Origin of the sequence: Mucilaginibacter sp. RCC_168 (assembly GCF_041355315.1) — a bacterium.
Classification (GTDB): Bacteria; Bacteroidota; Bacteroidia; order Sphingobacteriales; family Sphingobacteriaceae; genus Mucilaginibacter.
Window position 1 is genome coordinate 1 of record NZ_JBFUPN010000038.1, and the last position, 42,560, is coordinate 42,560.

32 protein-coding genes, 2 tRNA genes and 1 riboswitch are annotated in these 42,560 nt (G+C 42.2%); of the genes, 19 read left to right on the forward strand and 15 right to left on the reverse strand.

Going from position 1 to position 42,560, the window contains the following annotated elements:
- On the forward strand, window positions 1-258 hold a 258-nt coding region (locus AB6735_RS26440; protein ID WP_370999196.1), incomplete at its 5' end, for a fibronectin type III-like domain-contianing protein.
- 22 nt (window positions 259-280) lie between these two features.
- The gene (locus AB6735_RS26445; RefSeq protein ID WP_370999197.1) at window positions 281-2,689 is read left to right on the forward strand and encodes a sugar-binding domain-containing protein; all 2,409 of its coding nucleotides are present in this window, start codon (window positions 281-283) and stop codon (window positions 2,687-2,689) included.
- Window positions 2,690-2,969: 280 nt separating this feature from the next.
- On the opposite strand, the gene AB6735_RS26450 is transcribed toward AB6735_RS26445, so the two are convergent.
- The 5 genes from AB6735_RS26450 to AB6735_RS26470 all read right to left on the reverse strand — a co-directional run bounded on the left by AB6735_RS26450 (window position 2,970) and on the right by AB6735_RS26470 (window position 12,484).
- Complete coding sequence (locus tag AB6735_RS26450) at window positions 2,970-4,430, reverse strand: cellulase family glycosylhydrolase (RefSeq protein WP_370999198.1); 1,461 nt, start codon at window positions 4,428-4,430, stop codon at window positions 2,970-2,972.
- A gap of 156 nt (window positions 4,431-4,586) precedes the next feature.
- Window positions 4,587-5,810, reverse strand: coding sequence for a glycan-binding surface protein (locus AB6735_RS26455; RefSeq protein ID WP_370999199.1), 1,224 nt, complete (start codon window positions 5,808-5,810; stop codon window positions 4,587-4,589).
- Between the two features lie 29 nt (window positions 5,811-5,839).
- A complete protein-coding gene (locus AB6735_RS26460; RefSeq protein WP_370999200.1) occupies window positions 5,840-7,450 on the reverse strand; it encodes a RagB/SusD family nutrient uptake outer membrane protein in 1,611 nt (536 codons plus the stop codon).
- Window positions 7,451-7,460: 10 nt separating this feature from the next.
- A complete protein-coding gene (locus AB6735_RS26465) occupies window positions 7,461-10,622 on the reverse strand; it encodes a SusC/RagA family TonB-linked outer membrane protein (protein ID WP_370999201.1) in 3,162 nt (1,053 codons plus the stop codon).
- A 1,109-nt stretch (window positions 10,623-11,731) separates the two neighbouring features.
- A complete protein-coding gene (locus AB6735_RS26470) occupies window positions 11,732-12,484 on the reverse strand; it encodes an NADPH-dependent F420 reductase (protein ID WP_370999202.1) in 753 nt (250 codons plus the stop codon).
- Window positions 12,485-12,596: 112 nt separating this feature from the next.
- On the opposite strand from AB6735_RS26470, the gene AB6735_RS26475 reads away from it, so the two are divergent.
- The 5 genes from AB6735_RS26475 to AB6735_RS26495 all read left to right on the forward strand — a co-directional run bounded on the left by AB6735_RS26475 (window position 12,597) and on the right by AB6735_RS26495 (window position 16,478).
- Window positions 12,597-12,947: a winged helix-turn-helix transcriptional regulator gene (locus tag AB6735_RS26475; RefSeq protein ID WP_370999203.1), complete on the forward strand. Its 351-nt coding sequence runs from the start codon at window positions 12,597-12,599 to the stop codon at window positions 12,945-12,947.
- A 120-nt stretch (window positions 12,948-13,067) separates the two neighbouring features.
- On the forward strand, window positions 13,068-13,886 hold the full coding sequence (locus AB6735_RS26480) for an SDR family NAD(P)-dependent oxidoreductase (RefSeq protein ID WP_370999204.1): 819 nt from the start codon (window positions 13,068-13,070) through the stop codon (window positions 13,884-13,886).
- A 60-nt stretch (window positions 13,887-13,946) separates the two neighbouring features.
- Window positions 13,947-14,843, forward strand: a complete 897-nt coding sequence (locus AB6735_RS26485) for a helix-turn-helix domain-containing protein (protein ID WP_370999205.1) — start codon at window positions 13,947-13,949, stop codon at window positions 14,841-14,843.
- Between the two features lie 178 nt (window positions 14,844-15,021).
- Window positions 15,022-15,180, forward strand: a complete 159-nt coding sequence (locus AB6735_RS26490; protein ID WP_370999206.1) for a hypothetical protein — start codon at window positions 15,022-15,024, stop codon at window positions 15,178-15,180.
- Between the two features lie 251 nt (window positions 15,181-15,431).
- Entirely contained in the window at window positions 15,432-16,478 is a 1,047-nt protein-coding gene (locus AB6735_RS26495) for a cellulase family glycosylhydrolase (RefSeq protein ID WP_370999207.1), read from the forward strand.
- Window positions 16,479-16,802: 324 nt separating this feature from the next.
- Here the strand turns inward: AB6735_RS26495 and AB6735_RS26500 are convergent.
- A tRNA-Leu gene (locus AB6735_RS26500) sits at window positions 16,803-16,882 on the reverse strand.
- A gap of 25 nt (window positions 16,883-16,907) precedes the next feature.
- On the reverse strand, window positions 16,908-17,432 hold the full coding sequence (hscB, locus tag AB6735_RS26505; protein ID WP_370999208.1) for a Fe-S protein assembly co-chaperone HscB: 525 nt from the start codon (window positions 17,430-17,432) through the stop codon (window positions 16,908-16,910).
- 234 nt (window positions 17,433-17,666) lie between these two features.
- Between hscB and kdsA the strand changes: the two genes are divergently transcribed.
- The 9 genes from kdsA to AB6735_RS26550 all read left to right on the forward strand — a co-directional run bounded on the left by kdsA (window position 17,667) and on the right by AB6735_RS26550 (window position 27,947).
- Complete coding sequence (gene kdsA, locus AB6735_RS26510; protein WP_370999209.1) at window positions 17,667-18,443, forward strand: 3-deoxy-8-phosphooctulonate synthase; 777 nt, start codon at window positions 17,667-17,669, stop codon at window positions 18,441-18,443.
- A gap of 192 nt (window positions 18,444-18,635) precedes the next feature.
- Complete coding sequence (locus tag AB6735_RS26515) at window positions 18,636-19,571, forward strand: SIS domain-containing protein (RefSeq protein ID WP_370999210.1); 936 nt, start codon at window positions 18,636-18,638, stop codon at window positions 19,569-19,571.
- Between the two features lie 56 nt (window positions 19,572-19,627).
- Window positions 19,628-20,965, forward strand: a complete 1,338-nt coding sequence (locus AB6735_RS26520) for a nucleotide sugar dehydrogenase (RefSeq protein ID WP_370999211.1) — start codon at window positions 19,628-19,630, stop codon at window positions 20,963-20,965.
- Window positions 20,966-21,186: 221 nt separating this feature from the next.
- Window positions 21,187-22,590 (forward strand): undecaprenyl-phosphate glucose phosphotransferase, encoded by a 1,404-nt coding sequence (locus AB6735_RS26525; protein ID WP_370999212.1) that lies wholly within the window; start codon window positions 21,187-21,189, stop codon window positions 22,588-22,590.
- Window position 22,591: 1 nt separating this feature from the next.
- On the forward strand, window positions 22,592-23,380 hold the full coding sequence (locus AB6735_RS26530; protein WP_370999213.1) for an ABC transporter substrate-binding protein: 789 nt from the start codon (window positions 22,592-22,594) through the stop codon (window positions 23,378-23,380).
- Between the two features lie 93 nt (window positions 23,381-23,473).
- Window positions 23,474-23,555, forward strand: a tRNA-Leu gene (locus tag AB6735_RS26535).
- 209 nt (window positions 23,556-23,764) lie between these two features.
- Window positions 23,765-24,757, forward strand: coding sequence for an alpha-L-fucosidase (locus tag AB6735_RS26540; protein ID WP_370999214.1), 993 nt, complete (start codon window positions 23,765-23,767; stop codon window positions 24,755-24,757).
- A 95-nt stretch (window positions 24,758-24,852) separates the two neighbouring features.
- Complete coding sequence (gene efp / locus AB6735_RS26545) at window positions 24,853-25,413, forward strand: elongation factor P (RefSeq protein WP_370999215.1); 561 nt, start codon at window positions 24,853-24,855, stop codon at window positions 25,411-25,413.
- A 515-nt stretch (window positions 25,414-25,928) separates the two neighbouring features.
- A complete protein-coding gene (locus AB6735_RS26550) occupies window positions 25,929-27,947 on the forward strand; it encodes a M13 family metallopeptidase (protein ID WP_370999216.1) in 2,019 nt (672 codons plus the stop codon).
- Between the two features lie 22 nt (window positions 27,948-27,969).
- Here the strand turns inward: AB6735_RS26550 and AB6735_RS26555 are convergent, their stop codons facing one another.
- The 8 genes from AB6735_RS26555 to thiS all read right to left on the reverse strand — a co-directional run bounded on the left by AB6735_RS26555 (window position 27,970) and on the right by thiS (window position 38,159).
- Window positions 27,970-31,368, reverse strand: coding sequence for a DEAD/DEAH box helicase (locus AB6735_RS26555; RefSeq protein ID WP_370999217.1), 3,399 nt, complete (start codon window positions 31,366-31,368; stop codon window positions 27,970-27,972).
- Between the two features lie 156 nt (window positions 31,369-31,524).
- Window positions 31,525-32,562 carry a molybdopterin-synthase adenylyltransferase MoeB gene (gene moeB / locus AB6735_RS26560; RefSeq protein WP_370999218.1) on the reverse strand — a complete coding sequence of 346 codons (1,038 nt, stop codon included), beginning with the start codon at window positions 32,560-32,562 and terminating at the stop codon, window positions 31,525-31,527.
- Window positions 32,563-32,573: 11 nt separating this feature from the next.
- Entirely contained in the window at window positions 32,574-33,686 is a 1,113-nt protein-coding gene (thiH, locus tag AB6735_RS26565) for a 2-iminoacetate synthase ThiH (protein ID WP_370999219.1), read from the reverse strand.
- The gene (locus AB6735_RS26570) at window positions 33,679-34,446 is read right to left on the reverse strand and encodes a thiazole synthase (RefSeq protein ID WP_370999220.1); all 768 of its coding nucleotides are present in this window, start codon (window positions 34,444-34,446) and stop codon (window positions 33,679-33,681) included. Before AB6735_RS26570 ends, thiH begins: the two co-directional genes overlap by 8 nt.
- Before the next feature lie 114 nt (window positions 34,447-34,560).
- Window positions 34,561-35,205, reverse strand: a complete 645-nt coding sequence (locus tag AB6735_RS26575; RefSeq protein ID WP_370999221.1) for a thiamine phosphate synthase — start codon at window positions 35,203-35,205, stop codon at window positions 34,561-34,563.
- Between the two features lie 32 nt (window positions 35,206-35,237).
- On the reverse strand, window positions 35,238-35,858 hold the full coding sequence (locus AB6735_RS26580) for a thiamine phosphate synthase (protein WP_370999222.1): 621 nt from the start codon (window positions 35,856-35,858) through the stop codon (window positions 35,238-35,240).
- A 98-nt stretch (window positions 35,859-35,956) separates the two neighbouring features.
- The gene (gene thiC / locus AB6735_RS26585) at window positions 35,957-37,840 is read right to left on the reverse strand and encodes a phosphomethylpyrimidine synthase ThiC (RefSeq protein ID WP_370999223.1); all 1,884 of its coding nucleotides are present in this window, start codon (window positions 37,838-37,840) and stop codon (window positions 35,957-35,959) included.
- 115 nt (window positions 37,841-37,955) lie between these two features.
- Window positions 37,956-38,159 (reverse strand): sulfur carrier protein ThiS, encoded by a 204-nt coding sequence (gene thiS, locus AB6735_RS26590; protein WP_370999224.1) that lies wholly within the window; start codon window positions 38,157-38,159, stop codon window positions 37,956-37,958.
- Between the two features lie 66 nt (window positions 38,160-38,225).
- Window positions 38,226-38,319, reverse strand: a riboswitch (TPP riboswitch).
- A gap of 125 nt (window positions 38,320-38,444) precedes the next feature.
- Here thiS and AB6735_RS26595 point away from each other — a divergent pair.
- The 3 genes from AB6735_RS26595 to AB6735_RS26605 all read left to right on the forward strand — a co-directional run bounded on the left by AB6735_RS26595 (window position 38,445) and on the right by AB6735_RS26605 (window position 42,370).
- Window positions 38,445-38,966, forward strand: coding sequence for a DinB family protein (locus tag AB6735_RS26595; protein WP_370999225.1), 522 nt, complete (start codon window positions 38,445-38,447; stop codon window positions 38,964-38,966).
- Between the two features lie 239 nt (window positions 38,967-39,205).
- Complete coding sequence (locus AB6735_RS26600) at window positions 39,206-39,667, forward strand: DUF4268 domain-containing protein (protein WP_370999226.1); 462 nt, start codon at window positions 39,206-39,208, stop codon at window positions 39,665-39,667.
- Between the two features lie 240 nt (window positions 39,668-39,907).
- On the forward strand, window positions 39,908-42,370 hold the full coding sequence (locus tag AB6735_RS26605; protein ID WP_370999227.1) for a glutaminase domain-containing protein: 2,463 nt from the start codon (window positions 39,908-39,910) through the stop codon (window positions 42,368-42,370).
- Window positions 42,371-42,560: the final 190 nt, after the last annotated feature.

Below are 42,560 nucleotides of genomic sequence, written 5' to 3' on the forward strand. Positions count from 1 at the left end.
GGAGCCGAAGTGGTGCAGTTATATGTAAGCGACCCGGTTTGTTCGGTATTGCGTCCAGAAAAAGAGCTTAAAGGGTTCAAAAAAGTATTTCTGCAACCAGGCGAAACAAAAATGGTAGAACTGGATGTAAAGGTTACTGACCTGGCATTTTATGATGCATCAAAAAAAGCGTGGAATGCGGAAGCCGGCGAGTATGTTCTTCAATTAGGTAATTCATCACGCAGTATTTCAAAAACAGTAAAAATCCTGGTTAAATAACTGTGTTAAGCATATCATTTTTATGAAAGCAATAATTATAGCCATTTTGCTTTTGGCCAACAGTATTGTAAGTTTTGCCCAAACCCAGAGAGGTATGGAACGAAAACAACTGTTTGATTACAATTGGAAATTTAGGCTGGGCGACGATACGCTGGCCAAATTAAAAAATTTCAGCGATACTGGTTGGCGTAGTCTCGACTTGCCGCATGACTGGAGTATTGAAGGAAAGATAAGCCCTAAAAATCCAACGGGAGGAGCAGGCGGTTATTTTCCAGCGGGTGTTGGCTGGTACAGGAAAACGTTCAAGATTGCCTCTGAGTGGAAGGGAAAAAGTGTTTCCATTTATTTTGAAGGCGTATACATGAATTCCGAGGTATTCATCAATGGGAAATCACTTGGTGTGCGCCCTTATGGTTATTCTTCATTTAGTTATGATCTTTCACCGTATCTTGATTTTAACAAAGAAAATGTGATAGCTGTGCGTGTAGATAATTCACGGCAAATAAACAGCAGGTGGTACAGTGGCTCAGGGATTTACCGCCATGTTTGGATGAAGGTTTTTAACCCCGTACACGTAGCAGATTGGGGAGTAGCGGTTTCAACTCCGGAGGTATCTTCAAAACAGGCATCTGTTCAGGTTAACACTACAATAAAGAATGAAACCGCCTTTTCACAAAAAGTCGTTATTAATACCCGGATCCTGACAGGATCTGCTAAAGATGCCGGAAATAACACCAGAACGATAGAGTTACCCGCTCATCAGGAAAAGGAAATCATCCAAACTATAAAAGTATCAAAGCCCTTACTATGGGCACCGGAAAGCCCTCATTTATATCAGGCTCAGATCCAGGTATCAAAGGATAATGATATTATGGACCAAACAGAGATCACTTTTGGTATCCGCTCCTTAAAGTTTACCGCCGAGGATGGTTTTCAGCTTAATGGCAAAATGGTTAAGCTAAGCGGTGGATGCGTGCATCACGACAATGGTTGCCTGGGTGCCGCGGCTTTTGATCGGGCGGAGGAGCGTAAGGTAGAGTTGCTGAAGGCTGCCGGGTTTAATGCGGTAAGAACTTCCCATAATCCCCCTTCCGAAGCTTTTTTAGACGCTTGTGACAGGTTAGGCTTATTGGTTATTGATGAAGCCTTTGATGGTTGGAGGGGTGGTAAGAACAAACACGATTATTCTGTATATTTTGATCATTGGTGGAAGCGTGATCTGGAAACAATGGTATTGCGCGACAGGAATCACCCGTCAATTTTTATGTGGAGTATTGGTAATGAAGTATCGGAAAGAAAAACACCCGAAGCCGTGATAACTGCTAAAATGCTTGCGGGCGCTGTTAAAAATATAGATATAACAAGACCGGTTACATCAGCCATCGTTACCTGGGGTAATGAATGGGAATCTTTTGATCCCCTTATGGCTGTTCATGACGTTTGCGGTTATAATTACCAATTACAAAGCGCTCCTGCAGATCATAAAAGAATCCCTTCCCGAATTATTGTTCAAACAGAATCCTATCCACGGGACGCGTTTGCTAACTGGAAGCTGGTGCAGAATAATAATTACATTATTGGTGATTTTGTATGGTCGGCAATTGACTATCTGGGAGAGTCGGGAATTGGGCGCTCGTATTATTCGGGCGATGTACCAGGAGAAAATTGGGAAAATGATTTTTTCCCCTGGCATGCCGCTTATTGTGGTGATATAGATTTAACCGGATGGAGAAAACCTATATCACATTACCGGGACTTGCTGTACAATGATAAGGAGAAGTTATATATGGCTGTCCGTGAACCCAACCCCGAGCCATTGGAAATCAAAGAGACCAGGTGGTCGGTATGGCCTACCTGGGAAAGCTGGACATGGCCCGGTTTTGAGGGAAAGAATATCGATGTAGAGGTATATTCAAAATATCCGAAAGTAAGACTTTATCTTAACGACAAACTTCTCGGCGAAAAACCGACAACAGAAGAACAGGAATTTAAAGCTACTTTCTCAGTGCCTTATGCCTCCGGAAACCTCAAGGCAGTAGCTGTTGAAAATAATAAGGAAACAGAATCCGCTATTCTGCAAACTTCCGGCCATGCCGCAAAGATCAAACTCATTGCTGACCGTAAAGAGATATTGGCTAATGGGCAGGACCTGTCGTATGTGAGAATTGAAGTAACGGATAAAGGCGGTATAATTCAGCCGAATGCGGCCAACCGTTTGTATTTTAAGATTGAAGGGCCGGGTATAATAGCCGGAGTTGACAATGCCGATATCAAAGACTTTGACGCATATACAGGCAACTCACGCAAGGCGTGGCACGGACAGGCGATGATTGTTATCAGGAGCACCCATAATGCCGGTGATATTAAACTTACGGTGAGTTCGGCCGATCTGTCTGAAGCAACTTTAGCCATCAAAACACTTGGGAATTAACCAACGTAAATGTTTGCAGGTTATCATAACCTGGCTTCCATAAATGGGTAACTTTTAGTTTTTTTGATGTAAAATGCCGGAATCCTCTGTTAAGGTCCCGGTATTTATTTAGAGGACACTGAAAAGTATTTTAAAGTTAAAGTGGTGATTGCACAAGTAAAATAGAGGCTCTGAGAATCGCCTATTTGAAAACGCTCTCCATCACCTTGTCCAAATCCGCCAAAGAAAAAGAAGCTATTTTCTATATAGAAAATAGCTTCTTTTTTAGTGCCTTCTTTATTTAATTTGCGCCCTGTTTGATGGCGGTTATTGTACGCTGATCTTTTACAGTATAATTTCTTCTGTCCAGCGCGCCGCCTGTATCCCAGAAAAATGGCAGCATGCCGGTTGTTTTAGCTTGCTTTGTAACGTAAGTAATCCAGTAGTCTACCGAACTTTCGTGCGTTGGCAAATCCAAAGGAACGTGCGCTGTGTTGTCGCGCCTGTAGGCACCATATTCACCTAAAAGAACAGGAATTCCCTTATCAACGAATTTTGTTTTCATTAGGCTGAATGAAGCGTCAACATCACTTTCTTCGCCCCAGGTGGCATTTCGTTCAGGTTCGATAGCCGAATGGTGCCCTGTGCCCCAATAATAAAACATTTTACCCCAGCTGGCATCATTGTCCAGCAGGCAGCAGAATTGAAATGGTGAGTAATAGTGCACTTCAACCATCAGCTTGGCTGCAGCCTGGTCTTGCGGAAGAGTGGTCATAAAATCACTTGTTTTCTCCATATTAGTAGAGGGGCCCTGAATTACCAACACACGGTAAGCGTTTTTACCACCGGTTGATCTAACCGCGTTAATAAAGGTTTGATGATAGGTAGAAAGTATTGCGGTTGCTGCGGCATCATCTGCTGCAGGCTCATTGGCGCTGGCAAACATCAAATGCTCGTCAAAATCGCGCATGGCTGTTGCTATTTGTTCCCATAATGCCTTTTGTTTAGCATTAACAGAATCCTGTTTTGCCTGGGTAATATTATTTTCAAGCCAGCCGCCATCCCAGTGTATGTTCAGCAATACATACATGTCATTTTTTACGCAATATCCCACCACTTCTTTTACTCTGTTAAGCCAATTGGCATCTATTTGTGCTGTTGCCTGGTTACTTAAATGTCCCCAGTTCCATGCGCATGGAAGACGTATGGCATTAAATCCCTGTTGTTTCACAGCTTTAATATAATCCTCCGTAATCGCAGGATTTCCCCAGCCTGTTTCTCCGCCAGGTGCTTCCAGGGTATTACCAATATTCCATCCTAACTTGATCTTTGCGGCAAGCTGAACAGCATTGCTATTCATTCCGCTTGCGTCGGCGGCTTTTGGCGAAGTATTATAGCTGGGATAGATATTAGATGTTTGAGATACTTTTAAGCTTCTTGCCTGACCATTGGAAGAGCCTATGGTTAAGGTACTTGAACGCGTTGATCCTGTACCGTTTTCCGATAACGTTTTGATATGAATAACGATACTGCCGCTATTGCCTGAGGTGGTGCTTAGTTGCAGCCAGGAAGAGCCTGGATTAACGATATTCCATGCTGCATTACATGTAATGGAAAAATCCTGAGTTCCGCCTTCGGGTGCAAAAGTTAGCGCGGTCTGATTTACGGTTAGTTCCGGTGCCGCATTACTTGTCTTTTTACAGGAGAAAAAAGATATTATTGTAATCGATATTAATATTTTAAAAAAAAATAGATTTTTCATTTTTATAATTCATGGTGATAAATTTACCTGGCCAATTCTTGTAAAGTCCTTAAAGCCAGGCCACAATGCATAATCGAGCCCGGTGATACATGAAAAAATGCCAGGGCCTTCTATAAAGGCCCCAGGCATTCACTTATAATCAACTAAAACTCTCTCTTATTTAATTTTTACTACCCTGATATTATCAATAGCCATCTTAAATGCCGTAACCGGTGTGGATCCATCATTGATGTACCAAATATTCATTCCCGCCTTCCCGCTTGCACCAAGTAAGTCCTTTATAGATGCTACCTGTGTACCAGTACCATTATTGGTTCTGAAACTTGACAGCGGGATAGTTACAGTTTGCCAGCCGGTAGTAGTAAACGGAGTAGTACCGCCGGCACTTTTCCAGGGAGCATACAGAGCTATATAATTAAAGCTTGCATTTACCGATACGTAAATCGAACCGTTAACCCACGGTGTAGTTTTCGGAATAGATATTTCAAATTTAACTGCATAGCTATCAAGACTGGCACCTACATTAGCCGTAGGCACCCATTGCCCTGCACCCATATTTACACCACGGCCACCATTATACCAGGCAAAATCATTCCCTGCAAGATTTGTGGCCGTAAGTACGTTATAACTACCGTTATTGCCAGGAAAATCAGCAGAACTGCTATGGGTGTCCGATCCCCAGGGATAGGTATTAATATTATCCCAGTTACAAAACACGCCCGTAACAAAATCATGTACGTTGAATGCTGTAGTATCGGCACCTGACTTTGTAGTTACCATAACCGGACCGCCATTGGTCAAACCGGCTGGTACTGCCATGCTGATGGATGTACCATCATTTGATGCCTTATAGCTGGTTATATCAACGCCGCCATAAACGACACTTTTGATAAAGAAAAAGCTAAGCCCGTTAATTTTAATCGAATCGCCAGGATTGGCATCTTCGTTAGAAATACCCGAAATGGTGGGTGCCGGGGCAACAATAGGGAATGAAAACGTGGTTTGACCGTGATTGGTAATGTATTGTATGGTATTCAGTTTATCTGAAGGTACCGATGGGAAAGCGATAATTGCCGGTATCAGGGCAATCGCACTGGTATCGGAGAACCAGGCATCGTTGAAAGAGCCTTTTACACCGTCAAAATTAATAGCCAACGCTCCTTTCAAATTTTTACCAGAGATCACGATCCACTGACCCGTACCAGCGCTGCTTAAAAGCGAATCTCCGGGATGAGCTATATAATTGCGTATGGCTGTAATTACCGGGTTACCCTTTGATGATGAGGACGAATCCTTTTTACAGCCGGATTGAATAAAAGCTGAAGTAGCAAGCAAGGCAAGCAACAAGTAGCTTTTGATATGATGATTTAATTTTTTCATGACTTTTGAGAATTTCTATATGATTCTGATTACTTATAATAAGAAACAGGCGGTTCTAATAATTTTGGATCTGCAGTTTGATCATTTGCCGGTATAGGCAAGATAAACGTCGCGGCGGTAGGCTCCGTCATGATCAGGCCATTGGGTAAGGGTGTTTTAATTCTTGTAACCGGATCGTAACTGAACTGTGTTCGAGGCATCGAATTATTTTGATTTGTGGTTGGCGTAATCTGTTTATGAAGTATCGAAACCGCTCCTGGCAGATCATAGTAAGAAAGGCGTACCAAGTCAAACCAGTACTGTCCTTCAAATGCCAGCTCAATGCGTCTTTCGTTCCGGATAATATCAGGAGTAAGGCTGGTAACCTTATCAACTCCGGCCCTTGTACGTACCTCGTTAAAGTATTGCAATGCCTGACCATTGGAAGTAGTGGCGTTGTTACCCAATAAAGCTTCGGCATATATTAAATATACATCGGCCAGGCGCAACACCGCATTATGCTCAACAGACGACCAGAGGTCCATAGTCGGCGAATTATTATCCGCAGCAGTACCAACTATATGTTTTTTAACATTTACACCAGTAGCAGTATATCCCCCGCCTGCAACGTTAAGTTCGGGATATTTATCGCCGGTAAGCATAAATGTGGCTTTGCGGCGTACAGAATCCTGTGGGGTATACAGATTAGCAAGATCTATGGTAGGGCCGATGGCTCCGCCCCAGCCACCTCCTCCGGTAACAAGGCTGCCGCTTGGTGCGAATTGAGCTTGTATGGAATTTCCTTGTGCGTACCCTACGCCAGGAGCCCATTGAAATGCGAACAGTGATTCTGGGTTATCATTAAACTGCGTTCTGAAAAGATTGTAGTAACTTGGTAAAAGCGTTAAACCACTGGTATTGCAAACATTGCCTGCATAATAAGCAGCACTGTCCAGATCAGATTGATTACGGGTGCCCTTTTGATTTAAACCAGCCCTTGTTAAATATACCTTTGCCAGTAAACCCTGGGCAGACCACGTAGTTACGCGTCCCGGTTGATCTGTCTTCGGCAGATTAGTAACTGCATATCTTAAATCATTGATAATAAATTTATAAACATCTTCGAGCTTATGACGTGGCACCAGTGGATTGGCTATCAGCTTGTCGTTATCTTCAATAATGGGCACCGCTCCCCATAATTGAGCCAGGTAAAAATAGGACGTCGCGCGTATAAACCTTATTTCGCCAATAGCTCCTGTTTTACTTTTTACAGCAACACTATCGGGCATCTTTGTGTTAATAGCTTTAAGATTGATATTACAATGCGCTACAATGTCATAAAAGCTTTGCCACGACTGTGCTAAATTGCCGTTTTGAGGTGTAATTGAAAAAGAGGTAAATTGAACCAGGTCCGCGTTATATGGTTGTATCATATTGCCGCTCATGATATCACCAATACCCAACAGCGGAAAATTGTTCCAGCCGGCCCAAGGCTGGGCATATAATGTAGCTGTAGCCAACCTTAAATCTGAGCCGCTTTTATAAAAATTATCGGTAGTAATACCGGTTAAAGGGGGGCGGTTAAGGTAATCTTTTTTACAGCTGCTTATCATAACAATACTGATAACCAACAGGGCTATATTTATTTTAATACGTTTCATAATCTTAGTTTTAATTATTTAGAGATACGTTAAGACCAACTGTATAAACCCGTGGCTGCGCGTAATATCCATTATCAATACCTGCTGCTAAAGGGTTCCAGGAGCCTATTTCCGGGTCATAGCCGGTATATTTGGTAATAGTGAAAACGTTGGTAACGTTAACATATACCTTTAATGACCGTAATTTGATCTTGTTTAAAAAGCTGTTTGAAAAACTATAACCTAAGGCAATACTCTTACATTTTAAAAATGATCCGCTTTCGATATACTTATCAGAAAAACGCTGATTATCGTTGCCGCTGCTCTGGCTTATCCGGGTAATATTGGTGGACGGATTGGTAATATATACATTGTTAATATCAGATGTAGAGCCTGTTGGATCTATTAACCCGATTTTGGCATAGTTGAATACAGATGGGAAATAGCCAAAGTTTTGATTAGGGTTATCGCCGTTTACCTTTAACTGGTTATAAATTTTATTACCATAGTTACCGGTCATAAAGATATTCAGGTCGAAATTTTTATAGCTGAAGCTATTGTTGATCCCATACTGGAATTTAGGTAAAGGTGAACCCAAAAAGGTTTGATCGTTGGCGTCGATTTTACCATCACCGTTAATGTCTTTAAAAATAACATCACCTACCCAAACACCACCAGACCCTGGTGTTATAGGTATCGGCCCGCTTCCGTTTTGAGGCAGCGCAGGATATTTTTTAAAGTCGGCAGCATTTTTATAGATCCCAAGTACCTGGTACCCGTAAAATTCGCCGATGGAACGGCCTACAACAGTTTTGGTTACAGAGCCGTAAATTGCCGGGGTGCCGTCAACTAAGTTGAGTACCTTATTGATGTTTCTGGTAAATGTAATGTTGCTGTTCCAGTTAAAATCTTTCGATTTGATGTTTTGGGTAGACAATGTAAATTCGAAACCCTTGTTGCTAACTGCACCTACGTTTACATATGGAGCCTGCACAGCACCTGGCGAATATCCGCCGGAAGCAAATGTGCCTGAGTAATAGGGCAGTGTAAGGCTTAATAACAGATTATTTGTTTTGCGGTAATAGACATCGGCAGAAAAATTGATCCGTCCGTTGACAACAGCTGCATCAAGGCCAACATTGTATGATTTTGTAGTTTCCCACTTGATATCAGGGTTACCCGTAGTAGTAGTTATTTGCGAGTTACCAGACAAGCCGGTTGGTATAGTACTCAAAGTGGAACCATAAGCATACTCTGCAATGTTTTGGTTGTTTACAAGCCCATAACCAAGCCTGAGCTTAAGATCATTGATGGCTTTTACACTTTTAAGGAAGCTTTCATGGTTTATCTTCCATGCCAATGCGCCCGAGTAAGTGGTATTCCACCGTTGCGCTTCTGCAAATTTTGACGAGCCGTCATGCCGTACTGTAGCAGTTAACAAATAACGATCATCATAGGTAAAGTTTGCCCTGCCAAAGTAAGCTTCTAAAGAGCCCTGCCCTTTAACACCGGTATTGGTTGCGGTTGTCGCGTCGCCGCTACTGATTGTTTGTACATTGTTACTGGCAAAATTGGTGCGGGTAGCAGAAACGCCGCTGCTCTTCAACAACTGTGCTTCGTGACCTGCTACTACGTTTACCCAGTATTTTCGGGCAAACGTATGCTGATAGGTTAAATAATTAGTGATTGAATTATAGAAATTTTGCGCATTTGTAGCCGTGCCACTATTATTGTTCTTGGTATAAGCGCCCATAACATAGCTCGGATTAAAATAATCCTCATTGGCAAAGTCAAAATTTCCGGCCACTTCATTACGCAGGGTTAAATCCCGTGTAAATTGAATTTCGGCATAAGCATTACTAAATAGCTGATAACGGCTTTTAAAATCTTTCACAATAGTAGCTATTGCGAATGGGTTAGTACCGGTAGCACCATAAATGTTCGGGTCATTGCCGCCCCAGGTACCATCAGGGTTTACTACAGCTACATCAGGCGTTTGGTTAAGTGCCTGCAATATTACGCCTGTATTGGAAGTGGTAACGTTTTCTGCTACATGCGCCATATTCAAGTTGATGCCAACCTTTAACCAATCAGTTGTTTTATTATCAATATTTGCTTTAACTGAAGTTCTTTTAAAGTCCGAACCCAGTGCTATACCTGTTTGCGAGAAATATGTACCTGATATATAATATTTGGTTCTGGCGTCACCGCCGCTAATGGCTAAATTATGGTTTTGCATTGGTGCTGTACGGAACAACGCTTTTTGCCAGTTGGTACCCGGCCCCAGGTATTGTGGATTGACAAACTGCGGGCGCAAATCATAACCAATAATAACACCTTTTTCGTTCATGAAGGTGGCATATTGCCGTAAGTCCATTACATCATAATACTTAGGCAATTTTTGCCAGCCCCTGTAACCATCATAGCTGATGAGCGGGGGACCTACAGACCCTTTCTTGGTGGTAATAATAATTACACCATTAGATGCCTGAGAACCATAAATAGCCGTCGCTGAAGCGTCTTTTAATACATCTATCGAGGCTATATCTGATGGATTGATGCTGGATAATGGATTGGTGCCGTTGCCTGGAATAGCCGATTGTCCATTAGGCGGTATCTGCACGCCATCAATAACATATAGAGGGGGGGCACCGGTAAAGCCGCCCAAACCCCGTATCTGAACATTCACATCACCACCAGGCTGACCAGACACTTGCTGCACAACTACACCCGCCACTCTGCCCTGCAGGGCCTGGTCAAATGTGGAAGGCTGGGTCTTTAACAGATCGGCACTTGTAACCGATGATATTGCACCGGTAAGATCGGGGCGCTTCCTTGTACCGTAACCAATTACCACAACCTCACTCAAATCGTTGGTTGAAGGTTTGAGTGCTACGTTAATAACGGTGGATGAGCCTATGTATATTTGCTGAGGGTTATAGCTTATAAAACTAAAAACCAGCACATCTCCGGGTTTTGCATTAATAGAATAGTTACCATCTGCACCGGACAGTGTACCTGTTGGCGAGTCCTTTACTTTAACGGTTACACCGGGCATTGGCCGGGAGTCGTCTGCACTTGTAACTTTACCTGTAATTTTTATCGTTTGTGCATAACTTGTGAGGCTTAGCAATAGCAAAGCCAATAAGATCAATGCACCAGGTCTTAATCTTTTTCGTAAATTTTTTTCCATGTTAATTGGGGTTCATAATTGATTGATAATTGGATTTTTAATTAGATTATTGGTTAAATTCTGGTGTGGCTTTCCATTCGTCATATTATCTTCTGAAGGTGATTGATCTGAAGGATCGTACTCAATACTTACTTTTACAGATAGTTAATCAGATAATTTGATGTGGTATTACCAGTTGTTGCTTTGGACGGTCAGGCGGCCTGCAATTGTCTGTGTGGTATTATAAATTGACTCCTGATCTTTGTATAACCGCTTGGCGGACAAGTTATACAAGCGCTAATAGGTACGCGTTTTGGCATAATGCTTAGTTTTGAAATTAGGTTTTCTATTAAAATTGGTTTTCGTGCCTGGTCATTTTGAGACGGCAAGCATGCGGTAGTTATTGAACTCTTACCGCTTTTACATAGGATGAAATTACATGGAGTACCGCAATCGATTGTTTATAAATAGGGGTACAAATGTTAATCTTATTTAACTTATTGATTTTTAAGTATTTATGTTTTAAAAAATCAAATTTTACTAATAAAGAAGCGCGAGAATACGGAAAGAAAGGTTTAATAAGGAGCGGAAGTAAGTGAAATTAAAGATTAGCTCGGGTTGTTGTGTATTGTTAATAGGTATACATGTCGGGGAAGATGGTTAAAGTCAGATATGATTTTACTCCGGCTTCTAACCGACACATGAAATGATTTAGAGGCCTGAGCGGATTTGAATTGAACCGTGAATTTGGAGTCGTCAAGCATTACTCACCATCTATTTAGGTATACAAAGTGATAATATCTCTAACAGAGAATTTGGAATAATTACTTTTTAAATAAGCTCTCCTGGAAATTTATATCTTAGAGTTTTAATTATAATTGGACTTTATGATTCAGCGGGAATACTTTCAACATTTAGAAAGCTTTTTACGGCTTATAAAACCAATAAAGCTTAGTAATAGCTTCTGTTTTTGTCTTTAGCAGGGTTGAATTGAACCAAAAATTTGAATTATCCAGATATTTTTTATTGAGGATTGTAAGAAAATTGTGGCGTTAAAAACTGACAATAACCACCATTAACACCTTCTAATGGCTGATTGACGTTGGGGACTTTTGAGCGGCCTCGGTTGGTCAGTGTCTGTTAGGATTTTCAGGAAACAACGAACGATTCATTGCCACTACTTCTTCATGCGCAGGCGGCATGGAAAAGTTCATAAATTTTCCGATAGCCTGGTCCCGCAAGTAGGCGGCGTTTTCTTTGTCACCGTCAGCAAGCGCTTGGTGGAGTTCCTCACCGGTCAGTTCTGTACAATAGGCCGGAGTACCTGGCTGATGCTTCCAGGAATCTGCAAGCGTACCAGCATCCACAGCGTCGAACCCCGCATCATTGATCAAGGTGGATACTATCTCTTTGGCCTGTTGGTCGTCGCCTGACACCGCCATCGCGATCCTGTCTTTGACACCTTCAGGCTTGCCACCAGATTCAAGGGTATGCGCCAGTAAATTGTTAAAAGCTTTGATCACCGGTCTACCCAGGGTTTCTGAAACCCATACACTTTCGACTTTCCCATTCTTCAAGTCTTCGATCTCGCCATCCCGGAACGGATAATAGTTCGACGTGTCGATCACGATCACGTTATTAGAAACTTTTGCAATAAGATCTGATAATTCCGGGATAGCTATTGTGGGAATGGACACAATAAGCACCTCGACATCCACTATGATCTGGTCTTTGGTGGATGGAATAACGCCCAGTTCCCGAGCCCTTTCTTCCAATTTTTGCTGACCTCCTGAGCTGTAAATCTTTACCTCGTGACCGGTTGCAGCTAATTTCTTTGCGATGATGCCGCCGATTGCGCCGGTACCTATAATTCCTATTTTCATTACGCTTGGTTTTTAAATTCTCAATAAATTCTTTTGCAAAATTGGTGAATTTATACTTTCTTTTGTATAGTACTTTCCCAAAGGAAAGTGGAATGGTTTTAAATGATGTTTTATGGCAGCAAAAAAAGCACATTGTGATTGCATCGAAACGATAAAGCCCGTGAGGGATGCACTCGACGTAATCAATGGTAAATGGAAACTACCCATTATCATTTCGGTAGGTGTTGGAAACGATCGGTTCACCGATATACTGGAAAGTATCCCCGGTATTACGCCCAAAGTTTTGGCAAAAGAATTGAAAGATCTGGAACAGCACCGTTTGGTCATCAGGTCCGTGATTGATGGTTATCCGGTGAAGATCACCTATCAATTGGCGCAATATGCTGATACGCTGACGCCCATCATTTATTCCCTGAAAGACTGGGGTTTGAATCACCGTAAAAAGGTTATGGACCGGGAATAATGATTGGCTTGGTCCATATCTACCTTTCGTATAAACGTTTCATTATTGCCTACTTTTGTATCAGAATAGCTGTATTAAATTAGCAGAACTTTGTCCTTATAAATTTTTAAAAAAAATATAATGGCAAAAATAATTTTTATAACGGGCGCATCCCGCGGATTCGGCCGGATCTGGGCAGAAGCTTTTTTACAACGCGGCGATAACGTAGTTGCGGCTGTTCGTAACCCTGAAACATTAACCGAACTTACAAAAGAATTTTCTTCAAATCTATTGGTACTAAAACTTGATGTTACTGATAAAAAAGCAAGTTTTGAAGCAATTGAAACTGCAAAAACTCACTTTGGCCGCATCGATGTATTAATTAATAATGCCGGCTACGGACACATCGGAGCTGTAGAGGAGTTAAACGAGCAAGACGTCAGGGCGCAGTTTGAAACTAATGTACTGGGTTCATTATGGACTATACAGGCGGTTCTTCCAATCATGCGTCAGCAAAAATCTGGGCAGATTATTCAACTTTCAAGCGCTTTAGGTTTGAATACAGTACCATTAATGGGATTGTATAGTGCCTCTAAGTTCGCAGTTGAAGGTCTTGCTGAAACGCTGGCTGGCGAAGTGGGTGGTTTTGGCATTAAAGTAACCATACTTGAACCAGGCGGTTTCTCCACAGATTTCTTTGGTACCAATTCCCTTGCATCGAGTGAATCGATGTCGGCATACGATGACATAAGAAAAGATTTTTATGCTCTTGCTAATGAGCAAGATTCCGGTAACCCCGAAGCAACGGCCAAAGCGCTTCTAAGCCTGGTGGATTCGGAAAATCCGCCACTAAGATTACTATTAGGTAAAACTGTTTACCCATGGGTGAAATATACCTACGAGGAACGCCTGAAAATATGGGAATCATGGCAGGATGTTTCTGTGGCAGCACATGGTTAAAGGAAATAACATTAGCAGGATCCGGGTTTGCCGGGTCCTGTTTTATAAATTGCGAATAATATGAAGCATTTCAAAAAAATCAGCGACCTGCATGAAGTTCTTGGTATAACGCCGCCTGAGCACCCCCTTTTTAGTGTGGCATACGGTGAACGGGATAATTGCACCGGCATCAGCGAACTTGAATTTACTTCAGCTTTTTACATCATTGGATTCAAAAAGCTGAAATCAGGGCAAATGCTCTACGGAAAAACCAGGTACGACCATGACCTTGGCTCCATGTCATTTATCAAGCCACAGCAAAAGGTGATTTTCCAAAACATGGAATTACAGGAAAAGGGGTTTTTGATTATCATTCATGAGGACTTTTTACCTGGAACGCCCCTCTACAATGAACTTAAAAAATACAGCTATTTTGATTATGAGGTGAATGAGGCACTGCACCTTTCGCCTGGAGAAGAAAATATTATCTGGAACCTGTATTTCAGTATAGAAAAGGAATATAATAATAATACAGATGAACATAGCAAAGCCATCATTATCAGTCATATTGATTCCATGCTAAAATATGCGCAGCGTTTTTATAAAAGGCAGTTTATTCATCGGACAGAATTAACCGGATCGACAGTTACCAAATTCAATATATTACTCGCCGCTAATTTTGAAGAGCGGAAAACGAAAAATATGGGGCTGCCCACCGTGTCTTCCATGGCGGAAAAACTGCATATATCTCCTCGCTATTTAACCGATCTATTAAAGGAAGAAACAGGAAAGACTGCGTTAGAACTTATTCACCTTTTTTTGATTGGTGAAGCAAAAAATTTATTGACAGAAGGTGAACTGAATATATCGGAAATTTCGCATTTGCTTGGCTTTGAAAATACAACTTACTTTTCCCGCCTTTTTAAAAAAGAAGTAGGCACCGCTCCAAATAAATTCAAAGATCGCTTCTTAAATTAAGGAGGAAAAAATATTGCTACATAAATTACAGGTTAGTAAATTCGATAGACAATGATAACCTTCCAAAAGTACCCTAATTATAAAATCAACTGGGTACTAAATCTAAACTTGATTGCAGAAAATATATCAGTACTATAATATAAATAGCTGTCAGATGTCGTAAGCGAAGCTATATCGAATGCTGAAAGGTATTAATATTGCTAATGACCTCAAATCCAGGGAAGATAAATTCAATGCAGAAATGCATGGACCGGATAATATCCGTGCCGTCGCTACTCACCTGGCTTCAGATTTCGCTTGCCTTAAGTTGAAGCATTACCTGCAAATATTGCACTAACCGCAAAAAAGGCTGGTTGCTCTTGCTTTACCCCCTCAAAAATGCGAGTTGTCCCCTCACGACCTGCATAACAACCCATTAGCTTAGTATCAAATTATAAACACCTATCGGAAGCCTCGGGCTTTCTTTTACAATTACTTTGCTATAAAATGCCGTTACGAACAGTTCCTGTCTGATTATCAGAAGGATCGTTAAGCGGGCGCTCACAATGCATACCAACTAACTCAATTATAAACCAAAAACCAAATTTTATGAAAAAGAGCTTAATTCTACTTTGTTTGATTTATTCTTTCTGCGGCTGCAAAAAGCAGGGGACGGAGTTTTCTCCGCAATCGGAAACGCAAACTGCCGAAGCTAAGGCGGCGGCGCTGGGGACTTTAGCGGTAGGTGCTGCCTCTATTGCCGGGGTGAACTGGGCAGACGGGCGGGATAACTTTCAGGATAGCTGGGTAATTCCCTCTGGACTGACGGCTTCGGACACTTACAGCACGGTTCAGGCCAAGGCTAACGGCATACTTACCGGGTTCAAGAACAACATTTCAGGCGTAAATACCGTTAGGCTGCCCATCAACCCGTCAAGCGTTTCATCAACGTGGTGGAGCGCCTACACCGGAGCCATCGACAAGGCCCTGAGCAACGGCTTCAAGGTGATTTTGGGCTGCTGGGACAGCTCATCGAATAACGATGGCAAAATTGACGACCTTACTGCTTTCTGGACAATGTGGCAAACCGTTGTAACCAAGTACGGCAATAACAGCAATGTTTATTTCGAAGTATTTAATGAGCCATACGGGTACAGCTTGACAGACCTGACCTCAATTTATGCGCAATGGCTCTCCAAGTATTCCAGTGTACCTAAAGGCCGCATCCTGCTGAGCGGCACCGGGTATTCTGAAAATGTGACCGGGGTAGGTGCCGACAGCCGGTTTACCTCTTGCCTGCTATCCCTGCACAATTATGCATATTGGGCAACCCGTTCCGAGTCGGCATGGGAAACTGACTGGAAAAGCAGGTACGGAAGCTACGGCTCGCGGACTGTGGTCACGGAATTCGGCGCTACCATGAGCAGTGGCAAAGACTACCAAAACGGGTCGCAATCCGATAATGAAATTGCCTACATCGTAGCCAGCAGCAACGTATTCAGGAACAATTCGATTGCAAGCGTTTACTGGCCTGGCCTTAGGGACGGTGACAGTTACAGCCTCCAAACGAGGGGTGGAAGCGGTAATAATATTACCCTTTCAACGGTTAACGCCTCGGGAGTTTTTCGGCTTCGGTATGGCTGGGGGCTTAATTAGTAGTTGAAAAAAATCTAATTGCCACTCTGCGAGCATCTTACGAAATTAGCTTGCATGTCAATTAATTAGCCAGGGAGTCGTCATACAAGTAACTCTCTGGCTTCTTTGCGGAGTACCTAAAGCGAGTTTACTTTCAATCGTTAAAATAGGAGAATCATATTATTTCTTGTTGCAAATGTATAAAATAAATTTTATTAAGATATTGAAAATTAGACACTTACAATTTTGGATATAGTAAAGTATTGATTTTTTTGGTGGTTTAAAGAAGATTTATAATAAATAAAGCACTAACAATCAATGTGTTAGCGCTTTATTAAATTTCCGTACCCAGCGCCGGAGTCGAACCGGCACGGTTTCCCACAGGTGTTTGAGACCAGCGCGTCTACCAATTCCGCCAGCTGGGCATACTCAGATTGTAAGTGGTATTTCTTACAAGCGGGCTGCAAATGTATCTAAACTCTCTTTAATTCGCAACAGATATTTTTGTCTATAGTAAATTTCTGCTATTTCATTCCGTCTGCTTTCCTGGGCTGTATGGTCTAAATGTTCATAATCAACGGTAAGCTTAGTTAGTTTGTCTTTAATATCTCCCTCAATAGCAAGTACTTCTGTAGTAACAGCAGCCAGTTGTTCAGCATTATCAACTTCCATCAAGTGTTCATTAATGTCCATCATTTCCATTAAAAAATCTGCTGGAAGTTGTGGTTTTGCGCCCTCAGAAACCAGATCATGCAGCTTTAAAATGTATTCCATACGGCGTGCCGGGTCAGAAAGTACCTGATAAGCCTTGTTATTTAGGGTTGATAACTCCAGTATTTCCTGCTGTTTGGCCTCATCTTCGCCTGCATAAAAATCCGGATGATATTGCTTACTCAACGCGTAGAATTTCTTTTTCAGCAGGGCGGTGTCAATATCAAAGGATTCAGCGATACCGTAAAATTCAAAATAATTCATAGCACGAATTTCAAGAATAAAAACAAGTTAGCACGAATTTTACGAATAAAAATTAATTGACACGAATTGATATAATAGTAATATTATTCAGTTGGTGTAGTATCATCCTGTTTGAGAAATTCGTGTTTATTCGTGAAATTCGTGTCCATCTGTGAAATTCGCACCTGATATTTCCTATTCGTTGTAATTGGTGCTTATCATTATCTTTGCCTCTTATACCATAAATACCACATCATGTTGTTTGAACAAATGCGGCAAAAGCCGTTCTTTATATTAGGACCCTGTGTAATGGAAAACCAGGAGCTCCTGTACCAGGTAGCCGAAAAAGTGGCCAAAGCAGGCGAGCGTTATCAGGTTCCTGTGATATTTAAATCATCATTTGATAAAGCTAACCGTACCTCTATTCATTCCTATCGCGGCCCGGGCATTGAAAAAGGCATGGAAATGCTGCAAAATGTGAAAGATCGTTTTGGCCTACCGGTAACTACAGATATTCATGAACCAAGCCAGGCTGCTATTGCCGCCCAGGTGGTTGACATATTACAGATCCCGGCTTTTTTATGCCGCCAAACTGATCTGCTGGTTGCCGCAGCCCAAACAGGTAAAATAGTAAACGTAAAAAAAGCGCAGTTTTTGTCGGGGCAGGATATGTTTTACCCGGCACAAAAGGTAATAGAAGCAGGAAATGACCAGGTGATATTAACCGAACGCGGTAATATGTACGGGTATAATAACCTGGCTGTCGATTTTAGGAATATTTATGATATGAAGGCTTTTGGACACCCGGTTTGTATGGATTGCACCCATTCGGTACAACGACCGGGCGGGGCAGGAGGTAAAACCGGCGGCGATCGTACTTTTGTACCAATGATGGCACTGGCAGCCAGGGCTTTTGGTGCCGATGGCTATTTTATGGAGATCCATCCCGATCCGGATAATGCATTAAGCGATGGCCCTAACATGGTTAAGCTCCATGACCTGGATAAGGTATTAGCGCCGTTATTGTCCTGATGAGCCAATTTTTGTCTGAACCTGAATTTATTGAATTAAAGAATTAACAGAATTCAATTCAATAATTAATAAGTAAATTTTGATTCAGGCAAACCTAATAAAATATCTATGAGCATGTTTTCACACACAGAAGAATGCGTAAATCACTAAATCACTAATTCACTAACTCAATAATTCGATAATTAACTGCGGATGAAAGATATTGCCAAAAGGGTTTTTGATGTTGAAATTGAGTCGTTACAACATGTAGCTGGCTTAATTGATGATGAATTTACCAAAGTAGTTAATGTGATACTAAACACTACAGGTAAACTGATTGTGATCGGGATAGGAAAATCTGGACTCATTGGTAAAAAAATAGCCGCTACGCTGGCCAGCACAGGTACACCCAGCTTTTTTCTGCACCCGGGCGAAGCTTTTCATGGCGACCTGGGCATGGTAAGTTCTAATGATATTGTGATGCTGATATCCTATTCGGGAGAAACGGATGAGGTGCTCAGGATCATTCCGTTTTTAACCTGGAACAAAAACCTTGTTATTGGGGTTACCGGTAACCCCAATTCAACCGTGGCTAAAAATAGTCATCACCATTTGAATATCAAGATTTCAAGAGAGGCATGTCCGTTGGAGCTGGCGCCTACTTCATCAACAACGGCAGCATTGGTTATGGGCGACGCCCTGGCCATAGCCCTCATGGAGTCGCGAGGTTTTCAGCAACATGATTTTGCTCGTTTCCATCCCGGCGGAAGCCTGGGGCGTAAATTGCTGGTTAAGGTGAAAGACCTGATGCGTACGGATAGGCTGCCTTTTATAAATGAAAATGCTCCCTTCATGGAGTTGTTACTCAGCATGTCTGCAGGAAGATTAGGAATGGTTATGGTAGGTGATGCCACCTATATTAAAGGAATAGTTACCGATGGTGACCTGCGAAGAGCATTATTACAACACCCCGATACTTCAACATTAACCGTAGCCGAAATTATGACTCCTAATCCCATTATTATTGATGAAGATGAATTTGTGAGCCAGGCCGAGCAATTAATGATCGAAAAAAAGATCACTACACTGCTGGTTGGTTCTGCCTCAGACAGAACTATTCAGGGTGTTTACCAGATCTATAATCAATAAAGAGGGTTAAGCATCATAAAAAATAAGTCTATATTTACTATCTACAGCTATAAAAAATGATTGATCAATCATCAAATCAATTCTCCAAAATATTTGTACCATCTGCCAGTACTCATATCGCTATTATCGGGTTAGGGTATGTTGGTTTACCTTTAGCCGTAGAATTTGCCAAAAAATATCCTGTAAAAGGGTTTGATATTAAACAAAGCCGCGTCGATGAATTGAATAACGCCTTTGATCGTACCCTGGAGACAGATTCGGTTGCGTTATCATCGGTATTAGCAACAAACGTAACGGCCGATAAAGGGCTCCTGTTTACATCTTCTGTTCATGACATTGCTCTATGCAACGTTTATATTGTCGCCGTACCTACTCCAACTGATCAGTATAACCGTCCGGATTTGAGCTTACTGATTAAAGCCAGCAAAAGTGTAGGAAGTGTACTTAAAGCGGGTGATATAGTGATATATGAATCGACTGTATTTCCAGGTGCCACGGAAGATGTTTGTGTCCCGGTATTGGAACAAACCTCCGGATTGGAGTTTAATAACGATTTTTTTGCAGGATATTCACCGGAACGTATAAACCCTGGCGACAAAGTACATACGCTTACCAATATCTTAAAAGTAACCTCGGGCTCAACAACCGAGGCTGCGGATTTTATTGACGGGCTTTACCGTTCCATTATAACAGCAGGAACGCACAAAGCCCCCAATATAAAAGTGGCCGAAGCATGTAAGGTCATCGAGAATTCGCAGCGGGATATCAATATTGCCTTTGTAAATGAACTGGCCAAGATATTCAACATGATGAATATTGATACTCATGCTGTTTTAGAGGCCGCAGGTACCAAATGGAATTTTCTGAATTTTAAGCCAGGATTGGTTGGCGGGCATTGTACTGGTGTAGATCCTTATTACCTGGCGCAAAAGGCTCAGGAGGTAGGTTATCACCCGGAGATTATATTAGCCGGACGCCGACTTAATGACGGTATGGGCACTTATGTGGCTCTGGAGGTAATAAAACTGATGATAAAAAACGATATATCAGTTAAACATTCAAATATATTAGTGTTAGGATTTACTTTTAAAGAAAATTGCCCTGACGTTCGCAATACCCGGGTTATTGATATTGTGAAAGTTTTGAACGGCTTTGAAGCCAGTTGCGAAATATATGATCCCTGGGCCGACTCGATTGAAGTTAAGCAAGAGTACGGTGTAGATACTGTAAAGGATATTTATAAATTACGGGGGAATTATGATGCCATCGTTATTGCCGTTGGCCATCGGGAGTTTCTTAAATTAAATTACACTGAGTTAAAGAAAAACGATTTATCAGTTATATATGACATAAAAGGGATTTTAGAAAAAGATCTTGTAAACGGGCGGCTATAATTCTTGTTAACAATATAAAAAAATGCTGTTTATGTATTGCAGTGTCTCTTATTTTTTAGTTAATTGCTTTATATTTGGTTTTGTATGGGTTTTCTTAATTTATAATTTTGCGGGCAGCATTTTACAGCTTTACAACCCGTTTAACATTCAACATTCAGGTTGCTTTATAAATAAATTATGCTAATTTTAGCGTGTGTTTTCTACTATATAAGCTCTAATAAATGATTCACAGATACGCTACTTTTATTAAAGCAGTGAACCTTACCATTGATTATATTATACTTAATATAAGCATGGTACTTTCTTACTTCATCGAAGATAGATCATATATTTTTTGGATAAGTAACAGAAAATATTTGCCTATTGTACTGGTGTTTAATTTAATTTGGTTGCTTTCTGCCAATATCACCGGCTTATATGAACATGTCTTAAACAAAGATTCAATAAAAACCTATCGCGGAGTAATTAAAACCTACCTCTTATTTGTAAGCTTTATTTGCTTCACCATCATTATACTGATAGGGACGAAGGCTTATTTTATAACCCGCGAATATCTGTTTTATTCGCTGGCATTATTTGGCTTTTTGTTAGGGTTATGGAAGCTGGTGTTTCTTACCATACGTAAAAGCGATCGCGCTTCATTAATTGATACAAGGGCCGTAATTATTATTGGCGGGGGCAGGATAGGATCTGATCTGTATAGCTTTTTCAAACAAAACCCCGAACGTGGTTATAACCTGGTTGGCTTTTTTGATGACAGTACGGAGCATATGATGGATAGGCGCCTCTACCTGGGCGGAACCGAGGATTGCATTAATTGGGTGCTTAATAATAAGGTTGACGAGATATTTTGCACACTCCCTAATTCAGAGGCTCAAACCATAGAAAAATTAATGCTCGACGCTGATAAAAACCTCATCCGGTTTAAATTCATACCCGAGTATTATGATTACGCCAAGAAACCAACCTTTATACAAAGCTTTGGGCATATCCCGGTCATATCAGTAAGACCCGAACCTTTAGAGAACATGCTAAACCGGTCAATTAAGCGATTATTTGACGTGGCATTTTCCCTGTTCATCATTTTATTCGTCTTTAGCTGGTTGTTTCCAATACTGGCCCTTTTGATCAAGTTGGAATCAAAAGGTCCTATATTTTTTGTGCAGGAGCGTTCAGGTCGTGATAACAAGCCGTTTAAGTGTTACAAGTTTCGAAGTATGCGGGTAAATAATGATTCTGATAAGAAACAGGCTACCAGGGGTGACTCGCGCATTACCAAAACCGGTGCATTTATTCGTAAAACAAGCATTGATGAATTACCGCAATTCTTTAATGTGCTTTTAGGTAATATGTCTGTAGTGGGGCCAAGGCCGCATATGATCAGCCATACGCAACAATACTCACAACTGATTGACACCTTTATGGTTAGGCACTTTCTTAAACCCGGTATTACAGGCTGGGCTCAGATCAAGGGCTTAAGAGGCGAAACCCAAACCACCCAAGCTATGCTTGAGCGTGTTGAGGCTGATGTTTGGTACCTGGAAAACTGGTCGTTCCTGTTAGATATGAAGATTATCTTCCTGACTGTGTGGAACGTGGTAAAAGGCGAGAAAAACGCGTTTTAACATGGCGGTTTTTCACGATCAGCTCAATCGTGTGGTCAGTTTGCCGGCAGTTCCCAAAAGGATTATATCTGTAGTACCATCACAAACAGAATTGCTGTTTTATTTAGGGCTTGATACCGAAGTTATTGGAATTACTAAATTCTGTATTCATCCGGAGGATAAATTTAAAACAAAGGCCAAAGTAGGGGGCACCAAACAATTAAATATTGAACAGATAAGGACATTAAAGCCCGACCTGATCATCGCCAATAAAGAAGAAAACGAACGCAGCCAGGTTGAAGAGTTGATGACCATTTGTCCGGTTTGGATAAGTGATATTCATGATCTTGACAGCGCTTTGGATATGATCAAAACCGTAGGCTCACTCGTAAACCGCGAAACAGAAGCCATTGCTTTATGTGATGATATTGTTACCCGCTTTACTCATCTGACATTACCCGCCATCAATCAAAAAGTAGCTTATTTTATCTGGCGTAAACCTTATATGCTTGCCGGCACAGGAACTTTTATTGACAGTATGCTTCAAAAATGCGGATTAACTAACGCCATTGATAAAGACAGGTATCCGGAATTAACTTCGCAGGAAATAATCAAAGTTGATCCTGATGTGATCTTTTTATCGTCAGAGCCGTATCCCTTTAAGCAAAAACATATAGATGAATTTAAGCTGATGCTGCCTAAGGCAAAAGTTATGCTGGTTGATGGTGAAATGTTTTCGTGGTATGGCAGCCGCTTATTATATGCACCTGGTTATTTTAGCAGTATAGTAAAAGCCTTAACATTAATTTAATGGCAACGAAATGAGGGGGATAGCTAAAAAACAAAAAATTTGTTTTAGAATTTAGCATTAAACACTATCTTTGCGACCTGTTAAAATCCTAATGCGGAAGTGGCGTAATTGGTAGCCGCACCAGACTTAGGATCTGGCGCTTCACGGCGTGGGGGTTCGAGTCCCTTCTTCCGCACAAACCCGCTTTACACCATTGTAAAGCGGGTTTTTTTTGCTTTAATATAGTTGTGCATTCCTCTGTCAATCCTTTAATAAGCAGTTTATCATAGCTGTTTTTTTGTTTGTGGCAAATTAACGCACAACATTTTTTTCAAATAACGTTATGAATGCTGAATATTAAACCACAATGACCAAAATGATGGATGGTCGGCAAATTATGATTCTATGAGACTATCGGTAAAAACACTCCTTCTTTTAATTTTAATACTATCCAAAATCTATTGTTTGGCTGCACCGGTAAAAAGAGTAAAGCATCCTAAAGAACTTCATTTTGGTATCTTTTTTCATTATTTAAATGGATTACAAAACACAAAAGCACCATGGAACCAAGGCAAAGTAACCAGTTGGAACGATTGTGTTAATGATTTAAATGTTAATAAAATAGCAGATCAACTGGCCGCAATTCACGCTGACTATGTTGTAATTACCAGCGAGCAAATAGATAAATATTTCTGTTTTCCCAATACTACATATGAACAACTTACAGGTTATAAACGTGGTGAGGCTACAAGTCAAAGGGATTTGGTATCTGATCTGTATGCCGCGCTGAATAAAAAGGGTATAAAACTATTTTTATACGTAACCGGCGATGGCCCCCGGGCCGACGGCAAGGCCAGTTTAGCATTGAATAATCCAAGTAGCAGGCCAGAATATAAAGGGATATTTAAGGTAGATGAATTGTGGGTAAAAAGCTGGAGCAGGATAATAAGGAGCGTTAGTCTTCAATATGGAAAAAAAATCACCGGATGGTGGTTCGATGGTAGTTATAATTTTATTGGCTACAATGATGCGCTGTTAAAAAACTACATGAAAGCGGCTCAGGCCGGAAATCAAAAAGCACTTGTTGCATTTAATTTTTTAGGTCCCAAAGATGTAGTTGGTATAAACACTATTGGCAATTTTATAGGCGGCGAATCTGATAAATTTGAAAGTTTGCCTTCGCCGGAATTTAAAACAAGCAAAATAAAGTGGCATATACTGTCATATTTAGGCAACGGCTGGGCTCAACCGGGTTTAAGATACACAGATGATTATATGTCAACCTATATCAAAAAAATAAGATCGTTTAATGGGATGATAACTGTTGACGTATGTTTGTTGCGCGATGGAACAATAGATGCAACCCAATATGACTTTTTAAAAAGGTTAAAAAACTAATAAATGGTTATCTAACCCTGACCGTCTGAACTTATTTTTAGGTGATTCGCAAAGTTAATCTATCTTTGGGGCTTAAATTTTCTAATTATATTTTCATGGCAAAAGCATCCGAAATTAAAGTAGGTAATATACTACGCTTCAACGGCGAACTGGTAACCGTAACAGAAGTGCTGCATCGTACGCCAGGCAAAGGCGGAGCATTCTATCTTGATAAGTTTCGTAACATAAAAACAGGAAAAATTGTTGAAGCCCGTTTAGCTACCGACGAACAAGTTGAAATTTGCCGTGTTGAAACAAACGATTTTCAATACCTGTATGAAGATGGCGACGCCATGGTGATCATGGATAACACCTCTTTCGAACAGCATAATATCCCGAAAGCGCTTTTCGGGCCTGCGGTGAAATTCCTGAAAGAAGGAATGAGCGTGATCGTTTCGTTTGAAAGCGAAGAACCGATCATGGCGGTGGCCCCCAACTTTGTAGACCTTGAAATTACCTACGCCGAACCTGCCGTTAAAGGTGATACTTCATCAGGCGCGCTGAAAACAGCCACCACAGAAAATGGAGTAGAAATTAAAGTACCTCTCTTTGTTAATCAGGGCGATAGAATAAAAGTGGATACCCGCACCGGCGAATACGTTGAACGGGCTAAATAGATAAGGCAAAAAAGCCGGTCGGTAAGGTCGGCTTTTTTGTTTGAAATGGTGCTGTGATAACACCCCAAGTGTTAGGAAGATTAAAGGGTAAATAGACCTATTGCATTTTATTGTCGATATGCTCCGTTAGGAGCTACCTGTTTGTAGAAATACAAGACAAAATATCTTTTTGCTCCGTAGGTGCACCCTAACTGAGCAGGTAAATTGTATAAGGGTAGCCTCTACGAGGCATAAAAGAGGGCGATGCGGTGCTATAAACAGGTAGCTCCTAACGGAGCAAGCTTGTTTCAGATACTTTATAAAATGTAACGTCGCAATTTATTCTTCCGAACACTTGTAGTGATAACACCGACCATAGGCAAAAAACATAAAAAGCTCCTTAAGTAATTAAGGAGCTTTTTATGTTCAGTGGGGTTGAAGGGAAGAGACACCTGTAATCGCATATATAATATCTTCTCTTTGCCGTTTTACAGCCGAGCAAAAAAATCATTAACTTTAAACAAATCTTGCAGTTTATGAATAAAGCATTTTATCTGTGCGTTGCGCTAGTCGTTTTGAGTGCATGGAATTATCGGAATGATCACAAGAAAAGTTTTGTTGATGTAGCCGGAATTGACTCCCTGACAAAACCAGGCGACAATTTCTTTCGCTATGTTAACGGGCGCTGGTACGACACCGCAAAAATTGCCGGCGATCAAGCAGGGGTAGGTTCATATAGTTTCATGAACATCCCCCAAAAGCAACTGTTGCAAAACATCCTGGACAGTGTTTCGAAAACTAAGAATAATATGGGAAGCGTTGAACAGAAGGTAGGTGATTTTTACGCTTCAGGCATGGATATGGCTACCATTAACCAACGTGGATACCAACCCATTAAGCTAATACTTGCGCGTATTAACGCCATTAATGACATACCATCGCTGACCAAATTCGTAGCAGCGGAACTAAAAAACGGGAACAGCTCGGTTATTAGCTTTGGTATTTATCCCGACAACAAAAACAGCAGCATCAACATTGCCCATGTTTCTCAAACTGGTATTGGTTTACCAGAAAGGGATTATTATTTTAAAACAGATTCATCTACGCTACTTATTCAGCAAGCCTATAAAAAATACATCCGCACCTTATTTCAATTAACCGGTAGTGATGTTGCCAAAGCTACTAAGGACGCAGATGTTACTTACAGCATCGAAAAACAAAATGCTGCATCGCATAAAACAAATATTGAACTAAGAGATGTAAACGCAAATTATCATAAAGTAGCAGTTGCATCCATCAGCAAAACACAAGCTAATATAGGTTGGGGAACATTGCTTGCCGGCTTAGGCGCAACAACCGACTCTATTGATATGGCCCAACCTGCTTATTACGATAAGTTAAATGAACAATTGAAATCAATATCCATAAATGACTGGAAAATCTATTTAAAAGCAAGTACACTCCAAAACTACGCCGAAACACTTAGTAAACCATTTGTGGATGCCTCATTTGAGTTTAATAAAGTATTATCGGGACAAGCCAAACAAAAATCCCGCAGGCAGATCATGACCGAAAACGTTGACAATTATTTAGGGCAAGCCTTAGGACAATTATATGTAAAACGATATTTTAATGAGGACGCAAAAAAGCGTGTGCTTGCATTAGTAAACAATTTGCAAAAATCTTTTGAAAACAGGATCAATCATCTTGATTGGATGAGTGACAGTACCAAACAAAAAGCAAAAGAAAAACTATATGCTATTACCAAAAAATTAGGTTACCCTGATAAATGGCGGAATTACGATAAGGTGCAGATTAATAGAACCAAATACTTTGAAAATATCCTTTCGCTTAACCAAAACAGTTATAATTTTGAACTGGCAAAATTGAACAAGCCGGTTGATAAAACAGAATGGGGTACAACACCGTCTACGGTTACAGCTTACTATAATCCATCTTTTAATGAAGTTGTTTTCCCCGCCGGTATTTTGCAATTCCCTTATTTTGATTTTTCGGCAGACGATGCCATCAATTATGGCGGCATAGGGATGGTGATTGGCCATGAGATGACGCATGCCTTTGATGACCAGGGCGCACAGTTTGATAAGGATGGTAACGTAAAAAACTGGTGGACAAAGGAAGATTATCAAAAGTTTAGGGCGAAAACAAAACAGTTAGTTGATTTATACAGCTCATTTACCGTTTTAGATACTGTTCATATAAAAGGGGGCCTTACCTTGGGTGAAAACACTGCTGATAATGGTGGCATTGCTATTGCCTATGATGCATTTAAGATGACGGAACAGGGAAAAGGCTCTGTAAAAATTGATGGTTTTACTCCCGATCAGCGCTTTTTCCTGTCTATTGCAAGGATATGGAGGGTGAAAACAAGAGATGCATTTCTTCGCACCTACGTGAACACTAATCCGCACTCACCGGCTATGTGGCGTGTAAATGGCCCTTTAATGAATTTTGCCCCTTTTTATCAGGCATTTAATATACAGCCTGGTGATAAAAATTACAAATCAGAAAACCAAAGAGTAAAGATTTGGTAGTTAGCACAACCCATTCTGCACTCTAATCCGATAAAACATGCAAAGGTGTCAGCAAATCCAACAGATCTTCTCTGGATAGGGCTTTGAGGATGTTGGTATCTGTTTTAACAAGATCATGTACAAGGTCTCTTTTGTTTTCCTGTATCTGCATGATCTTTTCTTCTACCGTACCAGGGCAAATGAGCCGGATGGCTACCACTCTTTTGTTTTGCCCTATGCGATGGGCACGGTCAATGGCCTGGTTTTCCACAGCCGGGTTCCACCAGGGATCGATCAGATAAATGTAATCGGCTTCCGTAAGATTAAGCCCTGTACCGCCGGCTTTCAGACTGATGAGGAATACCCGGCAGCTGTGATCTTCTTGAAAAGATTGTACTACAGCTTCGCGGTTGCGGGTTTTGCCGGTTAACTGCACGAAGGAGATCTTCCGGCTGAGCAGTTCTTTACTGATCAGGTCGAGCATGCCGGTGAACTGCGAAAATACCAGTATTTTATGCTCCGGCGATTTACTTTCTATCTGCTCAATCAGGGTATCGATCTTGGCCGACTCTTTGCCCGGCAGGCGGTCGCCGCTTAATAAAACAGGCGAATCACAGATCTGGCGGAGTTTGGTAAGCCCTTTTAATACGTTCATCGGGCTTTTTTTCAGTTCTTCGTTGTTAATAGCCGAAATATACTCCCTGAACTCCTTTTCATAAGCGTCATAGATCCGTTTTTGTTCGGCACCCATTTCACAGTGCAGCACCATTTCTGTTTTCTCCGGCAGATCGCCCGCTACCTGTTCCTTGGTTCTTCTCAGGATAAAGGGTTTTATCTTTTTCTGTAATTCGGCAGCGCGGATATTGCTCTTGAACTGATCAATAGGCGTGGAGTAGATATCCTTAAAATATTGCTTACCACCCAGCAATCCAGGACAGGCAAAAGATAGCTGACCGTACAGATCAAAGGTGTTGTTTTCGATGGGGGTACCGGTCACTACAATTTTGTTGCGCGATTTTAATAAACGTGCAGCCTTATACCTTTGGGATGATGGATTCTTGATGTTTTGCGATTCATCAAGAAAAATGTAGTTAAAATGATACTCCTTCAGGAAACGGACGTCGGAAAGCATATTGCCATAGCTTGTCAGAATCACTTCGTACAGGTCAAAATCATATGTTTCTTTTACCCGGTCGGCCCCATAAAGGGTATGTAAACGAATGGAGGGTGCGAATTTCTGTATTTCCTGCTGCCAGTTAAAGATCAAAGAAGTAGGTACAACGATGAGGTTAGTGTTTTGACTAACTTTTTTACGCTGCGACAGGATAAAGGCGATCACCTGGATAGATTTTCCGAGCCCCATATCGTCCGCCAGGCAACCTCCAAAATTAAAATCATCCAGGAAATTGAGCCAGTTCAATCCCTGTTGCTGATAGGGGCGAAGGGTACCCTGCAATTCAGCCGGCACATCAACGGGTGCGATGATCTCAAAATTAGCAAACTTTTCGCGGTAACTTCTGAGATCCTGTTTAACCTCTTCTGCTAATACTTGTGCCTCATAGATAGTTTCTATTGATGAAAAGTTTATTTTAGGTGTGTGTAAGGTATCATCATCAGCAACCTCACCGGCATTAAAATAACTTTCAAATTTGGCTATCCATTCGGCAGGGAGGATGCCTATGGTACCATCATCAAGCTGTACAAATTTGCTTTTGTTGCGTATGGCCTTATGCAAAGCTTTTAAGCTCGCTTTCTTCTGCCCAAACTTAGCCTCTATAATGGTATTAAACCAGTTGATGCCGCTCAGTACCTTAATATCGATACTGATCTTGTGGGGATTGAGCCGGTTGCCTTCTATTTCGTTAAACCCCAGTATGGTGATTTGTTGATGGCGCCATTGTTCAAAAACATCCAGAAACCAATCCTCATTCAGGAAATGCTTTTTGTGGAGGTAAAAATAGAACAGGTCATCATCAGCCTGTTCCTCAAAATAAGGATGCTGCCTGATCAGGCTGGCTATAAAAGCCTTTTCTGCAGGCTCATTGCGCTGTACCATGAACTCTTTCCCTTTGGCATCGGTAGCATAGATATTTCTTTTGGTACGCACCTGTATTTCGGCTTCCCCGTACCGCATTACCGGGATCAGCATCACATGGCCCCCAAAATCCGATAGATAGATAACCTTTTCCGGATCCTGGTTAAAGCCCAATTGCTCCAGCTGCTTTGACGTAGCGTTTTGGATATGCTGGTATTTTACATCGATGGTATCCTCCAGTTTGCCGAGCCACTGGCTTTTGATCAAAGGGTATTTGGATTGATGGACAAGCATATTACCTGGCCTTTGCTTCAGGAAACTCATCACATTGAGCGCCTGCAGGTTATCGGCCAGATACAGGGTGTCACCGTTTAGCAGAAAATAGCTGAACATAATGCGCTGATCTTTCAGCGTGTGGCGTTCGCCATTTATATTGATATCAAGTGACAATTCAAAAAAAGATCCGTCGGGTTTTACACGTAATTGCACCCCCTGAGGAAGTTGAGCTACGTTAACAGGTATCAGGGACGAAGCGCTTACCTTTTCGCCCTTCTCGGTATCCTGGTAATAAAAAGGATAGCCCATGGGGTTTTTGACGATAGCCCGCAAAGCCACCAGATCTGTTTCGCTTTTTTTGCCGGTAAGGTTATTTTGGAACTTGCTGATGCCGGTATAGAACTTCAATTCCTCGTGATCGGTAGTTTTCCAGACCAGGTCCATTGGCTCCATTCGGTTCAGCGGGTTTTTGAGTTTTCCTTCTTTGGTCAGGGCCGAGGCAAAAAGCTCAACGTGCAGATATTTATAGTATTTGTGTTCACGAATGACCACAAAGTACGTTTGTTCGTTATCGGTTGGAGAGGGAACAGGTGCCTGTTCCGGCCCCGAAGATATCATCGTACGCAGGATGTTCAGGCTTTCTTTGGTTACCGGGAAAAGATCGGGTGAGTGCGGGCTGATCATCAATTTATTAAAGAGCAGCTCGATCCGGAAAAACTGGTCAGGGTCGGGCTCATTTTCCAAACCATAGGGTATGGCGGCATTTTTTAGTTTTTGATGGCGCAGGCGCGTATTAAAAAAAACCGCAAGCTCTTCCTTTCGCAGAATGGTTTGTAATACCAGCGCTTCATGTTCGCATAGTTTACCCGGCTCGCTTGTACAAGCGCAGGTGAGCAGCAGTTGTTCGGCATCTTGTGATACCGTTACGGTAGGGAAGGTGGCATTTTGGGGTTGATGAAATACACCTTCGTTAACAGTTAGACTGATAGGTGCAAGATATTGACCGGCATCATCTTCGGTATAGAAACCGGCCGGGTTATGTTGCGCAATATCCCTGCTGGTCATCGATTCCAGGTTGGTGCTTCTGAAAATAAAATGATGATCTCCGTCCTGTGTTTCTGTATCGCTCAATGTTTTGCTCCTGGATAAAATTAGGAGAGCGAATTTAGGATAAAAAATAGATGTGCAGATTTCAGATATGCAAATTTCAGATGTGTAGACATACATATCAAAAATCAAATCATCAGATATAACTATTTTTTATTTGCACATCTGCATATCCGCACATCATAATTTTGAGCTGTATTTCTCGTTTTTTAGATAAGGCTGTGTCCATTGCAACGCTATTTTGCTTCTTTGGCCCGTTTGGCAAATGAAAACCAGTTTTTTGTCGGCTGGTATAATGCTTGCGGATTCCTGCAATTCGTAAAGCGGAATATTTACACCACCTATATTGTAATCGTCAAATTCATAGGTTTCGCGTACATCAATAAGATAGATCTCATCCGGGTTTTCTGCCAGCCAATTGGTTAGGGTTTCCATACTGATCTCGCGATCATGAGCTGACGCCTGATTAGCAGTTACAGATGTTGCAATTGTCTGTTTTTGCCTGGCTATTTGATAAACGCTCATGCTGTTATCCAACGCGTTCATGTTGAATAGTTTGCCGGAGAGTGTTTCGCCTATGCCGCAAATGATCTTGATAGTCTCATTGGCCATGTAAGTACCGATGATGCCCGGAAGCACACCGATAACACCTATTTCGTCACAATTGGGCACTTCGTTTTCGGGGGGAGGCTCTGGAAACAGATCACGGTAGTTTGGCCCTTCCTGGTAATTAAACACCGATACCTGTCCTTCAAATTTAAAAATGGAACCAAATACCAATGGCTTATTTAAGGCCACACAGGTATCATTCACCAGATAACGTGTGGTGAAATTATCGGAACCATCGATGACCAGATCATACTTGTTGATGAGCCTCTCCGCATTGTCTGCACTTAATCTCTCATTATAAGCAGTTAGTTCCACGAAAGGATTTAATAACTCCAACTTTTGTTTGGCTGTTTCGGCTTTGGGTTTGCCTATGTCGGTTATGGAATACAAGATCTGCCGGTGCAGGTTGCTGATATCTACTGTGTCGTCGTCAAGAATGCCCACATGGCCAACCCCGGCAGCCACCAGGTATTGTAAAACAGGACATCCCAGACCCCCTGCACCGATCATCAGTACCCTGGCGGCTTTTAGTTTTTCCTGCCCGGCCAGCCCTAATTCGGGCAATATGATTTGGCGGTTATAGAGTTTCAGTTCTTCGCTTGTTATCATGACTGGTGGTGTTACGTTAAACAATTATCCCAATCCTTCCATACAGGTTCATAGCCTTGCTGCGTGATCACTTTGGCGATTTCGGCCGGACTCCGTTCATCCGAGATCTCAAACTGCTCCAATGATTCTGGCTCAACAGCGTAGCCACCCGGATTGGTTTTTGAACCCGCGCTGATAGAGGTGATGCCTAATTTGATGATGTTATTCCGGAAATGTGGCGATTCTCGGGTAGAGATCGATAATTCTACTTCCTCATTAAACAAGCGGTAAGCGCAGATCAGCTGAACCAGCTCACGGTCGTTCATTTCTACCTTAGGTTCCAATCCACCGCTAAAGGGGCGTAGCCGGGGGAAGGACAGGCTGTATTTGGTCTGCCAGTACCTCTTTTCAAGATAATTTAAATGCAAGGCGGTGAAAAAGCAGTCGGTCCGCCAGTCCTCCAAACCGATCAATACCCCCAGGCCCATCTTATGGATGCCCGCCTGTCCGAGTCGGTCTGGCGTTTCCAGACGATATTTGAAATTCGATTTTTTTCCTTTGGGATGGTGTTTCTTATAATCTTCCCGGTGATAGGTTTCCTGGTAAACCAATACGGTGTTTAAGCCATAAGGCGTCAGTTGCTCATAATCTTCCAGATCCATAGGCTGCACTTCCATTGAGATATGCGCAAAATGCGGACGGATAAGTTCCAATACTCTTTTGAAGTATTCCACATGCACGGTCACATTGTCTTCGCCGGTTACTAAAAGCACATGTTCATAACCCATCTCCTTAATCACCGCTACCTCCTGCATAATTTCCATGGGCGATAGTGTTTTTCGCTTTACCTTATTATCATAGCTAAAGCCGCAATAGGTGCAAATATTGCTGCATTCGTTGGATAGATAGAGCGGCACATACATCTGGATCACCTTGCCAAAGCGTTTAAGGGTAAGCTGCTGACTAAGCTGCGCCATTTGCTCCAAATAGGGGGCAGCCGCGGGCGACACCAGCGCTTTAAAATCCTCCAGCGTACGTTTGGTGGCCGATAGCGCTTTTTCTACATCTGCGCCGGTTTTGGCGTAGATGCTTGCCTTTACCTCATCCCAGTTATAGGTTTCAAAAATATCGTTAAAGCTATACATCTAAAAAAGAGGTTAGAGGACTGCTTGCAACCGCATGTGAAACAGGAGAGGCCAGTTTGGCTTCAAAAGCCATCCGTCCGGCTTCCACAGCAATTTTAAAGGCAGCGGCCATACGCACAGGATCACCAGAAACTGCTATGGCAGTGTTCACCAATACAGCGTCGGCGCCAATTTCAAGTGCCCAGGCAGCATCAGATGGCGAACCTATTCCGGCATCAACAATAACCGGCACATTGCTTTGCGCTATAATGATCTCTAAAAAATCAATGGTTTTTAAACCTTTATTGCTGCCAATGGGTGAGCCCAGGGGCATCACCGCCGCTGTACCAGCATCTTCCAAACGTTTGCACAAAACAGGATCGGCGTGGATATAGGGCAGCACCACAAAGCCTATTTTGGCCAGTTCTTCGGTAGCTTTGAGGGTTTCGATAGGGTCGGGCATCAGGTATTTAGGGTCGGGGTGGATCTCCAGTTTTATCCAGTTGGTTTCCAGAGCCTCGCGGGCAAGCTGTGCCGCGAAAATAGCTTCCTTGGCATTGCGTACGCCCGAAGTATTGGGCAGCAGGTTGATATGCGGGTATTTTAAACGGATCAGCAGATCGTCCTGCTCATTGTTTTTTACATCAACACGTTTCAGAGCAACAGTAATCAGCTCAGAACCCGAAGCTACCAACGCCTCTTCCATTAGTGGAGATGAACTGAATTTACCCGTACCCGTAAACAGGCGGGAACTAAAAGTTTTATCGGCTATTTTTAACATTTTTTGTGATTTATATTTTTTAAAATGTTTCGCCTCACCCTGTCCTCTCCAAAGGAGAGGGTTTAAAAATGTGATTTAAAGTCCTCTCCTTTGGAGAGGATTTAGGTGAGGCTTTTATACTTCTTTTAAAACGTTCATATGTAACTGCTGGTAGATATATTGTGTGGTTTGTGCCGCATCAACAGCATAAGTGATTGCTCCCGAAATGGCCACACCATGGACCCCTGTTTGCATGATAGCGGCGATATCATCCGGTTCAATTCCACCAATGGCGATGATGGGGATGCTGATCCCGGCCGACCTTACCCACTCTAAAATCTTGTGGTAGCCTTCCAATCCCAAAATCGGGCTTAGCTTTTCTTTGGTTTTGGTAAACCGGTAGGGGCCAAGGCCGATATAATCGGCGCCTTCGGCAACTCTTTGCAGGATATGCTCAAAAGTGTTTGCAGTTCCGCCGATGATCATTCGATTCCCTACTATCTGTCGCGCCTGGACAATAGGCATATCCTGTAAGCCGAGGTGCAGACCGTAAGCGCCGGATTTTAGCGCAATTTCTGGATGATCATTCACGACCAGCTTCGCGCCAAACTCATGGCATAATGCCCGGGCTTCCAATGCATATTCCAGGATCAGGTTTTCGGGCTGATCCTTTACCCGGAGCTGGATCCATTTACAGCCAGAACTTAGCGCTGCTTTTATGGCGGTAAGGTGCGTTCCATTTGAAGGTTGTTGGGATATATAATGAAGTTTATCAATCATATTGTTTAAGCTAAAAGCAAAAGGCATAAAGCCTAAAGCGTTGGTTGTTGATGGGTATTTGGAAGATGTTCTTGTAATTTCCTAAAATTGGTGATGGCATGCGTGGGATCGTTCCATATTGTGCCCAAAACAGCTGCCCCATCAAAACCCATGTGTTTTAGTTTATCCAGATTCGAGCGTTCCACACCGCCTAAGGCGATAATCTTTGGTTGAGTATCATTTAGATCGATATGGAAACCCTCAGGTAGTTTAGTTTGATAATCTGACTTAGATATACTGTTAAACACGGGGCTGAAAAAGGTATAATCAAATGGTGTTAATGCACTCAATTCGGTTATATCATGAATTGATGTGCTTAATACAAAATCTTCTTCTTTCTGATGGATCAGTTTATTCTGCTCAGTAGTCAATCTGTGCTTTTCGGTATAATGAAGTCTTTTGATATTAAAATCTATGGCGATGTTATGATACTGGTGTAATGCGATATACGGATGAAAAGCCGGGTCAAGTTGCTTGAGCAAACCTAACAGTTGTTGTTCATCCCAATCAGGTTTTCGCAAATGAAAACGCATCAAGCCAGCTTCAAACAGCTGATTGATCAATTGTGCTTCATGAGCTACAGTATCCGGATGTGAAATAACTATCAGTTGCATAAATCTTATCCATTGGGGCTGTCAGTCTGAGCTTGTCGAAGACTCGCGCGCTGTTGCCCACCCTCATGCTCCGGCGGGCTCAACATGACAGCCGACTTTTACAGATATATCTCACTTCCTCTCTCCGTAAATTCCTTTGATTTTTGCTCCATACCTTTTGCCAGCGCGGCTGTCTCATCCACACCATTTTCTTTGGCATATTCCCGTACATCCTGCGTAATTTTCATCGAGCAGAAGTTGGGGCCGCACATGGAGCAGAAGTGGGCAATCTTGGCGCCATCGGCAGGCAGGGTTTCGTCATGAAACTCCCTGGCAGTATCCGGATCGAGTGAGAGGTTAAACTGATCTTCCCACCTGAACTCGAAACGGGCCTTGCTTAGCGCATTATCCCTGTATTGCACACCTGGATGTCCCTTAGCGAGGTCGGCCGCATGGGCCGCTATTTTATAAGTGATCACACCATCTTTCACGTCTTTTTTGTTGGGTAAACCGAGATGTTCCTTAGGCGTAACATAACACAACATAGCCGTACCAAACCAACCGATCATGGCGGCACCAATAGCCGAGGTAATGTGATCGTAACCCGGAGCGATATCTGTAGTCAGTGGTCCTAAAGTGTAAAAAGGCGCCTCACCGCAATTTGCCAGTTGCTTATCCATATTTTCCTTGATCATGTGCATAGGGATATGCCCCGGACCTTCAATAATGGTTTGTACATCATGCTTCCAGGCAATTTTGGTGAGTTCGCCCAGGGTTTCCAGTTCGCCGAACTGCGCGGCGTCATTGGCATCTGCAATACAGCCCGGTCTTAAGCCATCACCCAAAGAGAAGGCTACATCATAAGCTTTCATGATCTCGCAGATCTCTTCAAAATGGGTGTACAGGAAATTCTCTTTGTGATGCGCCAAACACCATTTGGCCATGATGGAGCCACCCCTGGATACAATACCGGTGATGCGTTTGGCGGTGAGTGGCACATAACGTAATAATACACCAGCATGAATGGTAAAATAATCTACCCCTTGTTCTGCCTGCTCGATCAAGGTATCCCGGAATAGTTCCCAGGTCAGATCTTCCGCTTTTCCGTTCACTTTTTCCAATGCCTGGTAAATAGGTACTGTACCAATGGGCACAGGCGAATTGCGGATGATCCACTCGCGGGTTTCATGGATGTTTTTCCCTGTAGATAGGTCCATAATGGTATCTGCACCCCAGCGGCAAGCCCACACTGCTTTTTCTACTTCTTCTTCAATACTGGAAGTAACGGCTGAGTTGCCGATGTTGGCATTGATCTTCACCAAAAAGTTGCGACCAATGATCATCGGCTCAATTTCCGGGTGGTTAATATTGGAAGGGATCACAGCGCGACCGGCGGCAACCTCTGAGCGCACAAATTCGGGTGTGATGTATCCTTTAGGGGTATTTGCCCCAAAGCTATGGCCTTGATGCTGATGACTCATTACCTCATATTGCCCGTTCAATTGTTCTTTTAGCAGATCAATACGCTGATTTTCGCGAATGGCGATGTATTCCATTTCGGGGGTGATAATGCCTTTTCTGGCGTAATGCATCTGCGACACGTTCATGCCGGGCTTTGCGCGTAAAGGTTTGCTTACATGCGCAAAACGCAGTTCATCCAGGCTGTTGTCATTTAAACGCTGTTGCCCGTATTGAGAGGATATGCCTTCCAACTGCTCCACATCGTCACGATTCATGATCCATTGTTCGCGCAAACGAGGAAGACCCTTTTTTACGTCGATAACTACATCAACATCCGTATATGGGCCGCTGGTATCATAAACAGTAACCGGGGCGTTGGGCTCTGTTTCGCCAAAACGGCCATGCAGTTTGGTATCGCTTAAACTGATCTCGCGCATGGCTACCTGGATATCATGCAGCTGTCCTTTTACAAAAACCTTTCTGGAGGCCGGAAAGGGCTCGGTAGTTAATACCTTACCGGTTGGGATTTTTTCTTGCTTCATCCGTGAATAATTATTGAATTATTGATTTAGTGAATTAGTGATTTTTATCGCTGGGAGTATTTCAATGATCGTTTCATCTGCACACCAGCACATTTGCATATCTGCACATCTAACCTTATCCTCCTTGTGTTGCTTTGATGATGACGATTTGATCCTGGGGACTGATCTGATGATCGGCCCAGTCGGCCCGTGGAATAATGGCCTGATTGATGGCTACGGCAATACCTTTTGGCAGCGCATCAAATACAATAGCAAGCATTTGCTGCACATTGCACACATCGGTAACCTGGTAAGTTTGTTGATTTACGGTGATTTCCATTCTACATCTAAAATTTCAACTTTAGGAATGGCCCCGTTTACATGGAGGAAAGAAAAAATAACCCACTGGGTTATCGTCACTTTTCCCTTCGGCAGTACTAACTGCATCAGGTTCAAAGGGTATTATCTCAGTCCATTGAAGGACACCCCTAAAGTTGCGGTAAACTTATAAAAAAATAGATAATTCAAAGAATTTTCAATTTTAAAATTTCTTTGAATACTGCTGACATAAGGTTGTCACTACCCCTTGGTTTCTTTGTAGTACAAAATCAAAACAAAAGAAACCATGGAAACAAATGCAATTCAACCGGAAGTAAGTTCAGCTACCCAGTTTATTTCACCAGAAACTTTTTTAAATAACTGGCAAGGGCACCGCAGCCTGACCAGGAAGGTTATCGAGGCTTTTCCTGAAGATAAATTATTTGGTTATTCAGTAGGAGGGATGCGCTCATTTGGTGTAATGGCAGTTGAAATTATGGACCTGTCGCAATATGGTGTTGAGGGTTTAGTTACCGGAACATGGAGGTCTGCTGAAACGCTTAATCATGCCACAGAAAATGTAGCCGTAGAAACTAAAGCCTCGATCCTGCAACGCTGGGATCAGATCACCCTTGAATTGAACGAATACTGGCCGCAAATTTCACCAGAGCGTTTCCAGGAAGTGGAAGCAGCTTTTGGCGCTTATGAAAATAAAAACATCAATACCATGCAGTATGTTGTAGACAACGAGATCCATCATAGGGCTCAGGGATATGTTTTTCTGCGTAGCCTGGGTATTGAACCACCCGCATTTTGGGACAGGTTTTAAATGTATACCTCTAAATCAAAAAAAGTAGCCTCAAACAGGCTGCTTTTTTTGATTCATTTTATCACAGAAACCTATTTCTTAGCCACGGTAAATTTCCTTTATAGCATGAACCATCACCCCGATATTATTAAAATCATAATCTTTATTCTTACGCGGTTGTATCACTATCTCCGGCCTGTTCTTTAACGCTGCAGTCAATTTTTTGTTAATTTTACCGCTTTAGTAAAATCAATAATACATTGTATTCAAAAGACGAGGCATCGCAGATAAGACAGGCTTTTTGGACTGCCTTTGGGCAATATATAGCACCGCAGCTATCGGCGGACGGTTTAAGAATTAACTGGATCAATTATAAAACGGGCATTAAGCACCTGAACTTTAAAATGCAAACCGGTAACCGCCATGCTTATATCGCTATCGAAATATCACATCCTGATGCCGGCATGCAGGAACTGATGTTTGAGCAGTTCAAAGAGTTGAAAACAGTACTGGATAGCAGCCTTAACGAAGAGTGGGAATGGGAACTCCATACCCGCAACGAAAGCAATAAGCTGATAAGCCGAATCATCAAAACGCTGCCGTCTGCAAGTATCTTTAACCGTAACGACTGGCCAGCCCTGATATCCTTTTTTAAACCCCGTATTACAGCGCTTGATGAGTTTTGGAGTGTAGCGCAGTATAGCTTTGAAGTATTTAAATAAGATTGGATGTGCAAATAAGATCAGATGTGCAGATGTGCAGATTTCAGATGTGCAAATTAAGAGATCAAATCATCAATCAATTATTTTCATTTGCACATCCGCACATCCGCACATTTTCTACATATCGTCTCAATTAGTCGTCAATTTAACGCTTTTTGTGGTGTTGCATCTGTTTTAAGTCGGAAAATGCAAATATTTACGGCGCTATAATTCTATATTGTATAAACCATTTATAAAAACATGAAAAGGTTCCCATTATTTGCTTGCCTTATGTTAGCAGGCTTTTTGGCCAGGGCACAGGCCACCAAAGCGCCGGCTTATCCGCTTATTACGCACAATCCTTATTTCAGTATCTGGTCGTTCTCAGATAACCTGAATGAATCTACCACGCACCACTGGACGGGCAAAGATCAATCACTTCTTGGCCTCATTAAAGTCGACGGTACCGTTTACCGTTTTATGGGTAAAGAATCGCTGGAATACAAAACGGTATTGGCCGCGGCTGATGAAAAGCCCTATACTTGTAAATACACAGAGACAGAACCTTCCAAAGACTGGGCATCTGCCAATTTTAATGATAGCAGTTGGAAAACTGGGACAGCCCCCTTCAGCAATGATAAACAGGCTGCTAAAACCTTATGGACAGGTCGGGATATATGGGTGCGCAGGACTTTTACACTAAATGACCTTAACTTTAATAAACTTTGGCTAAGGTTACACCATGACGATGAAGCAGAGGTTTATATTAACGGGAAAAAAGTGAGCGAGCAGGGTGGCGCCAACGGTGATCTGCAATATTTTACATTGAGTGATGCCGCTGTAAGCTCTCTGAAAAAAGGTGAGAATATGCTGGCATTGCATTGTACCAACACCGGTGGCGGTGCCTGGCTGGATGCAGGTTTGGCCGATGAACTAAAACCAAAAGGGCACGCCGCTCTTGAACTGGCTAAACAAACCAGTGTAATCTTGAATGCTACCCAAACCATTTATAACTTTAAATGCGGCAAAGCCGACCTGCAATTAACTTTCACTTCGCCATTATTGATGAGTGACCTGAATCTTTTATCACGCCCGGTATCCTACATCAGCTATAAAGTGAAATCAAATGATGGTGCAGCGCATGATGTAAAGATTTACTTCGGTGCATCGACAGATATAGCGCGTAATACACCACAGCAACCGGTAACCACACAGCAATACTCATCAAGTACGTTATCTATTCTAAAAGCGGGCACTATAGAACAGCCTATACTGCAAAAGAAAGGTGATGACCTGCGTATCGATTGGGGATATATGTATGTAGCGGCACCAAAATCAGCCAACGCACAACAATACGTGAGCACAAGTAAGCAATCTGTCGATTCATTTTTTAGCGGCGACAGCAAATCAACCGCAAAGGAGGGAAGCAACCTGGTTTTAAATACCGTGATACCTTTTGGTAAAGTGGGTAAAACAGCTGTGGCTAAATTTATAGAGTTAGGCTATGATGATATCACGCCCGTACAATACTTCCATACCAATTTAAAACCATGGTGGCAAAACGCCCAAACCAAAACTATAGAGCAAGTATTGGCAAAAGCCGCCGCGGAGTATCCTGCAGTACTGCAAAAATGCGCCACGTTTAATATCTCCATGTATAAAGATGCTCAGAATGCTGGTGGTGCCAATTATGCTAAATTGTGTGTATTGGCTTACCGGCAAAGTATTGCGGCTCATGTATTGGTAAAAAGCCCGCAGGGTGAGATCTTGTTCCTGTCCAAAGAGAATTTCAGTAATGGTTCTATCAATACTGTTGATATTACTTATCCCTCGGCGCCGTTATTTTTGCTTTACAATTCTAAGCTGATGGAAGGTATGATGAATGGGATCTTCTATTTTAGCGAAAGCGGTAAATTCGCGCATGATTTTGCTGCACATGATCTGGGTACTTATCCATTAGCCAATGGTCAAACTTATGGCGAGGGCATGCCTGTAGAAGAGTCTGGTAATATGCTGGCATTAACTTTAGCTGTAGTAAAGGCTAACGGCAATAACCCTGCTTATGCCAAAAAACACTGGAAAATATTAACCACCTGGACAAACTACTTAGCTAAGGAAGGCTTGGATCCTGCTAATCAGTTATGTACCGATGATTTTGCCGGTCACCTGGCACGCAACGCCAATTTATCGGCCAAAGCTATTGTAGGTATAGGTTGTTATGCCCGTCTGGCTGAGTTGCTTGGTCAAAAAGATGTAGCCACAAAATATAGGGCCATGGCTAAAGATATGGTAAGCAAATGGATGAAAATGGCTGATGCCGGCGATCATTACTCCCTGGTATTTGATAAAAAAGAAACCTGGAGCCAGAAATATAATATTGTTTGGGACAAGATCCTTGGCCTAAACCTGTTCCCGCAATCGGTTTATGACCGTGAGGTGAAATTCTATCTGACTAAACAAAATCAATACGGATTGCCGCTGGATAGCCGTAAAACCTATACCAAGAGCGACTGGATCATCTGGACGGCTACTTTGGCTAAAAACAGGACCGATTTTGAGGCGCTGGCCAATCCGGTATATAAATACGCAACCGAAACACCAACCCGTGTACCCATGAGCGACTGGTACGAAACTACCAACGGTAAACAGGTAGGCTTTCAGGCACGCAGTGTGGTTGGGGGATATTTTATGAAGCTTTTACAACAAAAATGGAGCGGTAAATAAACCCAAATCCTCTCCGAAAGAGGGGCCTAATAAAAATATACGCGTCATTGCGAGGTACGAAGCAATCTCTACACAGGCAGGTCAACTATACATGTTTGCTCTGTACAATATAAAGTTAGTATGTTTGAAAAACAAGCTTCGGATAGAAGTTTCACAGTAACTTAAAGTTAACAAAAGTGAAAACTAAAAC

Excerpts from the sequence above, each read along its gene's own strand:
- AB6735_RS26580 (WP_370999222.1), bottom strand. The coding sequence starts at position 35,858 with ATGCAACTGATAGTTATTTCACATCCGGATACTGTAGCTCATGAAGCA.
- AB6735_RS26525 (WP_370999212.1), top strand. The coding sequence starts at position 21,187 with ATGATTCACAGATACGCTACTTTTATTAAAGCAGTGAACCTTACCATT.
- AB6735_RS26475 (WP_370999203.1), top strand. The coding sequence starts at position 12,597 with ATGGCAGCAAAAAAAGCACATTGTGATTGCATCGAAACGATAAAGCCC.
- thiC (WP_370999223.1), bottom strand. The coding sequence starts at position 37,840 with ATGAAGCAAGAAAAAATCCCAACCGGTAAGGTATTAACTACCGAGCCC.
- kdsA (WP_370999209.1), top strand. The coding sequence starts at position 17,667 with ATGTTGTTTGAACAAATGCGGCAAAAGCCGTTCTTTATATTAGGACCC.
- efp (WP_370999215.1), top strand. The coding sequence starts at position 24,853 with ATGGCAAAAGCATCCGAAATTAAAGTAGGTAATATACTACGCTTCAAC.
- AB6735_RS26530 (WP_370999213.1), top strand. The coding sequence starts at position 22,592 with ATGGCGGTTTTTCACGATCAGCTCAATCGTGTGGTCAGTTTGCCGGCA.
- AB6735_RS26520 (WP_370999211.1), top strand. The coding sequence starts at position 19,628 with ATGATTGATCAATCATCAAATCAATTCTCCAAAATATTTGTACCATCT.
- AB6735_RS26490 (WP_370999206.1), top strand. The coding sequence starts at position 15,022 with ATGCTGAAAGGTATTAATATTGCTAATGACCTCAAATCCAGGGAAGAT.
- AB6735_RS26455 (WP_370999199.1), bottom strand. The coding sequence starts at position 5,810 with ATGAAAAAATTAAATCATCATATCAAAAGCTACTTGTTGCTTGCCTTG.
- AB6735_RS26495 (WP_370999207.1), top strand. The coding sequence starts at position 15,432 with ATGAAAAAGAGCTTAATTCTACTTTGTTTGATTTATTCTTTCTGCGGC.
- AB6735_RS26550 (WP_370999216.1), top strand. The coding sequence starts at position 25,929 with ATGAATAAAGCATTTTATCTGTGCGTTGCGCTAGTCGTTTTGAGTGCA.
- AB6735_RS26470 (WP_370999202.1), bottom strand. The coding sequence starts at position 12,484 with ATGAAAATAGGAATTATAGGTACCGGCGCAATCGGCGGCATCATCGCA.
- AB6735_RS26465 (WP_370999201.1), bottom strand. The coding sequence starts at position 10,622 with ATGGAAAAAAATTTACGAAAAAGATTAAGACCTGGTGCATTGATCTTA.
- AB6735_RS26515 (WP_370999210.1), top strand. The coding sequence starts at position 18,636 with ATGAAAGATATTGCCAAAAGGGTTTTTGATGTTGAAATTGAGTCGTTA.
- AB6735_RS26605 (WP_370999227.1), top strand. The coding sequence starts at position 39,908 with ATGAAAAGGTTCCCATTATTTGCTTGCCTTATGTTAGCAGGCTTTTTG.
- AB6735_RS26480 (WP_370999204.1), top strand. The coding sequence starts at position 13,068 with ATGGCAAAAATAATTTTTATAACGGGCGCATCCCGCGGATTCGGCCGG.
- AB6735_RS26575 (WP_370999221.1), bottom strand. The coding sequence starts at position 35,205 with ATGATTGATAAACTTCATTATATATCCCAACAACCTTCAAATGGAACG.
- AB6735_RS26445 (WP_370999197.1), top strand. The coding sequence starts at position 281 with ATGAAAGCAATAATTATAGCCATTTTGCTTTTGGCCAACAGTATTGTA.
- AB6735_RS26485 (WP_370999205.1), top strand. The coding sequence starts at position 13,947 with ATGAAGCATTTCAAAAAAATCAGCGACCTGCATGAAGTTCTTGGTATA.
- AB6735_RS26570 (WP_370999220.1), bottom strand. The coding sequence starts at position 34,446 with ATGTTAAAAATAGCCGATAAAACTTTTAGTTCCCGCCTGTTTACGGGT.
- AB6735_RS26450 (WP_370999198.1), bottom strand. The coding sequence starts at position 4,430 with ATGAAAAATCTATTTTTTTTTAAAATATTAATATCGATTACAATAATA.
- AB6735_RS26540 (WP_370999214.1), top strand. The coding sequence starts at position 23,765 with ATGAGACTATCGGTAAAAACACTCCTTCTTTTAATTTTAATACTATCC.
- thiS (WP_370999224.1), bottom strand. The coding sequence starts at position 38,159 with ATGGAAATCACCGTAAATCAACAAACTTACCAGGTTACCGATGTGTGC.
- moeB (WP_370999218.1), bottom strand. The coding sequence starts at position 32,562 with ATGATAACAAGCGAAGAACTGAAACTCTATAACCGCCAAATCATATTG.
- hscB (WP_370999208.1), bottom strand. The coding sequence starts at position 17,432 with ATGAATTATTTTGAATTTTACGGTATCGCTGAATCCTTTGATATTGAC.
- thiH (WP_370999219.1), bottom strand. The coding sequence starts at position 33,686 with ATGTATAGCTTTAACGATATTTTTGAAACCTATAACTGGGATGAGGTA.
- AB6735_RS26595 (WP_370999225.1), top strand. The coding sequence starts at position 38,445 with ATGGAAACAAATGCAATTCAACCGGAAGTAAGTTCAGCTACCCAGTTT.
- AB6735_RS26460 (WP_370999200.1), bottom strand. The coding sequence starts at position 7,450 with ATGAAACGTATTAAAATAAATATAGCCCTGTTGGTTATCAGTATTGTT.